Source organism: Bradyrhizobium sp. CCBAU 53340, assembly GCF_015291645.1.
Lineage (GTDB): Bacteria > Pseudomonadota > Alphaproteobacteria > Rhizobiales > Xanthobacteraceae > Bradyrhizobium.
Window position 1 is genome coordinate 284,491 of the sequence record NZ_CP030055.1, and the last position, 57,541, is coordinate 342,031.

Sequence of the window (57,541 nt, forward strand, 5' to 3'; positions counted from 1 at the left end):
CTATTCGCGCTTTCGCATGATTGGCGTCAGGCTTCGCGCCGCGCCGTCTTATCTCTGGAATCTGCGTCGCGGCATCACCGGCCGCTATATCGGGCTCAATCCCGCCGGCACCTTGATGCTGGTGGCGCTGCTGCTGTCGCTCACCATCTCCGCGATCACGGGCGCGCTGTCGGTGACCGTCACCTTCTTCGGCGTCTGGTGGATCGAGGACACCCACGCTTACGCATCGGACGCCGTCATCGTTCTCGTCGTGCTGCATGTCGCGGGCGTCGTGGGGATGAGCATGCTGCAGCGTGAAAACCTGATCCGCGCCATGATCACCGGCCGCAAGCGCATCCGTCGTCATCTTTGAGCGAGCAGGCGGGCTGCAGCTACGGACTCACGCGCTCGTTCGATTCTGTAGAAATTCCAGTCGGATCGTCCGCCCGCATCGGGCACAGGCATCCTTCCTTTCATTATTCTAATTCTAATGTGGAGCTATTCTAGCTTCGTCGTCCCTCGTTCCGCTTTCCAAGGCGGGAATTTGCAGGCTTTTCCTGCGGTCGAATGCCGCAAGCCTTTGGGGGAATGCATGTCATCGTTTCACGGTCTCACGGATCCGGTCGCGCCGGCTTTCGGCGCTCGCCGATACCGGCGCCGATCAGCCCTGCTCGCGGCATCAGCCATCTCGCTTCTGAGTTCTGGCGCGGCTTATGCAGCCGAAGCCGGGACGAACGATGCCCTGCTCAAGAAGCTGGAGAGGATGGAGCAGCGCATCCAGCAGCTCGAATCTGAACTGAAGCAGAAGCAGGATCGCCCGGCAGCCGATGCGGACACAAAGCGGACGGCAAAAACGGCAGCGCTGACGAACGCCAATGCGGCGGCGTCCCCTGCCGACACAAAGGACGCGTCAGCCAAGCCCGCGGACCAAAAAACCGAACCGCAGTCGTCGGACAAACCGGCCAAGCCGAAGTCGAAAGACTTCATGGCCCTGCCGCCGCTGCCGGCGGCGGGAGACAAACCGATCCTTGGTGTTGCGGATTCTCCGGTCCCTGGTCTCAGCATCGGGGCCTATGGCGAGATCAAGTTCGGCACCATGCAAAATCCAGCCGCGGCCGGTCAATGGCAGAAGGGTTTTGACGCGGCGAGGTTCGTTCTGCTGCCGACCTATGCGATCACCCCGAACATCATCTTCAACGCCGAAATCGAGTTCGAGCACGCCGGCGCAGGATTCGACAACGACGACAAGCTGCACGGCACCGCCGAGATCGAGCAGGTCTGGATCGACTTCAAGATCATCGACCAGTTCAACTGGCGTTCGCCGGGCGTCGATCTGGTGCCGTTCGGCTACATCAACCAGCATCACGAACCCACGCAATTCTACAGCGTGAACCGGCCCGAGCTCTACAACAGCATCATTCCGTCGACCTGGAAGGTCCCGTCCACAAGCGTCTACGGGACGATCACCGAAGACCTCAAATACCAGGTCATGATCAGCGCCAGTAACGAGGATTTCGGCGACTCCTTCGACGCCAGGACCGATGCAAAGACCGTCCCCCTTCCCGGCACGGCGTATGCTGCGGGCATCGACGGCGTGAACGCACTCGGATTCTCGCGGCCTCCGCTCGGCGATTTCCAGCAGCTCAACAACGCCACGGCCGTGTCCGGCCGGCTCGACTTCACGCCGACGTTCTGGGCCGGCTTCGCCGGCAGCGTCAGCGCCTATTACTCGCCGAACACGACGCCGCGCGGAGCGCATGACGATTTCGGCAACTTCCTCGGCAGGTCCAGCCTTGCCATGTTCGACGCCGAATTCCGCTACAGGGTGCCCGACACGGGCCTCGAGCTTCGCGGCGAATATGTCCGCGCCCAGTTCGGGCACCCGGAAAATCTGCGCGCCAACAACGACACGGATCCGACCAACAATGTCGGCAAGACGATGTACGGCTATTCCGGCGAGATCGCCTATCATGTGCCGCTCGGCACGGTTCTGAACAGCGAGTGGGAGGCTGTGCCGTTCTACCGTTACACCTACATGAACCTGCAGACGGGCGGCTTCGCCGGCACCGATGCCAATCTGCCGACGGGCCAGGGTCAGCGGCAGTACCACACGGCCGGTTTTGCCGTGTTTCCGTCGCCCAAGGTCGTGCTGAAGGCGACGTATCAGCATGTGATCGACAAGAGCGCGACCGGCGCGCTGTCGGATTCGTTCCTCGGCGGCGTCGGGTTCTTCTTCTGATGCCGATGGGGACGATCCTGCAGGATCTGATCAGGGGACTATGAGTGAGGTGACGATGAGTTGGGTTCGATACACCGTGCCGGCTGCGGCGCTTCTGTCAGCGGCCTCTCCCGCTTATGCCGTTCGGTATCTGTCGATCGAGGAGGCGAAGAAGGAAGCATTTCCGTCCGCGACACAGTTCTCCGAAGTTCAGGCGGGCCGGGTGTGGAAAGCGGAAGCCGGCGGCAAGGTGGTCGGCTTCTTCGTGTTCGACCGGGTCGTCGGCAAGCACCTTTTCATCGACTACGCCGTGGCGCTGACCCCGGCGGGCGCGGTCCACAAGGTCGAGATCCTCGAATACCGGGAATCCTATGGCGGCGACGTCAGGAGCCAGAGCTGGCTCGCCCAGTTTGCCGGCAAGACCAGCAGCAGTGCGCTCAAGATCAACGGCGACATCAGGAACATCGCCGGCGCGACGCTGTCGTCGACCCATATCACCGAGGGCGTGAAACGGATATTGGCGGCCTATGGCAATCGCCTCCGATAGCATCCGCCGCGCACGGCCGCTGCTCGGCACCTTCGTGGAGATCGAGGTTGCGGGCGCTCCCAGATCCGACATGGACGGCGCCATCGATGCCGCATTCGATGCCATTGCACAGGTGCATCGGCTGATGAGCTTTCACGAGCCGGACAGCGATGTCAGCCGGCTCAACCGCGACGCCGGCCTTCACCCCGTGAGCGTTCATGCCTGGACGTTCGAGGTGCTCGCCACCGCCATCGAGCTGCATCGTCGCACCAAGGGGCTGTTTGACGTCACGGTCGCGCCGACGCTGCAGACGCTGGGCCTGTTGCCGCTCCTGAAGGACAAACCGGCGCCGCTTGCTGGGTTTGCCAACGCGATCGAGCTGCTTCCGGACCATCAGGTCCGTTTTCGATCGAGCGATGTGATGATCGACCTTGGCGGCATCGCGAAGGGCTTTGCCGTCGACCGCGCGGTCGCCGCGCTGCGCGATCTCAATATTCCGGGCGGCATGGTGAATGCCGGCGGCGACCTCCGGGCTTTCGGCGTCGAGCCGCGCGTGGTCCACATCCGCGATCCCCGCGATCCCGGCCGATCGGTCTGCCGCATCGACGTGGCCGACGAGGCGCTGGCTTCGACGGCGCGCCGCGTCGAGCTGTTCGACAGCCGCGAGCCCGGTGGCTCGGCGGTGATCGATCCCGCAACCCAGAGGCCGGCGGCCCTGGTCGAGGGCGTCACGATCCGCGCACCGTCCTGCATGATCGCCGATGCCTTGACCAAGATCGTGATGATCGCCGGGACCGACGCGGGCGAGCTGCTCGAATCCTGTCACGCCGGCGCCTTGCTGATCTCGTCAGACGGCGACGTTCAGATCACCTCCGATTGGCATCACCGGGTGCACCTTGCGGCTTAGGACCTCCTATCGCTATCCCCTCTATGCGGCGTTCGCTGCGCTGATTCTGACAGGCGCCGGTTGGCTCGTGGCCGACTGGCGGAAGGACGCCGGTGACGAGATCTGGCAGCAGATTGCCGCCAACATGCTGATGGTCCATGGCGGCGTGGCGATGCTGGCACTGTTGCTGCTCGGGGCCCTCATTCCGCTGCACGTGCAGCGGTCCTGGCGCGGCGGCAAGAATCTCGTCTCCGGATCGGTCATGGCGGCGTTCAATGCCGTGCTGATCGTGACCGCATTCGGTCTCTATTATCTGGGATCGGAAGCGGTGCGGCCCTTCATGAGCTGGATCCATCTGGCGACCGGCTTCTCGTTGGCCGTGATGCTCCCGCTTCATATCTGGCTGGGTCGCCGCCAGCGACGATAACCTCGGGCTCGAGCTTGTCGGGACGCAAACGCGTCGCCCTCAGCCGTGAAATTGAGTTGGCCGTGACAGAGCCACGGGCACGCTTACCCGCATAGTTTCACAGGCCCGTACCATCTTACCCGCGCCATCATCACCTTGGCGTTTTCTACCGGTGACGTTTACCTCGCAATAGGCATGCAACTAGGCCTTGCAAAGGAATTAACGCGTAACAAGTCCGACGGGGTCAATCTTCGCTCGTATTGACGAGGGAGCGATATTGCATGTTCCGCGTTTTTTCCTGCCTGGCGACTGAGCACGATTGGCGGCTCGTTCTGCTCGCTGGCCTGGTTTGCTTCGCGGCAAGCATTGTAGCCGTCAGCATCTTTCATCGCGCCATCGCGTCGCGCGCCAGAACGCGGTTGATGTGGATTGCGATCGCCGGCGCCGCCATCGGTTACGGAATCTGGGCGACGCATTTTGTCGCAATGCTCGCCTACGAGCCGGGCGTCTCGACCGGGTACGGCCTCGTTCTGACAGCGTTGTCACTCGCCGTGGCGATGATCCTGACGTCAGGCGGCTTCGGAGTAGCCGTGAACAATTCCGGCCGCTGGCGCGCAGCTGCTGGTGGCGGCATCATCGGCGCCGGCATCGCAAGCATGCATTATATCGGTATGTGGGCTCTCGAAGTGCCGGGTCACGTGACCTGGTCGCTTGGGCTGGTGCTCGTCTCGATCGGCCTTGGCATGGTCCTAGGCTATGCGGCGCTTGCGGTCGCCATGGGCCGCAAGGACAAGCGGGGGACCTTCGTCGCGGCGCTGCTGCTGACCCTCGCCACCGTGTCGCATCATTTCACGGCCATGGGAGCCGTACAAATCATTCCCGACCCGACGCTGCAAAGCGATACATTATCGCTTTCGCCGGGCTTCCTCGCCGTTGCAATTGCGGGTGTGGCTCTGTCGGTGCTCGGGATGAGCTTCGTCGGCGTCCTGGCGGATCGCCGTCTTGCGAGCAGAACCAGCAGACTCGAGGCAATCATCAGCGAACTTTCGCACGCCAGGCAACAGGTGGAAGATTCGCAACGGCAAATCCAGGATCAGAAATTCAGGCTGGATACGGCCATCAATAACATGGTCGAGGCGTTGTGCATGTTCGATGCGGAGAGGCGACTTGTCGTCAGCAACGAGCGTTATGCCCGGCTCTATCGACTGCCGCCGGAGCTGCTGATAACGGGGACCCCGCATGCTGACATCATCAGGCATCGCGTCATGACCGGCATCCTCAAGAGCGACACCAGCGAGGGCGCCGCGGAGCAATTCCTCGCGAAATTGGCCGCGTTGCCGTTCGATACGGTCTCGAGCAGAATCGATGAGTTCGCGGATGGCCGGTTGATCTGCGTGACGCGACAGCCGATGGCCGGCGGCGGGTGGGTGGCCACGCATCTCGACGTCACCGAGCAGCGCCGGTCCGAGGCCAAGATCGCTCATATGGCGCAACACGATGCGCTGACCGATTTGCCAAATCGCGTGCTGCTCAGGGAGCGGATGGAGCATGCGCTTGCCGTGACGCGCAATGGCGGTCTCAATCTGGCGGTGCTCATGCTCGACCTCGATCGGTTCAAGGAGGTCAACGACACATTGGGGCACCCGGCGGGCGATTCCCTGTTGTGCGCCGTCGCTGCGCGGTTGCACGAATGCACCACGGAAAGCGCGCTGATTGCCCGGCTGGGCGGCGATGAGTTCGCCGTGATCGACTATGTGACCAACCCGGCCGTTGAGGCAGTCGCCCTCGCCGAGAACATCAGAAAGGCGCTTTGCGAACCCTTCGATCTCGACGATCACCGGGTCACGGTGGGTACCAGCATCGGCATTGCCATCGCACCGCGCGATGGGGAGGATTCCGACGTGCTCATGAAGAGCGCAGATCTCGCACTCTATTCGGCCAAGAGCGGTGGACGTGGCGCATTCCGTTTCTTCGAGCCGGAACTCGACCAGCTCATGCAAGTGCGGCGCAACCTCGAACGCGACATGCGGGATGCGCTTGCTAGCGGCGAATTCGAGCTGCATTACCAGCCGTTCGTCAATACCGCGACTGGCGAGATCCGCGGCTTCGAAGCTTTGCTACGCTGGCATCACCCGCTGCGAGGTCTGGTCCTGCCCGGCGACTTCATTCCTCTCGCGGAGGAGACCGGCTTGATCGTGCCGCTGGGAGAATGGATCTTGAGGACGGCATGCAGCGAAGCCGCCAAATGGCCCGCCCATCTCAGGATCGCGATCAACCTATCTCCGGCTCAATTCAGGAGCAAGGAGCTCGTCCCGGTCATTGTCGGCATGCTGGCGAGCTCGGGCGTTGCGCCACACCGACTCGAGCTTGAGGTGACGGAGACGGTCATCATGCACGACAGCGAGGCTGTCTTCGCAACACTTGGCCAACTGCGCGAGCTTGGCGTGCGAATAGCCCTTGACGACTTCGGCACCGGCTATTCATCCTTGAGTTTTCTACAGAGATTCCCGTTCGACAAGATCAAGGTCGACCGCGCCTTCGTCAACGAACTGTCCAGCGCTAGCCCAGACGCACATCATCTCGCGCGAGCGGTCGTTCGCTTTGCGGTCAGCCTCGGCAAGGTGACGACCGCGGAAGGAGCCGAAACGAAGCAGCAGCTTGATATCCTCCGTGAGGAAGGCTGTGCCGAAACGCAAGGCTACTATTTCGGCCGACCGATGCCCGCCTCCGGCGTCGCGAAAATGCTGACGCAAGGCGCAAAGCGAGGCGATAAGGCAGCCGTCCAAGCGGCGTGAACCCTCGCACCTTCACTGCAACGGCGGATCGCCGCTGGTGCGCTTCTTGGCGAGGTCCATCTCGGTCACCGCGATCAGGATCTCGGCGCGGGTCTTCAGGTCAGGCGCTTCCAGCATCGCCTGCTTCTCGGCCGGGCCATAGGGCGACATCATCGCCAGCGCGTTGACCAGCGCCTCGTTGGGTGCGCTCTCGACGCCCTCCCAGTCGACCTTGAGATTATTGGCCTTCAGGAAATCCGCCAGCGCCACCAAGAGGGCCTCGCGGTTGACCGCTTCCTCGCCCATGCGCGCGGTGAAGTCGTCGGCGAAGGCGAAGAAATCGACCTTGCACTGCCGGTAGGCCGTCAGCACCTCGAGCTCCTCCACCACCTTGAAGCGCGCAACCCCGGTGAGCTCGAGGATGTAGCGGCCGTCGCCGGATTCGGCGAGCTGGGTGATGCGGCCGACGCAGCCGACGCGGAACAGCACCGGCTTGTCGGAATTCTTCGGCGAATGCGTCACGTCGGGCTGGATCATGCCGATCAGGCGATGGCCGTCGCGGAAGCTGTCGTCGACCATCTCCAGGTAGCGCGGCTCGAAAATGTTGAGCGGCATCTGGCCGCGCGGCAGCAGCAGCGCGCCCGGCAGCGGAAACACCGGAATGATCTCCGGGAGGTCGGCGGGTCCGCGATATTCGATATTGATCGGCATCTGGTCCCCGCGGCGCTAAAGCATGATCCGGAAAAGTGTGAAGCGGTTTTCCGACAAGATCATGCTCCCGAAATGACCTGCGCTTACGAAAACAGAATCGTCGACAGGCGCTTTCGCCCCTCGACGGTTGCATCATCCGTGCCGCCCCAGGCCTCGAAGAACTGCACCAGCTGCTTGCGGGCGCCGTCGTCGTTCCATTTGCGGTCGCGCTTGACGATCGCAAGCAGCTGCTCGGTGGCGGCCGCCCGGTCGCCCTTCGCGTTCAGCGCGGTGGCAAGGTCGAAGCGAGCCTGATGATCGAGCGGGTTTGCGGCGACTTTCTGTTCCAGCTCGGTGATCGGCCCGAGCGATTCCGCCTGCTCGGCGAGATCGATCGTGGTCTGCACCGCCTTCACGGCGGGATCGTTGCGCTTGGATTCCGGCACCATGGCCAGCGTCTGCTTGGCCTGCTCCATCGCGCCTGACGCGGCGTAGCACTTGGCAAGGCCGGCCAGCGCCGCGATGTTGGTCGCATCGTGCTGGAGGGCCTCGGCATAGATCTGCGCGGCCGCGGCGACATCGCCCTCGGCGAGTACGGCTTCGGCCTCCTGCACGATCTCGGCGACGTTGACCTCGCCGGGTGCGGTGACGCCCTTGGTCAGCTTCTCGATGAAGGCGTTGAGCTGGCTCTCCGGCACCGCGCCCATGAAGCCGTCGGCGGGCTGGCCGTTGACGAACGCGATCACGGCCGGGATCGACTGGATGCCCATCTGGCCCGGGATCGCCGGATGCTGGTCGATGTTCATCTTGACCAGCTTGACCTTGCCCTTGGCGGCCTTGACCGCCTTTTCCAGGATCGGGGTGAGCTGCTTGCAGGGGCCGCACCACTCCGCCCAGAAGTCGATCAGCACCGGCTGGCGCTTCGATTCCTCGATGACGTCCTTCACGAAGGTCTGGGTGGTGGTGTCCTTGATCAGATCGGCCGCAGCCGGGCCCGCTCCGTTACCCTGGTCGATGATCGTCACGGGATCCCCTCGTCTCATGTCTTGGAATGGCGGGTCTTTAGCACGTCGCCATCGCATATGCTTCGTTTCAGGCCCTAAAATTGGGCCGGGACGGCCGAATTTCAATCCATGTCAGCCGATTCGGCAGCTCCGGCCGGTTTTTGGGTCGATTTGACCGTTTCAGGGCTCATATTGGGGCTCCGAAAGCGCATCTATGCCGCCGGTAGCTGTTGCAATCGCCGTCCGCTTTTGGCATACGACAGCCGTTGCCGGCGCGGTCACGCGACCGACGCACAGGATGCGGGTGTAGCTCAGTGGTAGAGCACGACCTTGCCAAGGTCGGGGTCGAGGGTTCGAGCCCCTTCGCCCGCTCCAATTTTTCCCAGAGCATCCAGCTTCATCAGACGGAACCGTGGTTTTCCACGCCGCTGGCGGCTGGCTTGGGTCTGACATGACAATTCTCGTCACAGGCAGCGCCGGCCACCTCGGGGAGGCCATTCTGCGGACGCTCCGGCGCCGCGGCTCGCCTGCGCGCGGGCTCGATCTGAAGCCATCGCCCTTCACCGATGCGGTGGGCTCGATCGTCGATCCCGGCTTTGTCCGGGCGCAGATGTACGGCGTCAGCGCTGTGATCCACACCGCGACGCTGCACAAGCCGCATGTGGCGACCCACAGCAAGCAGGACTTTGTCGACACCAACGTCACCGGCACGCTCAATCTGCTCGAGGCGGCTGATGCCGCCGGCGTGAAGAATTTTGTTTTTACCAGCACCACCAGCGCGTTCGGCTCGCAGCTCCGGCCCGAGGCGAGACAGGCGGCGGTGTGGGTCACCGAGGAGCTACAGTCGGTGCCGAAGAACATCTACGGCAGCACGAAGCTGATGGCGGAGAATCTGTGCGAGCTGTTCTTTCGCGAGCGCGGCCTGCCCGTCGTCGTCTTGCGAACATCGCGCTTCTTTCCGGAGGACGACGACGATCCGGCGATGCGATCGGCCTATTCGCCGGACAACGCGCAGGCCAACGAGCTGCTCTATCGGCGGCTGGATATAGCGGATGCGGTCAGTGCGCATCTGCTCGCCGCAACGCGTGCGGGCGAGATCGGCTTTGGCCGTTACATCGTCTCGGCAACGAGCCCGTTCACGCAATACCATCTTGCGGCGCTGGCGCAGGATGCGGCCGCTGTCGTGCGCGAGCTCTACCCGGATTGCACGCAGCTCTATGCGGCACGCGGCTGGCGGCTCTTCTCCGAAATCGACCGCGTCTATGTCAACGAGCGCGCGCGGCGCGAGCTCGGATGGCATCCCGAATTCGATTTTGCCCATGTGCTGCGCAGCGTTCGGGAGGGCTCTGATTTCCGCAGCACCCTGGCGCGCGAGGTTGGATCGAAGGGCTATCACGACACGCCGTTTGGCGATGGGCCGTATCCTGTCGCCCCGTAATTGCCGCTTTTGTCAATTCGCACGATGATTCAGGCGCCTGACCGGTGTCACCGGGCGGACATGTGCCCGAGCCGTTCTACTGTGCATGGGGTTGTTTTCTCAGGTTTGGATTGGTCGCCCAATTTGCTGCCTGCAAATGAGGCGGCTGTGATGGCGATTCCGCGATGCAGCGAGCGCGCTGCGATCGTCGCTTGCGACGATGCGTGACGATCAGTCTCAATTTTTACGGAGCGCAATCGCAGCGCACGCGGCGCGCTTTTCACCGCTCGCAGATGTGCTAACCTTTTTGCGTCTGCCTCTCGACAGACTCCGAACTTCGCCTACTCGAAAATAGCAAAACAAGAACACGCAGCCATCACGGCTGCCTTAGGGGAGTGACGCGATGAAATCGATGATCCATCGATCCGTGTTGGCGCTTGCAGCCGTGGCCCTTCTTGCCGGGACCAGCGCTGTCAATGCGCAGCAACAGGACAAAAATCGGGCGCTGAAGAAGTACGAATCCGGCACCAAGGAATTCTGGACCCATCCGCCGGATGACTGGTTCCTCGGCGACGAGACCGAGGCGCAGAAGGGCCTCGCGCCGCCCTCGGGCCCGCCGACCGGTGCCTCCGATGCCGAGCTCGCCAACATCGTCAAGAAGGTGAAGCTGCCGCCGGGCTTCAAGATGGAGGTCTACGCGTCAGGCGTGCTGGCTGCGCGTCAGATGGCCTGGGGTGACAAGGGCACGCTGTTCGTCGGTTCGTTCGGCCTCGGCAACGTCTACGCCATCAAGGACAACAACGGGAAGAAAGAGGTCAAGACCATCCTCAAGGGGCTGAACATGCCCACGGGTCTGGCCGTCAAGGACGGTGCGCTTTATGTCATCGCCGTCGACAAGCTGATCCGCTACGACGATATCGAGAACAAGCTCGACAATCCCGGCGAGGGCAAGGTCGTCTATGACGACATGCCGTCCTATGCGGCGCATGGCTGGAAGTACATCGCGGTCGACAAGGATGGCTGGTTCTACATTCCGTTCGGACCGCCCTTCAACGTCGGCATTCCCCCGACCAGCGTCTCGCAGATCCGCCGCGTCGATCCCAAGACCGGCAATGCCGAGATCTGGGCACTCGGCGTTCGCAACTCGGTCGGCGGCGACGTCGATCCGCGCACCGGCAAGTACTGGTTCACGGAGAATGCGCGCGACTGGGTCAGCGATGATCTTCCTAGCGACAAGCTGAACATGATCAGCAAGATCGGCGAGCATTTCGGCTACCCCTACTGCCACCAGGGCGACCTGCCCGATCCGAAGTTTGCGATGGGTCACAAGTGCTCCGAGTTCACGCCACCGGTGCTGAATCTCGGCGCGCATGTCGCTCCGCTCGGCATGAAGTTCTACACCGGCGATCAATTCCCCGCCGAGTACAAGAACAACATCCTGATCGCAGAGCACGGCTCCTGGAATCGCCACAAGTACCAGGGCGCGCGCATCACGCGCGTGATCGTCGGGCCTGACGGCAAGAACGCCAAGCAGATGGATTTCGCTACCGGCTGGATCGAGGGCGACCAGGGCTATCTCGGCCGCCCCGATGACATCATCCTCGCCAAGGACGGCTCGATCCTCGTCGCCGACGACTGGGCCGGCGCGATCTATCGCATCAGCTACAGCAAGAAGTAGCGCGACACGACCACGAGGCTGCGGTGGCTCCGCAAGGCGCCGCAGCCTCTTTCATTTGGAAACCTCACTGTCGTTCCGGATTGCGCGCCACTTGCGCGCAAGTCCGGAACCCATGCCCACGAGCGGGGGTTATGGATTCCGGGCTCGCGCCAAGAGGCTCGCCCCGGAATGACATCTCGACAGATCGGAATTCCCATCATGCGCCGTCAGTTTTCTTCGTACGCAATCGGCGCGCTCCCGCTCGCCGCACTCGCATTCGTCCCGGCCCAGGCCGCCGACAATGCTGCTCTCCAGGAGAAGGCTGCGATCTGTTCCGGCTGTCATGGCGAGAACGGCATCTCGCAGACCGAGAACATTCCCTCGCTGGCCGGCCAGCCCGATCAATTCATCCAGTGGCAGCTCGTGTTCTTCCGCGCCGGCTCGCGCAAGAACGAGCAGATGCAGCCGATCGTCGAGCAAATCACCAACGAGGACGTCCGTAATCTTGGCGCCTATTTCGCGGCGATGGCGCCGCCAAAGCCAGGCGAGGACGGGGATGCGGACCTGTCGAAAAAAGGCGCGCAAGTTGCCGTCGGCCGCCGCTGCGCCTCGTGCCACACGGACAGCTTTGCCGGCACCAAGGCCGTCGCGCGGCTGGCCGGCCAGCGCGAGGAATATCTGGTCAAGGCGCTGCACGACTACAAGGCGGGCCAGCGCGTCGGTGGCGGCGTCGCGGCGATGGCCGACGTCGCCTATCACATGAGCGACGAGGAGATCACCGCCGTCGCGCACTATCTGGCGCATTTCAAATAGGCGAAGGTGCAGCCGCAAACTCTGCTGTCGTCCCGGACAAGCGAAGCGCAGATCCGGGACCCATACGCCGCAGCAACAGTTTGGCGAAGATTAGAAGTTACCAGTCTCGCGCAACGATTAAATCTTGTGACTATGGATCGCGGGCTCGCGCTCCGCGCACCCCGGGATGACGCGAGGCCTCACCCCGCCCGCTGATTCTCATACGCCTTCAGATGCGTGTACGCGATGCGCAGCTTCGGCACCGGCACCTTGGCCGCATCGCCGCGCGCGATGAGGTCGCCGATCACGTGATCGGCTTCGACGGGCAGGCCCGCCTTGATGTCGCGGAACATCGAGGCCGTCATCGGCGAACCCTCGGTGGTGAGGTCGCCCTTCACGCGTTCGAAGAACGGTCCGCCCGGCGGATAGCCCGAGGCGGTGGCGATTTCGCTGGTCTCGTCCAGCATGCCGAGCAGGAAATCCCGGCCGCCGGGCGCGGCGAGGATGTTGCCGACCGAGGTGCGCATCAGGCTGGTCGATGCGGCAAGCGTGGACAGGAACACCCACTTCTCCCACATGTCCTGCATGATGTTCTGGCTGGCCGTGGCACCATTGATGCCGCCCTTGAAGGTCTCGTCGATCGCCTTGATCCGATCCGACGGCCTGCCGTCGCGCTCGCCGTAATTGATCGACTGCATCGGCTGGAGCTGCACCACCTCGCGCTTCTCGTTGAGGGTCGCGGCGATGGCGCAGAGGCCGCCTAGCACGCGCTCCTTGCCGAATTTTGCATCGAGAATGTCGAGATGCTTCATGCCGTTCAGCATCGGAATGATCGCGGTATCACGGCCGACCGCGGCGGCGAACGATTTGATGGCATCGTCGAGATCGAACGCCTTGCAGCTCAGGAGCACGACATCGAACTTGTCCTTGATCGCGCCTGCCTGCACGGTCGGCGGAGCCTTCAAGGTCACATCGCCATTCGGGCTCTTGATGACGAGGCCGGCGCTTGCGAGCTCGCTGGCGCGCTTGGGGCGGACCAGGAAGGTGACGTCGCGGCCGGCCTGCAACAGCCTGCCACCAAAGTAGCCGCCGATGGCGCCGGCGCCGACCACGAGGATACGCATGGGATTGTCCTTGCTGTTCTTCCGTCGTCCTGGCGAAAGCCAGGACGACACCAGAGAGTTAGCGCGTTTACGCCGGATGCGACAATCACTTCTCCAGCACCATTTCCTCGACCTCGCGCAGCTGCTCCTTGCCGAAGAACATCTCGTTACCGACGAAGAAGGTCGGTGAGCCGAACGCGCCGCGGGCGACAGCCTCCTCGGTGTTCTTGATCAGCTTGCCTTTGACCTCCGGCTCCTGCGCGCGGGCGAACAGCTTCTCGGCATCGAGCCCCGAAGACGCTAGCGCCCTGGCCGCGATTTCAGGGTCGTCCATCTTCTTCGGCTCGCGCCACATGTGGTGGAAGGCGGCATCCACGTATTTGTCGAACACGTCCTCGAGCTGCGCCGCGATCGCCGCGCGCATCAGGTTGAGCGTGTTGACGGGAAAGTGTGGATTCCAGACGTAGGGCTCGACGTGGAACCGCTTGATGAAGCGTTCGGTCTCGACCTGCTGGAATTCGCGCTTGTTCTTGATGCCGGCGAGCGTCTCGGCCGGCGACTTGTTGTTGGTGGATTTGAAGATGCCGCCGAGCAGGATCGGAACATATTCGAACTTGACGCCGATCCGCTGTTCGATCGCCGGGATCGCCAGATGGCTGAGATAGGCGTTCGGGCTGCCGAAATCGAACAGGAATTGCGGGGTTGTACGAGTCAAAAGCGTTCTCCCTGACGACACTTTCGCCCATTGTGGCGCAGGGCGCGCCACAGGTCCACCGTTTAATGATGATCATAATATCTTGATGATCAGACCAGACGCCGGATCGCCTGCTTGCGCCACACCAGGAGGTAATAGCCCATCTGCAGGAGGAACATGGCGCAGAACACGATCGGATAGGCGGCCCACACGCCTTGAAGGCCGATCGCGCGGCTGAGGATCACCGCCGACGGCAGTTCGATGGCCACGATGGCTGATATCGACAGCAGCATCGGTGTCAGTGCCACACCGGCGGCGCGCATCGCGCCGGAAAACGTCGTCGCAAGGCCGAACGGCACTGAGCTCCATAAGGCGATGAAGAGTAGCCCCTTCGCCAGATCGAGCACGGCACCGTCGGTGATGAAGATGCCTAGCACGGCGCGCGGCACGAGATAGATCAAGGCCACCAGCCCGCCGGTCAGGACGAGATTGAACGCAAGACCGGTGCGGACGATGCCGTCGAGCCGCGCCCGGTCGCCGCCGCCGACGGCCTGCGCGCCGAGGATCGAGACCGCGATCGAAATCGACATCGCCGTGAACTGCGTGTAGCCCATCACCTGATTGACGGCACCATACGCAGCTGTCGCTTCGGATCCAAAGCTGTTGACGAGGCCGAGCAAGACCAGCTCGGCAATCGCCATCACGACCATACCGACCGCACTGGGTAATCCAATGCCGAGGATTTGCCCGATCACGGCGCGGTTGAGCCTGATATGGCGTAGCAGTGCGATATCAGGCGCGAGCGCGTGCTTCCTCCGCAGGAGATACGCGCCGAGCGCGACCAGCGCCACTGCATTGGAGATCGCAGCCGCCCAGGCCGGGCTGGTGATGCCGAGCGCCGGCAGGCCGAAGGCGCCGTGGATCAGCATCGGTGTCAGGATCAAGCCGATCGTGGTCGACAACGCCAGCGCCAGCAGCGGTGTCACGGCATCACCGACGCCGCGGATCATCGCCGTCACCAGCAGAAAGGTGAAACCGAGCGGCATCGTCAGCAGCATGATGCGCGCATAAGCGCTGGCAGGAGCGAGAATGTCCGCGGGCGTCGCGAGCGCCATCATCAATTGCCGGCTGAAGAGGCCGCCGATCAGCGCCACCGAGATCGAGAGCAGCAGGCCGACCGCGAGCGTCGTGCCAGCGACCATCTTGATCCTGTCGTGCTTGCCCGCGCCAAAGGCCTGGCCGATCAGCACGGTGGCGCCCGTGCTCAGGCCCATGACGAAGGCGAACAGGAAGAAGAACACCGGGAAGAATGTCGAGACTGCCGCGAGTGCGTCAACGCCCATCAGCTGGCCGAGATAGACGTTGCTGACGGTACCGAACAGCGATTGCAGCGCATTGCTCAGCATCAACGGTGCGAGGAAGCGCAGGAAGTGTTTCCAGAGAGGCTTTGGGGCGGACATGGGTTTGCCTTTGATCAGGGCGAGCAAAGCCGTTGCCGCGCGAGGCGCGGCTCGGCCGTTGATGGGTTGAGAGCGAAGCGCCGCGGCTTACGCGCGGTCGCTGTAAGCGAGCTTGACGATGTGGTCGCGGATGTCGGCCGGCCAGTCGGCGATCAGTCCGGTGAAGCGCCGGCGGTCGTCGGCAAACAGCGCGCGCGAGGCTTCCTCGAACTGCGGCAGATTGCCGGCCATGGTCGACATGAAGTGATAGGCCGCATCGCGCGCCTGGCGTTCGCGGTCCTTGTCGCCGCTCGTGCGCCTGGCCTCTTCGACGAGTTTTCGCAGCGCGACCGAGGCGCCGCCCGGTTGCGCATTGAGCCACTCCCAGTGCCGCGGCAGCAGCGTCACTTCGCGCGCGACCACGCCGAGCTTTGGCCGGCCGCGTCCGCGCGGCTCGGTCGGTGGGGCGGTCTCGTCAACCGGCGGCGGGATCAGCTTCGCCAGCCGCGCCAGCACCTCGCGATCCCCGCCGCGCAGATCGAAGTCGATCGATCGGCCCGTGGCGTCTTCGAAGATGATGATCGGCTCGTCAGATCGTGGGGCCACCCGCCTGACGACCAGAGCGACCTCTCCAGCCGGTCCGGACGCGAGGCGTTGCTGGCCCTGGAAGGCGGTGAAAGTCTTATGCATTGAAATCATTGCCATATTGATGACGGTCGAGCTCTTTTATATCCGGGTAAATTGCTGAGGTCAATATACCCGGGTGAAATATCCATCCGGACGGCTCGACATTGTGTTCCTGGACTGGCACCTACGCGGCCGACCGACCACGCCTAGCCCTGAGGATTCCCGCGATGCTGACCGTCCACCACCTCAACAATTCGCGCTCGCAGCGCGTGCTTTGGTTGCTCGAGGAACTGGGCGTGCCTTACGAGATCGTGCGCTATCAGCGTCAGCCCGATATGCGTGCGCCGAAAGAGCTGCGCGCGATTCATCCGCTCGGCAAGTCGCCGGTCATCACCGACAACGGCAACACCATCGCCGAGTCAGGCGCGATCATCGAATATCTGATCGCCACCTACGGCAACGGCCGGCTGATCCCGCCGCCTGGCACCCCGGAGCGGCTGCGCTTCACCTATTGGCTGCACTATGCCGAAGGCTCCGCGATGCAGCCGCTGCTGCTGAAGCTGTTGTTCACCCTGATGCCGAAGCGCGCGCCGGCGCTGCTTCGTCCGCTGGTGCGCAAGGTCTCGAACCAGGCGCTCACTGCGCTGGTCAATCCGCAGCTCAAGCAGCACATGGACTATTGGGAAAGCGAGCTTGCGAAGAGCGAGTGGTTCGCCGGCAGCGAGTTCACCGCCGCCGACATCCAGATGAGCTTTCCGCTCGAGGCAGCGCAGGCGCGCGGTGGGTTAGAGCAGGGCCATCCCAAGGCGATGGCGTTTCTGGAGCGCATCCACGCGCGGCCGGCCTATGCGCGTGCCCTCGAAAAGGGCGGGCCGTACCAGGTGGGGCGGTAAGTTTCCTTACCGCCCGCGGGTGACGCAGCCGATCAGTTCGCGTGCAGCACACGCCCACGCGTCTCCGGCAGCGCGAAGGCGGCGATGAAGAACACTGCGTACGCCACCACCGCGAAGATCGCGATTGCATTCGCGAGCGACGTCGATGCCGATAGCGCACCGACGAGGAACGGAAACAGCGCGCCGATGCCGCGGCCGAAATTGTAGCAAAAGCCCTGGCCTGAGCCGCGCAGCCGTGTCGGAAAGAGTTCTGTCAGGAATGCGCCGACGCCGGAGAAGTAGCCTGAGGCGAAGAAGCCGAGCGGGAAACCGAGCACCCACAGGATCTCGTTGGTCAGCGGCAGCTGCGTGTAGAGCAGCACCACGGCCATCGCGCCGATCGAGAAGATCAGGAACAGGTTGCGCCGCCCGATCCGGTCGGCGAGCCAGGCGCCGGTGAGATAGCCGATGAAGGAGCCGATGATCAGCGTCGAGAGATAGCCGGTGGAGCCGACGATCGACAGATGCCGTTCCTTGGTCAGGAACTGCGGCACCCAGAATGTGACGGCATAGTAGCCGCCCTGGCAGCCGGTCGCCATCAGCGATGCAAGCACTGTGGTCTTCACGATCGGGAATGTGAAGATTTCCCAGATTTTCGGATGACTGCCGGTTTCTGCGTGCCTGGCGCGCGCTTCGGCCGCGATCTCCGGTTCGGTGACGGTGCGGCGGATGTAGAACACCAGGAGGGCAGGCAACGCACCGATCACGAACATCCAGCGCCACGCCGTTTCCGCGGGCATCACTGAGAACAGGATCGCTTGCGACAGCACCGCAAGCCCCCAGCCGATGGCCCAGCCCGATTGCACCGAGCCGACTGCGCGCCCGCGATATTGCGGCCGGATCGCTTCGCCCATCAGCACGGCGCCCGCGGCCCATTCACCGCCGAAGCCAAGACCGAGCACGGCGCGCGCAATCAGGAGCTGTTCGAAATTCTGCACGACGGCGCAGACCAGCGAGAAGAACGAGAACCAGATGATGGTGATCTGAAGCGTCCTGACCCGGCCGATATGGTCGGAGAGATAGCCTCCGAGCCAGCCGCCAATGGCAGAGGCGAGCAGCGTCACCGTGCCTGCAAGTCCTGCGGACGCCGCATCGACCTTCCACAGCGCGATGATCGTGCCGATCACCAGCGGGTAGATCATGAAGTCCATGCCGTCGAGCGCCCAGCCCGCCGCGCACGCCCAGAACGTCCGCCGCTCCGGTGCATTCATGTCGCGATAGAAGGCGAGAAGGCTGGTGTCGTGGATCTCGGCGCGCTCAATGCGCTGGAGCGGATCGGCTGTGGTCATGTGCGTTTCCCCGGCAAATTCTTCTTGGTCGGGCGGTGGTAGCACGCGCGTCGGCCGGCGCAAGCCGGCGCCGATCCTTGCCATGCTGGGGCAGCGTTACTGTCCTGCGGCTTCCGCACCGCGCGTGCGCGGATCGGGCGCGCCGAGGGGACCGTCCGGCGTCACGAGAATCGAATTGGCGGACGTCTGCCCCATCGGCGCGACGATGAGATGGTCCATCGCCTTCAGCTCGAACAGCACGTCGTCGGGAAAGCCGCGCTCGACACGCACCTCGTCCGGCAGCCATTGATGATGCAGCCGCGGCGCGGCCACGGCGGCGGCCACATCCATCCTGTAGTCGAGCACGTTGACGATCACCTGGAGCACGGTCGAGATGATCCGGCTGCCGCCGGGCGAGCCCGTCACCAGCACCGGCTTGCCGTCCTTCAGGACGATGGTCGGCGACATCGAGGACAGCGGCCGTTTGCCGGGCCCGGGCAGATTGGCCTCATAGCCGACCAGACCATAGGCATTGGAGGCGCCGACAGCGGCGGTGAAATCGTCGAGCTCGTTGTTGAGCAACACACCGGTGCCGTCGGCGACGAGGCCGACCCCGTAGCTGAAATTCAGCGTATAGGTGTTGCTGACGGCGTTGCCGCTGCCATCGACGACGGAAAAGTGCGTGGTGTTGCTGCCCTCGTGTGGCGAGGTCGCAGTCGAAACCAGATCCTTTGACGGCGTCGCGCGCTCGGTAGAAATGCCGGCGCGCAGCCTGGCAGCGTAGTCCTTCGCCGTGAGCCTAGCGATCGGCGCGTCGACGAAGGCGGGATCGCCGAGATAGCGCGCACGATCCGCATAGGCGCGCTTCATGGCCTCGATCAGCAGATGCAATGCTGCCGGCGAGCCCTGCTTGATGTCCGCGAGCTGAAAACCTTCGAGAATGTTGAGCGTCTCCAGCAGCACCACGCCGCCGGACGACGGCAGCGGCATTGAGACGATGTCGTAGCCCCGATAGGTGCCGCGCACCGGCGAACGGATCACGGCCTGATAGGTCTTCAGATCGGCCGTCGTCATGATGCCGTCGGCATCGGACACGGCCTTGGCGAGTTTCTCCGCGACCGGGCCTTCGTAGAAGCCGCGTGGTCCCTGCGCAGCGACGCTCGCCAATGTATCGGCGAGATCGCTCTGCACCAGCCTGTCGCCTTCGCCAAGCGGCGTGCCGTCGGGCTTTGCGAAGATCTTCACGGACGATGGCCAGCGCGCGAGCCGCCTGGACCAGCCCGGCAGCGTGTCGGCGATGTCGTCGGTGACGACAAATCCGTCGTGGGCGAGCGCGATCGCAGGTTCGAGCAATTGCGCCAGCGTGAACTTGCCCGAGCCATACTTTTCGAGCGCCAGCGCCAGGCCCGCGACCGTGCCGGGCACGCCGATGCCAAGCCCGGAATCGCGCGACTTGGCCGGATCCGGCTTGCCGTCGGACCCGAGGAAGATCTGCGCCGTGGTCGCCGCCGGCGCGGTCTCGCGATAATCGATCGCAACATCCTCGTTGCGTTCGGCGGAATGGATCACCATGAAGCCGCCGCCGCCGATATTGCCGGCGCGGGGATAGGTCACCGCCATCGCAAAGCCGGTCGCGACGGCGGCATCGACCGCATTGCCGCCACGTCGCAAAATATTGGCGCCGACCTGCGCCGATATTCTTTCCTGCGCCACCACCATGCCATGCTGCGCGGGAACGGCGTGCACCGTGTCGAGCGCGGGCGGAACATAGGCCTGCCGCGCATCCTGCGCGGTTGCCGATGCAAGACCAAACGCCAGAGTGGCGATAAGCGCGAAAAAACGTCGCCGTGTCAAAAATGACGCCATCATCACATTTCCGCCGAGCCCTCGGGCCAATTCAAACGCGTCACTGCAATGCTATACGGTTTGCGCTAAGAGAGACAAAACTGTTCGTGATGAGGACTGCGCGATGACGACGATTGCCCCGGATGCGCGCATGGCCGGCGCTTCGCGGACCTATCCGCCGCGCGCCGCCGTCGTCAGCTGGATCTTCTTCGACTGGGCCGCGCAGCCCTATTTCACGCTGATCACGACCTTCGTGTTCGCGCCCTATTTCGCCACCAGCGTTGCGCCGGATCCCGCAACCGGCCAATCGCTCTGGGGCTTTGCGATGGCAGCAGCTGGCATGGCGATCGCGCTGCTGTCGCCCGTTCTGGGCGCCATCGCGGATGCCTCGGGCCGCCGCAAGCCCTGGATTGCCGCGTTCGGCGCGGTTCTGGTGCTCGCCTCCTGCACGCTATGGATCGGCAAGCCCGGCGATCACGCCATCATTCCGCCGCTGCTCATCGCGGTTGCGCTTGCCAGTGTCGGCGCGGAATTCGCCACCGTGTTCAACAACGCGATGATGCCGACCCTGGTGCCGCCGGAGCGCATCGGCCGGCTCTCCGGCACCGGCTGGGCCACGGGTTACATCGGAGGCATTGTCAGCCTGATCATCGTGCTCGGCTTCCTCGCGGCCAATCCCGAGACCGGCCGCACGCTGCTCGGCTTCACGCCGCTGTTCGGGCTCGATCCCGTCACGCATCAAGGTGACCGCGCCGCCGGACCGCTGACCGGATTGTGGTTCATCGTCTTCGTGACGCCGATGTTCTTGTTCACGCCGGATTATCCGGCGAAACGTCCGGTGCGCGAGGCACTGCACGAGGGCCTCGCCGATCTGAAGCAATCGCTGAAGGATTTGCCGCAGCAGAAATCGCTCGCGGCGTTTCTGCTAGCCAACATGATCTACACCGACGGTCTGGTCTCGCTGTTCGCGTTCGGCGGTATCTATGCCGCCGGCACTTTTGGCTGGCACACGATCCAGATCGGTACGTTCGGCATCATCCTTGCCATCGCCGGCACGTTCGGTGCGTGGCTTGGCGGCAAGCTCGACGACTTGCTCGGACCGAAGCGCGTCATTGCCGGCAGCATGCTGATCCTGCTGCTGTCGGTGGCGGCGATCCTGCTTGTCGACAAGGACAGCGTTCTGTTCGTCAAGGTCGCGCCGCCCGAGCCGGGCGGGCCGCTATTCGCCGCCGCCGCGGAGCGTGCCTATATCGTGCTGGGCTGCCTGATCGGCGCGGCCGGCGGCCCGCTTCAAGCCGCCTCGCGCACGCTGCTGATCCACCTCGCGCCGAAGGATCGCATCGCGCAATATTTTGGCCTGTTTGCGTTGACCGGAAAGGTGACGTCCTTCATCGGACCGCTGCTGATCGGCGTGATCACCGCGGCCACCGCGAGTCAGAAGGCCGGCATGGCCGTGCTGGTGGTGTTTTTCGTCACGGGGTTTGCGCTGCTGATGCGGGTGCGGGAGTAGCCGCAATACACAATCCCATCCCCATCATTGCGAGGAGCGAAGCGACGAAGCAATCCAGACTGCCTCTGCGGAAAGTTTCTGGATTGCTTCGCTTCGCTCGCAATGACGAGTTGATAGATCAGTGCCTGAAGTGCCTTGTCCCAGTGAACACCATGGCGATGCCGTGCTCGTCGGCGGCCTTGATCACCTCGTCATCGCGCATCGAGCCGCCGGGCTGCACCACAGCGGTGGCGCCGGCTTCGATGCAGGCGAGCATGCCGTCGGCGAACGGGAAGAACGCATCCGACGCCACGACCGAGCCCTTGGTCAGCGGCTCGGCGAGCTTCAGCTCGTTCGCCGCATCCTGCGCCTTGCGCGCCGCGATGCGGGCTGAATCGACGCGGCTCATCTGGCCCGCGCCGATGCCGACGGTGGCGAGATCCTTGGCGTAGATGATGGTGTTCGACTTGACGTGCTTTGCGACCCGGAACGCGAACTTCAGGTCGCGCATCTCGGCGTCGGTGGGTGCGCGCTTGGTCACGACCTTGAAGGTCATGTCGTCGACTACGGCGTTGTCGCGGCTCTGCACCAGAAGACCGCCGGCAACGGTCTTGGCGGTGAGGCCCGGCGCTCGCGGATCGGGCAGGCTGCCCGCGAGCAGCAAACGGAGGTTCTTGCGTGCTCCGATGATGGCGATCGCTTCCTCGCTCGCGTCAGGCGCGATGATCACCTCGGTGAAGATCTTGGTGATCTCGCGCGCGGTATCAGCATCGAGCGGGCGGTTCATCGCGATGATGCCGCCGAAGGCGGAGGTGGAATCGCAGGCCAGCGCCTTGCGATAGGCATCGACAAGGTTCGCGCCTTCGGCGACGCCGCAAGGGTTGGCGTGCTTGACGATGACGCAGGCCGCGGTGCGCTTCGCATCGAACTCGCCGATGCATTCATAGGCCGCGTCGGTGTCGTTGATATTGTTGTAGGAAAGCTCCTTGCCCTGCAGCTGCCGTGCGGTCGAGACGCCGGGGCGCTTGTCGGGCGTGGCGTAGAACGCCGCGGTCTGATGCGGGTTCTCGCCGTAGCGCAGCGACTGGATCAGCTTGCCGCCGAACGCGCGGAAATCGGGCGCGTCGATCTCGAGCTGGCGGTTGAACCAGTTCGAGATCGCGGCATCATAGGCCGCGGTGCGCGCATAGGCCTTGGCAGCCAGGCGGCGACGCAATTTCAGCGTGGTCGCGCCGTTGTTGGCGGCAAGCTCGTCGAGCACAGCCTTGTAGTCGTCGGCTTCGACCACGACGGCAACGTCGTCATGGTTCTTCGCAGCAGCGCGGATCATCGCAGGGCCGCCGATGTCGATGTTCTCGATGCAATCCTCGAAGCCCGCGCCTTTGTCGACGGTCGCCTCGAACGGATAGAGATTGACGACGAGCAGATCGATCGGCGCGATGCCGTGTGCCTTCATCGCCTCGGCGTGCTCCTTGTTGTCGCGGATCGCGAGCAGGCCGCCATGCACCTTTGGATGCAGCGTCTTGACGCGGCCGTCCATCATCTCGGGGAAGCCTGTCAGCTCGGAGACGTCCTTCACCTTCAGGCCCGCGGCGGCAATTGCCTTTGCGGTGCCACCGGTCGAGACCAGCTCGACATCATGCGCGGCAAGCGCCTTGGCGAACTCGATCAGGCCTGATTTGTCGGAGACGGAGAGAAGGGCGCGGGTGACGCGGCGGGGACGGTCAGTCATGAGCAAGATCCTCTGTTCAGGGAGTGTCTATGCCCAGGCGCGCGGCGGGTATGTGTCGCGCTTCCCGATGGTGCTCCATCCAAGGTCGCCAGTCGCGCGAACGAGCGCTCGATAGCAGCTTTTGGCGACGCTCTCAACGGGTAGAGCCATTTCCGTTCCGATAGAATCGGAACGGAGCTCTAGCTTCTTGTTTTGACGCGTTTTCTTCACGCGAACCGGTAATCCACTTCGCTCGAAAACGCTATGGATAGGGCCGAATCGCGCCTGTTTACAGCGGAAGTTCCGGCTCCCGGCGGGCGTTGCGGCGTGCATTGGTGACCGCCGGCGAGGCGGTAGACCGGACAAAGCTCCAGCGGATCGAGGGCGCCTGCCGGGCATCCTGGCGGATCACAATCTGGGCAGTGCGGCGTGGGCCGTCATTGCCGGCCAGGAACACGCTGTCCTCGAGATCGACCTTGTCGTCGAGCGCCTCGAAGGTCCAGACGTCGCGGTTCGGCAATACCAGCATGACGCCGCGGGCGTCCGACAGCCGGCTCGCCTTCACCGCGGGATGCAGATGGAAGCGCAGCGCGAAATCGGCGTCAGCGCCCTTGAGCCGCGCGCCTTGGGGCGGTGACAGCGTGTCCTCGCCGTCGATCCGCGCGCCGTCATTGGCGACCATCAGCACGCGGCGATGGATCACGCCGAACTTGGCGAGATAGCCGTCATGCGAGGTCGTCAGCAGCGTGCCGCCCTCGACGACCTCGCGATAGCTCTCCACCTCATGGGGGCCGCTGACGATCGGCGCGCCGTGCAGCAGGCGCTTCATCGCCGACATCTCCACGAACTGGCACGACGAGGTGTCGTGATAGGTCAGGGTCGAATGCGCCGCGGTGCCGCGCGCGAATGGCCGCCAATTGTCGCGGCCGGTGGTCGGCATGCCGCAATTGGTCACGATGCGGCTGGTGCCGGAGGACAGTTCGAACGACAGGCAGCCGGCATGCGCATCGTGGCTGACGCCGGGCGGCGGCGGCGGGCCGGTGTCGATGATCACGGTGGTCGGGCCGGCATCGAGGCGCTGGAAGCCGGTGTGCGGCATGTTCGCCATCGGTGCGCCATGGGCATCGTCATAGGCGAGCAGCGTGGCGAGCAGGTCCGACGGCGTCGCGCTCATGCCGTTGAACAGCGCGAAATTGCCGTCGCCGTGGCGGAAGAAGCGCAGCATCGGCATCATGCGGTCGATCGCATTGAGCAGCGCCGGCGGCGGCGCGATGTTGCGCGCGGCAAAGGTCTGCCGCAGCGGCAACAGGTCGATCAGGAGCTCGATCAACGCACCGGGATTACGCGAGATGTGTCCGCCATCGGGGAGAATCTGCCGCTGCAATTCGTCGGAGAGTTTTTTCGAGGCGCTGCGGATATGGCGCGCCTGGTTGGCAAGGCAGAGCGTCGTGTAGCACAGCGCGATCTGCACCTGGAGCTTCGGCACCCCGTCCGGGATGTTGACCATGGTGAAGCGCAGGAAGCGGATCTCGCGTGCCAGCGCACGCAAGTAGCGGCGGTAGAATTTGTTGTCGGTGTCGTTGAGCACCAAAGGTGCCTGCGACAGCAGCGAAATCACGCGCCGCGCCAGCACGTCGGCGCGGCGGGCGACGGGACGGCGCTTGTTGGCGGGGTTGCTGATCCAGTCCTCGACCAGCGCGCGCGCATTCGCCCGGGTCAGCGCGGTGTCGGCGGCGCGCAGGTGACGCAGCCAGCCGAAGCCGAGCAGCGCGACCTCCCAGTCCTCCGAGGGCGGATCGAGATCGAAGATCGAGCGGCCGTGGCAATTGACGATCTTGCCGGCGAAGACGAAGCGGCCGGCATAGATCTCGGCGGCGCGCGTCGCGTCGGCCGTGCGAAGATCATGCGGCGCGATGATCAGCCGGTCGGTCCGGCCGGGCCAGACTCGCGATAGCGCAACGGAACCGCCGCTCGCGCGCGCGAGCATGTTCCGCGCGAAGCGGTTCATGACCAGCGTCGAGATACGTCTGCGTTGAGCGACCGACACGCCTTGCCTTGAAGGGGGAGAGGATTCCGACGAATCCTTATTAATCCCAAAAACGGCCGTCTGACACCACCTTGAAAGGTCCCGAATCAGTCCAGCGGTAGCAAAATCCGGTGCAAAATCAGGATTTAACGAGCCGGGCCGCGAAAAACCCGTCGAGCCCGCCGAGCTTCGGGTCGGCGTGCGGCAGATGGCTCGGCAAAGTCCGGAGATCGCCCTCTTTGGTGATGATCTCGCTGAGCCCGGAGACCTCGCTGGCCTCGATCGGCACGCGGCGAAGCGCCGGCTCTGCGGCCAGCAAGGTGGCGATGGCCTGCTCGCCCTCTTCCGGTTCCAACGAGCAGGTGCAGTAGACCAGCGTCCCGCCCGGCTTGAGCAGTGAGACGGATTTCTTCAGCAGCCGCTGCTGGAGCACGGTCATCGCGGCGACGTCCGACTCCTGCCGCAACCATGCGACGTCGGGGTGCCGGCGGATCGTCCCGGTCGAGGTGCAGGGTGCGTCGATCAGGACTCCATCGAAGCCCTCTGCCGGCCCCGCCCATTCCACGGCGTCGGCAACGACGGTCTCGGCCTGGAGCGACAGCCGGCTCAGGTTTTCGCGCAGGCGCGCCACCCGGGCGGGCGAGCGGTCGAGCGCGGTGACGCGCGCGCCTGCTAGCACCAGCTGTGCGGTCTTGCCGCCGGGCGCGGCACAGAGATCGGCGATGGATTTGCCCTTGATGTCGCCGAACAGCCGGACCGGCAGCGCGGCAGCGGCGTCCTGCACCCACCATTGTCCTTCGGCGAAACCGGGCAGCATGGTCACCGAGCCGTGCAGCAGCGTGCGGACCGAGCCGGTCGGCAGCACCTCGCCATGCAGCCGGCTCGCCCATTGCGCAGCGTCGGACTTCACGGTCAGGTCGAGCGAAGGTTCGTGGCCGAGCGCGAGCGCTATCTCCCGCGCGGTCGCCTCGCCGTAATGCACGCTCCAGCGCGCCAGCAGCCAGGGCGGCAGGTCGAGCGATTGCGTCGCGACCTCCTCGACCAGCGCCTGGCCCTCGCGCGCGCAGCGGCGCAGCACGGCGTTGACGAGGCCGGCATAGCGTGCGGCGCGCCGGTCGGATTGCACCAGGCGAACCGAGAGATCGACTGCGGCGTGATCGGGCACGTCCATCCAGAGGATCTGGGCGGCGCCGATCAAGAGCGCGCTCTGCGCGCGCGGCGCGTCGGATGGGATGCCCTTGTCGAGAAGGCGCGACAGCAAATGGCCGAGCGTGCCGAGCCGGCGCAGGATGGTTGCGACCAGGCGCCGCATCAGCGCGCGGTCGCGGTCGGCCAGCGTCTTCAGTCCGGGATGGGCGCCGGAGCCGTCGAGCTGGTCGTCGAGCGTGCGGTGCTTGTGCAAGACGCCGTCGACGATGTCGGCAGCGATCCGCCGCGCCGCGAGACCGGGCACTTCGGACGGAGGGGCAAAACGTTGAGACGGCATGCGAAAGTAAGGTTCTGAGCGGGCGGCAGTTCCGCCGCGATGGCGCATGCCTTAACAGGCGCATCTGTGGCATGCGAATATGCCAAATGTAAGAATGGCCTCTGGCGATTTCAGCCCTTGGCTGCCATTTCAGCAATGCGTTATTGGACGTCGCGCAGCCCTCGATCCTGCGCTAGGACACGCGTCGATGAGTAGCCAGCCTCCTGTTCCCGATCGCAAACCCTTGCCGCCCGCCGCCCAGCGCGCGCTGGCTGAAGCCGAGGCACGCCGGCAAGCCGCCGCGGCTCAGGCCGAGGCGGCTCCAAAGGAATTGCAGGGGCCGAAGGGGCCTGAGCCCACGCGCTACGGCGATTGGGAGCGCAAGGGCATCGCCTCCGATTTTTAAGGTTGGACGGCCTGTCTCCGGCGGCTCGACCACCAGCCTCTACAGATAATGGTGCTCCTGCAAATAGCGGATGATGCGCTCGCATCCCTCCTCGGTGGTCATTTCCGAGGTGTCGATCGTGATCTCGGGTGCTTGCGGCGCCTCGTAGGGATGATCGATGCCGGTGAAGGCCGGCAGCTCGCCCGCACGCGCCTTGCGATAGAGCCCTTTGGGATCGCGCCGCTCGCATTCGGCGAGCGGGGTTGCGACATGGATCTCGATGAACTCCCCCGCCTCGACGCGGTGCCGCGCCATCTCGCGTTCGTTGCGGAAGGGCGAGATCAGCGCGACCAGCGCGATCATGCCGGCATCGACGAACAGCGCCGCGATCTCGGCGACGCGCCGGACATTCTCCGTCCTCTCCGCGCTGGAAAAGCCGAGGTCACGGTTGATGCCGTGGCGGAGATTGTCGCCGTCAAGCAACGCCGCGTGACGTCCGAACTCGGCCAACCTGCGGTCGACGAGATCGGCGATCGTCGACTTGCCGGCACCGCTCAGCCCCGTGAACCAGAGCACGCAGGGCCGCTGCTGCTTGAGCCGTGCGCGCAGGGATTTGTCGATGGCGAGCTGTTGCCAGTGAATGTTGGTGGCGCGGCGCAGTGACAGGTCGATCATTCCCGCGGCAGCCGTGCGATGGCTGATCGGGTCGACGAGAATGAAGCTGCCCATCTCGCGGTTGTCGCGATAGGCCTCGAACACCAGGGCGCGGTCGAGGCTGACATGGGCGTAGCCGATCTGGTTGGCATCGAGCGTGGTCGCGCTCTCCTGCGCCATGGTGTCGATGGCAATGCGATACTTGAGCGTCGTGATCACCGCGCCCGATGAGGCGGTGCCGCATTTGAGCACGTAGCGCCGGCCCGGCGCCATGGCCTCGTCGTCGAACCAGACCAGATGCGCCGCCAGCTGATCCGAGACGAGCGGCGCTGCTCCCGACGTCAGCACGTCACCGCGGCTGACGTCGATCTCGTCGGTCAATGTGAGCGTCACCGATTCGCCGGCTGCAGCCCGATCGCGCTCGCCGTCAGGCGTGAGAATGCGCGCGATGTGCGCGCGACGGCCCGACGGCTGCACGGTGACAGCCTCGCCGGTTGCAATCGCCCCGCTGGCGATCCGTCCGCAGAAACCGCGAAAATCCGCATGCGGGCGGTTGACCCATTGCACCGGCAACCGGAACGGCCGTCCCGAGATTCCGCCGGTAACGTCGACCGATTCCAGGTAGGTCGTGACCGTCGGCCCGGTGTACCAGGGCATTCGCGTGCTCGCGACGGCGATGTTGTCGCCGTCTGGCGCCACGACCGGAATGCATTGGACCTGGGAGATACCGAGCTGGCCGGCCAGGGTCAGATATTCGGCCGTGATGGCCGCGAATCTGTCGTCGTCGAAGCCGATCAGATCCATCTTGTTGACGGCGAGCACGACGTGGCAGACGCCGAGCCGCGACAGGATGTGGCAGTGGCGCCGGGTCTGCGTGATCACGCCCTTGCGGGCGTCGACCAGGACCACGGCGAGGTCGGCGTTGGAGGCGCCGGTCGCCATGTTGCGGGTATACTGCGTGTGTCCCGGCGTGTCGGCGACGATGAAGCGGCGCAACTTCGTTGCGAAGAACCGGTAGGCGACGTCGATGGTGATGCCCTGCTCGCGCTCGGCCTGCAAGCCGTCGACCAGCAGCGCGAAATCGAGATCGCCGCCGGTGGTGCCAACCGTCTTGCTCTCCGACGCCAGCGTGTCGAGCTGGTCGTCGAGCAGCGTCTTGGAATCGTAGAGCAGGCGACCGACCAGCGTGCTCTTGCCGTCGTCGACGCTGCCGCAAGTGACGAAACGCAACGTCGGGCGATCGTCCTGGTCGAGCCGTGGCGCATCGGGCGCGGCGATCGTGGGAGCCTCGTGATAGGACATCAGAAGTATCCTTCCGCTTTCTTGCGCTCCATCGACGCGGGGCTGTCGCGGTCGATCATGCGTCCTTGCCGCTCGGAGGTGCGCGAGGCCATCATCTCCCGGACGATCTCCGGCAGCGTTGCCGCCGTCGAGACCGTCGCACCGCTGAGCGGGTAACAGCCGAGGGTACGAAACCTGACGGAGCGCCATCGCGGCTCTTCACCCGCATGCAGCGGCATGCGCTCGTCGTCGACCATGATCAGCGTGCCATCGCGCTCGACCACCGGGCGTCTTGCAGCCAGATAGAGCGGGACGATCGGGATGTTCTCGAGCAGGATGTAGTCCCAGACGTCGAGCTCGGTCCAGTTCGACAGCGGAAACACCCGCATGCTTTCGCCCGGCGCGAGCATCGTGTTGTACAGGCTCCATAGCTCCGGCCGCTGGTTTTTCGGATCCCAGCGATGTGCCGCGCTCCGGTGCGAGAACACGCGCTCCTTGGCGCGCGACTTCTCCTCGTCGCGGCGCGCGCCTCCGATCGCGGCGTCGAAGCCGTGCAGATCCAGCGCCTGCCGCAGGGCCTGTGTCTTCATCACGTCGGTGTAGCGGGCGGAGCCGTGGCAGAACGGCGTGATGCCCTGGCTCAATCCATCGCGGTTGGTGTGGACGATCAGATCGAGACCGAGCTCGCGGGCCCGGCGGTCGCGAAAGGCGATCATATCGCGAAACTTCCAGGTCGTGTCGACATGCAGCAGCGGAAACGGCGGCCTGCCGGGATGAAACGCCTTCATCGCCAGATGCAGCAGCACCGAGGAATCCTTGCCGATCGAGTAGAGCATGACCGGCTTGCGGAACTCGGCCGCCGTCTCGCGCAGGATATGAATGCTTTCTGCTTCGAGGCGGCGGAGATGGCTGGTGGCGCTGCGGCGCATGGTGGCCGCGTCGGGCACATCGTGCGCCGGCGCCGCCTCCATCGTGGGAGCGAGCTGGCCGCTCATGCGGCAGTACCCAGGCAGTCGCCGAACAGGCGCGCGGCGGTGTCGGTGTCCAGCGCGAGATCACGGATGCAGGCCGCGACCGAGGCGCGATACATGTCGTCGATGCCGTAGCGTCCGATGACCTGGAGCTGGGCGTCGCTCAGCGAGGCCGTCTTGCGGCTGCGGTAACGATAGGCCGTGTCGGATCCGTGAAGGCCGACCACGGTGTAGATCTTCGGCTCGCTCAGGAAGGTGACGCCGGACCCCTTCGTTTCAATCTGCCCGCGCTCCTTCCAGTCGGTGACGGCGCCTTCGGTGAAGCGTGCGCCAAGGCCGAGCCGGTCGAACAGCTTTCGCACCGAGCCGGTCGCGTCCTTGCTGGCCTCATAAACATAGTGCGTCACGGGCACGCCGTGCCGTCTTGCATAGCTTTCGACGCGAAGCGCGTTCAGCGACGAGATCACGTAGTTCTGGATCAGGCGATCCTCGGGAACGCGGTCCGACCATTTCTCGTGCCACGAAGCGAGCGAGCTCGCGGGATCGCGATCGAGCATGATCATGTGGAGCTTGTCGGCCGGCCAGCCGGCCTCGATCAGCGGTTGGAGCGGCAGGAACAGGCTTTCGGCGAGCACATAGGGTCCCGCCATTTCCTTGCTGAAGATATGTGGCTGCTCCGCGGCCGTCGGTGCGGCCCAGGGCTCGCCCGCATTTCCAAGCAGCCGATGGCGCAGCACGACCTTTACCGGCTGGAAATAGGAGGGCATGCCGGCGACGCCGAACAGATTGGTGAGCGCGGTCGAGCCCACGCGGCAGCGTCCCCATGCACAGTAGAGCATGGGGAAGTCTTCGGGAGCCCAGTGACGGAGCGTCTCGCCAAGGCAGTCCCTCACCTCCCACATCAATTCGTCCAGCGCGGCAGGCCGGTTCTGGTACTTGCCATCAGGTACAAGCACCATCGTCTCGAGCGAGGGATGGTCGCGGCGCACGAGATCGGCGAGGCGGTCGGTTTCTTCGACTGACGTCAGGATGGTGCTCATCTCAGGACCTTTCGGGTTGAGGATCGAATCGACCACGGACTGGGCGCGGCGCAGGTTGATGTCGACTGCGGCGGCATAGAAGTGCGTGCCCTTGGTGGGGCCGCCGACCGCGTAGACGTTGGGATAGGGATTGCCGTGGCGGTCGCGAACCCGGCTGTCGTCATAGCCGCAGCGAATTCCGCCGAGCGGGTCTAGTGAGATGAGTCCCTGGCGCTGCATGTCCTGGTAGAGCGGGCTGGTGTCCAGTCGGTAGGACGGACCCGTCGCGTCGACGAGATAGTCGACCTCGCGATGGCTGCCGTCGGCGAAGGTCGCGCGAAACCGGCCGCCGATGTCGGTCACATCGCGCAAGCGCGCGTGGGCCGAGAGCCTGCCTGACCGCATCAGGTCGCGGATGCGGATGCCATTCTCCAGCGGCATCGCCGAGCGGTTGCGAAGCCAGCCGGAATTGTAGGCGTCCATGAAGCGCATCTTCTCGGCATCGCTCATTCGGGTCCAGGCCTCGCACATCACGTCGATGATGCTGACGAGGTAGGCGTAGACGCTGGGCTCGCCGGTCTCGGCGCGCGCGACGTTGTGCTCGAGATCATCAAGCGCATCGCCATCGATATTCCGGCAGGACAGATCGCAGCGGATTCCGGTCGTCTCCAGCAGCAGCTCGGAAAGGCGGGCAGCAAAGGCGTCGGCTTCGATGCGCGCGCGGCTGGTCACATAACGATGCAGGGCGTCGCGGAAGTCGTTCGCGATTGCCGGAAACGCCGCCGGCTGCACCGTGGGAAACAGGCCGCTTCTGGAGAAGCAGGCCACCTTGACGGCCTCGTGAGACTTGGCCAGCGCCGCCGCGGTGTCGACCGCGCTGAGGCCGCTTCCGAGGATGCCGACCTCGATGCCGTCGCGATCGGCGAAGGTGAATTGGGCGTAGGGATCGCGGATGTAGTTCGGGCTGGCAGTCAGACCGTAGTGGTCGTCGGGCGCGTTGTGACCGGTGCAGAGGATCAGCACGGACGAGATGTGCGTGATGTTGCGGTCGGTCGTCAGCAAGACATCGCGATCGGGCGAGAATCGCATGCGGACCACTTCGGCATGTTCGACATGGACCGGCAGGCCGACGCTCCGGCATTGCGCGATTGCAGCGAGACGCACGGAATCGAGATAATCCTTGTAGACCATCCGCGGCAGATGCTTGTTGCCGTGGCTGCTGAGGCCGTGGACGCGAAGCCAGCGTAGAAATTCCTCCGCGTCGTTCGGACGGATCGACATCGTTGACGGCTTCATGTTGAGCAGATGGCGGTCGCTCTGGGTGCGATAGGCGACTCCGCCATCGAATCCGGACTTGTCGAACAGCTGGATTCCGCTGATCGCGCCGTTGTCGCACCCCGATGCGGCGAGCTCCGCCAGATGGCGCAAGATCGTGATGCCGGTTGCGCCGCCGCCGACGATGCTGATGATCATCGCTCAATTCTCCCCAGTCTGTCGTGTTTGACCCAGGCGCGAGCGGGGGCTCGGCGTGGGGGCCTCCCAAAGCCGTTGTTGTTCGACGCGTCAGAAAGGTAATTTGCAGCCGGCCTCGTGTCGGCCGCAGGGGATGCGGGCGTCAGGCCGCCCGCACCGTATCGAGGAATTTCGCAACTTCGTTCTTGAGACGACTGCTCTCCGTCGAGAGTGAGCGTGCGGATGCTAGAACCTGGGTCGACGCCGAACCGGTGGCGCTGGCGCCGTGACTGACCTGGGCGATCTTGTCAGCGACTTCGACTGTTCCCTTGGCGGCTTCGCTGACGTTGCGTGCGATTTCCGCCGTCGCGGCGCCCTGCTCTTCGATGGTCGCTGCGATCGTCGTCGAGATGTCCGAGATCTTGGAGATGGTCGCGCCGATCTCCTTGATGGCGCCGACGGAGTCTTCCGTGGCCGACTGCATGCCGGCGATCTGCGCGCTGATTTCGTCGGTCGCTTTCGCGGTCTGGGCCGCCAGCGCCTTGACTTCGCTGGCCACCACCGCGAAGCCGCGGCCGGATTCGCCGGCCCGTGCAGCCTCGATGGTCGCGTTCAGCGCCAGGAGGTTGGTCTGCTCGGCGATCGCTGTGATCAGCTTCACGACGTCGCCGATCCGTCCGGCGGCCTTGAGCAATTCGTTGATGCGCGCATCGGTGCGCTCGGCCTGCGTCACCGCGTCACGCGCGATCCGGCTGGAGTCATGGACTTGCCGGCCGATCTCGACCACCGATGCGCTCATCTCCTCGGCGGCGGACGCCACGGCTCCGACATTGGAAGAAGCTTCCTCGGAAGCCGCGGCCACCATGCCGGAGAGCTGCTCGGTCTCCTCCGCCGTTCCCGACAGCGTGCCGGCGGCGGATTCGAGCTGATGTGAGGCTGAAGAAACCGAGTTGATGATGCCGCCGACCGCATCCTCGAACGCGCCAGCCAGCCGGACCATCTCCTGCTTGCGCCGCGTGGCGGCTGCGGCCTCCTGATCCTTCTGCTCCGCCTCCATCTGCTCGATGCGGATCAGATTGTCCCTGAACGTGCGGGCGGCGCGGGCGTTGTCGCCGACTTCGTCGCCGCGGGCGGTATAGGGAATCTCGACGGCCTTGTTTCCGCCGGCCAGCTGCAGCAGCACCTCGCCGATGCGACGGATCGGCCGGGCGATGCTCAGCACCGAGAACAGCGCCGAGCCGGCCAGCACCAGAATCACGAGGACGCCGACGGCCAGACTGACCCAAGTCGCCTGTTCCAACGCAGTCATCAGTTGGCTCTGCCGCAGGGCCGTGTATTCGTTGTTGGCGGCAACCAGCTTGTCGACGCGCGTTGTGATTTCCCTGGCGGCCGGACGCAGCCGCTCCTCAAGGATGCGTGTCTTGGTCTCCTCTGCCTTCACGGCGGCGCCGGTCGCGGCCTTGTAACGTCCCGCAAGCGCCGCCAGCGCGTCGATCCCCTCCGCCATTTCCTTGTCGGCGGATTGACGCGCCTGCTTCAGGTCGCGGATCAAGGCATCGACACGTGCGACGATACGATCCTTCTGGTCGGCATCGCTCGTTGCCGCGAAGTGCCAATCGGCGGCGCTGACCGCCTTGAAGGCTGCGTCGGCCTCGCGCAACTGGACCTCGATGCCGAGACGGTTCGGAGACGCGGCAAGGGCGGGCGATGCCAGCAACTTTTCGAGTGCCTTGTTCCAGGCATCCTCGATCTGAGTTGCCGCGGCGAATTCGGTGATGGCGATGCCACGGGCTTCGCCGAGATCGTTGCCGGCCTTGAGCGAGGCGTCGAGCTGGACCTTGACCTCGCGACAAAGCTCTTTGGCTTCGGCGCGCTTGGACCTGACCAATGCGGCGTCTATTTCGGTCGTGGCATTGGCAATGGAGTTGTGCAGCACCTGGAGCTGTTGGGCGAGAGCCTCGGCGCTGAAGGCAGATCCGATCTCCCCCACTGCGAGGCGCGCGCGGGTCACTGCGAGTTCGGCGCCCTGGGCATTGGCCTTGTTGGCGGTGTTGATGACCACCAATTCGCTCAGTCCCGCGATTTGCCCGTTTCTGATGAGCTGGTTGCCGAGCATGCCACCGACGAGGAGGACCCCAGCACTTGCCGTCAGTCCGAGCTTTGTACCGATGCGAAACTTGAACGATGGCATATTTACCGCTCCCCCACACGCATACCGAGTACTCCCTTCTAATACTAAACAAGAGCTGAAGATCAAACTCCGTACAACTACAGGAGGTATCGAATGGAGAGCGTTTGGAACAGCGCTCTCCGCATAGGTGCGGTTTTACGGTCAGTCCGGGCCAGGCGAGACGCGGCGCTCGCGCAATCGCCGGTACAGGCCGAAGGGTGGGCCGTGCCTTGCGAGGTTCCCCGACTCAGCCCTAGCGTGAGCTGATGCGTTTCCAGGACCGCCCCAATGTCCATCGGCCGCGATTCGGCGGCTCGCCGTTCCGCCGTCGCTTCTCCGGATTGTTGCCGTGGATTTTCGTGGTCGGGATCGCTGCGGCGATCGTGCTCACCTTCCGGCATGGGGCGAATTGGTCGCTTCGGCATCCGGCCGACGAGCGCACGCAGGATGCCGAGATTATCCTTCAGCAGTCAGGCAATCCCGACGACCGCCTGTCGGTCGATGTCATCCGCACCGTCGACGGCGATACCTTCGTGGCGCGCGTGCATCGGCGCGGTGGGCGCGATCTCGTCGCGCGCGTTCGCCTGCGCGGCATCGATGCACCCGAGATGAAGGCGTCCTGCCAGGACGAACTGGACAAGGCCGAAGCCGCCACCGAGGCGCTGCGCAACCTGCTCGGCCAGGGTGGCGTCACGATCTACAATCTCGGCACGGAAAAATACGGGCGCGTTCTCGCCGATGTCGCCACGAAACGGACCGCCAACGTTTCGGCGGCCATGCTCGCGGGTGGTTACGCGCGCAGCTACAATGGCGGCCATCGCGACGGCTGGTGCACGCGCGGCTGGCGCTTCTGGTAACAAAAAAGCCGCGTCTGATGACGCGGCTCTTTCAATCTCTGCCTTGGTCGCGACGATCAGCGCGTCACGACGACCTTCGTTCCGACCGAGACGCGGCTGTAGAGGTCGGTGATGTCGTCGTTGAGCATGCGGATGCAGCCATAGGAGACGAAGCCGCCGACCGAGCCCGGAACATTGGTGCCATGGATGGCATATTCGCCGCCGGCCAGCGTCATCGCTGCAACGCCCATCGGATTGCGCGGCGAGCCGCCGGGGATGACGTCGGGAAGCTGCGGCTTGTCGCGCTTCACCTCGGCGGGCGGCGACCAGGCCGGATTGCGATACTTGCCGTCGATGCGGGTGGTGCCGGCCCACTGCTTGCCGGACTTGCCGACGCCGACCGGATAGCGGACGGCATGGCCGTCATCGAGGATGAGATAAAGTCGCCGCTCGTTGGTTTTGACCACGATGGTGCCCGGCGAATAGTCGGCCATGTGGGTACCCACCATCTCCGGCCGCGCCTCGGCCGCGGTCGACATCAAGGCGCCTGCCCCGATGGTGGCAGCCAGCGCCAGTGCAATCTTCCTCGACATCAATTTCCCCCAGCCCGAACGGATCGTCCAAATTCATGCAAAAAACCGGCAATCGCCTGCTCGCCCGGACATTCTAACCGCGCCTGTTAACCGGCTGGTTTCCACGCGCGACTGCCAGGGCGAGCCAGCAGGGGGAACAAAGGAAATGTTCAAACCAAAGTAAATGACCTGAAAACAACACTCGGCGGGAAAGATACCGTCGCGCCCGTGCACGCCCTGACAAATGTGTGAGGGGGTGAACGGCGGTTGTCTTAGGCGACGTTGGCGCGAAAAGCAGTCTTGTGTCCCGGACGCGCTGCAGCGTGCAACGCTGCTGCGCGTCCGGGACCCAGCTCTTTCTGCCGCGTGGATCGATGGGCCCCGGCTCTGCAGCGCACCGCTGACTGGACGATGCTTCGCATCGCCAAGGAAGCGCCGCGCTGCGTCCGGGGCACGAGGGCGGCCTTATGCCGACTTCTTGTTTTGCCGGTTCTTGACGAGATCGTCGACCACGGCGGGATCCGCCAGGGTCGAGGTGTCGCCCAGGCTGCCGGGTTCGTCCTCGGCGATCTTGCGCAGGATGCGGCGCATGATCTTGCCTGAGCGGGTCTTGGGCAGGCCGGGCGCGAACTGGATCTGGTCGGGCGAGGCGATCGGGCCGATCTCCTTGCGCACCCAGGTGACGAGCTCTTTTCGCAAATCCTCGGTCGGCTCGATGCCGGCCATCAGGGTGACATAGGCGTAGATGCCCTGGCCCTTGATGTCGTGCGGGAATCCGACCACGGCCGCTTCCGAGACTTTCTCGTGTGCGACCAGCGCGCTCTCGACTTCCGCGGTGCCCATGCGGTGACCGGAGACGTTGATGACGTCGTCGACGCGGCCGGTGATCCAGTAATAACCGTCGGCGTCGCGGCGGCAGCCGTCACCGGTGAAATACTTGCCCTTGTAGGTCGAGAAATACGTCTGCTCGAAGCGGGCGTGATCGCCATAGACCGTGCGCATCTGGCCCGGCCATGAGCGGGTCAAACAGAGATTGCCTGACGTCTCACCCTCCAGAACATTGCCGTCTGCGTCGACGATCTCGGGCGCCACGCCGAAGAACGGCTGCGTCGCCGAGCCGGGCTTCAGCTTGGTCGCGCCGGGCAGCGGTGTGATCAGGATGCCGCCGGTCTCGGTCTGCCACCAGGTGTCGACGATCGGGCAGCGGTCGTCGCCGACGACGCGGTGATACCATTCCCAGGCTTCCGGATTGATGGGCTCGCCGACCGAGCCGAGCAGACGAAGCGAGGCGCGCGAGGTCTTCTTCACGGGTTCATCGCCGCCCTGCATCAATGCGCGGATCGCGGTCGGCGCGGTGTAGAAGATGTTGACCTTGTGCTTGTCGATGACGTTCCAGAAGCGCGAATTGTCAGGGTAATTCGGCACGCCTTCGAACATCAGCGTGGTCGCGCCGTTGGCGAGCGGCCCATACAGAATGTAGCTATGGCCGGTGACCCAGCCGACGTCGGCGGTGCACCAGTAGATGTCGCCATCGTGATAGTCGAAGACGTATTGATGCGTCATCGACGCGAACACGAGATAGCCGGCGGAGGTGTGCAGCACGCCCTTGGGCTGGCCGGTCGAGCCCGACGTGTAGAGGATGAACAGCGGATCCTCGGCGTGCATGTGCTCGACCGGGCATTCGGTCGTCACCATCGCAGCCGCCTCGTGGTACCAGAGGTCGCGCGTCGGGTTCATGTCGATCTTGCCGCCGGTGCGCTTGACCACGATGACCCAATCGACACCGTCGGCCTTGGCGAGCGCCGCGTCGACATTGGCCTTCAACGGCACCTTCTTGCCGCCGCGCAGGCCTTCATCCGCGGTGATGATGACCTTGGACTGGCAGTCGTTGATGCGCTGGGCGAGTGAATCGGGTGAGAAGCCCGCGAACACCACGGAATGGATCGCGCCGATCCGCGCGCAGGCCAGCATCGCATAGGCCGCTTCGGGAATCATCGGCAGATAGATGGTGACGCGGTCGCCCTTCTTGACGTTGCGGGTCCGCAGGATGTTGGCCATCCGGCAGACCTCGTCGTGCAACTCCTTGTAGGTGATGTGCTTGGACTGTGAGGGATCGTCGCCTTCCCAGATGATCGCGGTCTGGTTGCCGCGCTTGGCGAGGTGTCGGTCGATGCAGTTGTGCGCGACGTTGAGGATGCCGTCCTCGAACCATTTGATCGAGATGTTGCCGGGCGCGAATGAAACGTTTTCGATCTTGGTCGGCGCGTGCATCCAGTCGATACGCTTGGCCTGCTCGGCCCAGAAGCCGTTCGGGTCCGCGATCGAGCGGGCGTACATTTCCTTGTACTTGGCTTGGTCGACCCAGGCGCGCTTGGCCCAATCCGCGGGTACGTCGTAGACTTTCTCGGACATATTTTCCCTCCACATACGGCAAGCCAAACGTTGGCGACGCGCAAGCCGACTTCGATCGTTGAACGATTATGCGTCGGGCTAACCGGCCCCGACAAGGATCACAAGCTGGACCTTCGGTGAGCGGCCGACCATGCGGAAAATCAAGCTTCGCGGGCCGGTGTCGCAAATCTGAAACACGCCCGGAAACATCTTTCGGCTCTTTACCGAGATCCTCGGAACAGGCGGGCGCAGGGCGCCCATGCGGTCAAAGAGGTATTTAGAAACCTCTTTTTACTGATTCGGGACTCGCAATGCGGTTCGGAACACCCTAAGTGGCTAAACCGGGTCCCAAGAGACCTTCCGGGCGAGGCTCGGAACAAAAATCAGAACAGCGGCATTGAACGGTAACAGACAGGGCTAAGGCTTAAGACTATGATGGATCAGCAGAATCTCGGGACGATATCGCCCGCTTCGGCCGATCCCGCCGCCATCGCGCTGGCCAAGGCCCTCGGACAATGGCCGAAACCATCAGGTTCCATCCGTCCCAGCCCGAAAAAGGTGTTCGATACCGCGCCTGCGGCGACGGTCGAAGCGCTCGCCAAGGAGCTTGGCCTGCGGCTCGGTGACCAGAACGAGCTGACCATCCGCCGTGTCAGGCGCGGCAAAGGCTATTCCTTCGTTCGTCCCAACGGCGCGCATATCCGCGACGCCCGGACCATCCGCCGGCTGCACGCGATGGCAGTGCCGCCGGCCTATCGCGAGGTGCGCTACTCCGCCGATCCGAGCTCGCATCTGCAGGCGGTGGGCCGCGATGCCGCGGGCCGGCTGCAATATCGCTATCATGCCGATTGGGAGAAGGTCCGCGAGCACCGCAAGGCACATCGCCTGGAAAAGCTCGTCGGCGCGCTGCCCAAGATCCGGCGCAAGGTCTCGGCGTTCCTGTCGGGCGACGAGCCGACGCGCGAGTTTGCGCTCTCGGCGGTGATCGAGCTGATCGCGCGCACCGCGATCCGTCCCGGCAATGAATCCTATGCCCGCCTCAACGGCACCCGCGGCGCGACCACGCTGTTGAAGTCGAACGTGACGCTGGAAGACGATTGCTTCGTGCTGACCTTCAAGGCGAAGGGCGGCAAGGCGGTGCGCAAGGAGTGCGACGCGGCCAAGCTGGTGCGCGCCATCGGCATTTTGCAGAGCGTCCCCGGCAAGCGCATGTTCCAGTACCGCGATGCCTACGGCATCGTGCGCGCCGTCAGCACCACACAGGTGAATGCATTCCTGCGCGAGATCGCCGGCATCAAGATTTCGCTGAAGGATTTCCGCACGCTGATGGCCTCCGCCGTCGTCGTCGAATCGCTGTCGCGGATCACGCCGGCGACCAGCCAGCGCGGCCGCAAGAAGCAGGTGCTGGACGCCATCCGCGCCGCCGCCGACAAGCTCTCCAACACGCCGGCGATCTGCCGCAAGAGCTATGTCCACGACACCATCGTCACGGCCTTCGAAGAAGGCATCCTCGAGCGCTTCGCGGCGACCATGAAGGGCCAGCGCTCGCAGGCAAGGCGCGAGCAGCTGCTGGCGCAGGTGGTGGCGACCGCAGCCGTTTAACCCGCCACATCGCTACATATTGTCGGAAACGCCCTTGTCGGGGCCGGGATCGCGGCCCGCGGCGACATTCGTGAGCCGGCTCAGATAGTGTGCCCAGCCCTTCGCGTGCGCCGCCACCTGTTCCTCGGTCGGCAGCCCGCTATGCGTCATACGCAGCAACGTGCCGCCGTCGCGCTCGATCAGGTCGATCTCGATCAGGCTCGAGCCGGGCGGCACTTCCTGACCGCCCTCCCAGCCGAACGTGTAGGCCAGGCGATGCACCGGCACCACCTCGCGGAAGGCGCCGCGGGCGACGCTGCCACGGGGACCGATACCCTTGAGCAGATAGAGCCCACCGGGATGCGGCTCTGTGGTCGCATCCGAGCCCATCCAGCTCAGGATTTTCTCAGGATCGGTCAAATAGGCGAAGACAGTGGCGCGCGGGGCGGCGATCTGGGTCTCGCGTCGCAATACGAACGGCTCGGTCATTTGCGATCATCCCTCAGGTGATCCTGGGACATGGCGGCGCCAAAGCGGCCCGTCAAGGATTGCTCGTGACAAGAACGGTCCTCCTTCGCCATCATCGGATCATGCAACTCTCCCCGACCCTCGCCTGGCTCGTCGATGCCGCCTCGGAAAGCTCGGGGGCTGATCGCCTGCTTGCGGAACTCGGTGCGCATCTGGTTGCGGACGGCGTGCCGCTTGCGGCAGGTGCCCTGACGCTGGAGGTGCCACACCCGCTGATCGCGAAGCGGACCTGGTTGTGGCGCGCGGACAACGGCCGGGTGATCGAGGCCCTCGGCTTTGCACCTGGCGGGCTGGCGCCCGATCTGCCCGACGATGCCGGCCGCGGCTGGCTGCGCGGCATCGCGGGCGGCGACGTGCATGAAGATGTTGTCGGACGCGATGGGCCGCTGCTCGGCTGGATAGGGCCGCGTCCATTCACGTCAGATGAAATCGAGCAATTGCGCCAGGCCGCGCGCTTTGCAGCGACGCCGCTTGCCGCGCTCGCTGCCCGCGCCACCTTGCGGGCGACGCTGGAGGCCTATCTCGGCAAGCGCAGCGCGGAGCGGGTGCTCGCGGCACCTCTGCGGCGGGACTTAGGTGAGACCATCCAGGCTGCGCTGCTCTATGCCGATCTGCGCGGCTTCACCACCTTGTCGGAAACCAGTCCGCCGGCTGAAATCATCGCCGCACTCGACGCCTGGTTCGATCGCATCGCCGGTGCCGTCCACGCGTTTGGCGGCGAGGTGCTTAAATTCATCGGCGACGGCGTGCTGGCGATCTTTCCGGTGGTCGAGGCGTCGCCACGTCGTGCCTGCGAAGCCGCCCTGCGTGCCGCCGGTGCCGCCGAGGCCGGGATGGCGTATCTCAACGCCGAGCGCGACGCGCAAGGTTTGCCGCCACTGGCGTTCGGCGCTGCTCTTCATCTCGGCGAGATGCTCTGGGGCAATATCGGCGCCGCCAACAGGCTCGATTTCACGGCGATCGGTCCCGCCGTCAATCTCGCCAGCCGGCTCGAAGGCCTGTGCAAGCCGCTCGGCAGGACCGTGCTGGTTTCCGGCGCACTCGCTGCCGAGACGGACATGCCCCTGATCGCGCTCGGCCTGCACAAGCTGCGCGGCATTGCCTCGCCATGCGAGGTCCTCACGCTGCCGGAAACGCCGGGACGAGCGCCTTAGCTCCTACATCCCGCCCATCTTGCAGACGAGCTTCCATTCCTCGGCCGTGACCGGCTGCACCGACAGGCGCGAATATTTTACCAGTGCCATCTCGGCGAGCTTCTTCTCGGCCTTGATCGCGGCCATCGTCACCGGCGTCTTCAGGGGCTTGTCGGCCTTGATGTCGACGCAGACGAATTTTTCGGTCTTGTCGGTCGGATCGAGGTAGGCCTCCTTGATAACCTCCGCGATGCCGACGATCTCCTTGCCCTCATTGGAATGATAGAAGAACGCCTTGTCGCCCTTCTTCATGTTCACGAGGTTCTGGCGCGCAGTGTAATTGCGCACGCCGGTCCAGGCTTCGCCCTTGGCACCCTTCGCGACCTGCTGGTCCCAGGACCACACCGATGGTTCGGATTTCACCAGCCAGTACGCCATGTTCATTCCTCTGCCTTGAAGGGCCGCGTCAAAAGCCCGGAGATCGCCGCGTCGATCGTGCTTCGGCCGCTCAGGATCGAAGCGACCGCCGTTGATACCGGCATCTCGATGTTTTGCGAAGCTGCGAGTTCGATCAGCACCGGCGCGGTGAATTCGCCTTCGGCAAGCTTGCCGGCGGGTGGCTGCTCGCCACGGCCCAATGCGAGCCCCAGCGCGAAATTGCGCGATTGCGGGCTTGCGCAAGTCAGGATCAGGTCGCCAAGACCGGACAGGCCGGCGAGCGTCTCGCTGCGCGCGCCGAGTGTGCGGCCGAGGCGCGTCAGCTCGGCGAAACCGCGCGTCGTCAGCGCAGCCTGAGCGGAGGCGCCGAGCTTGCGTCCGACCGCGATGCCGACTGCGATCGCCAGCACGTTCTTGGCCGCGCCGCCGATCTCGACGCCACGAATATCGGTGGTGTGATAGGGACGGAACGTCGCCGAGCCCAGCGCCTGCACCAGGTCGCTTGCCAAAGCCTCGTCCTTTGCTGCCAAGGTCACTGCCGTCGGCAAGCCGCGCGCGACGTCGTCGGCAAAACTCGGGCCCGACAGGATCGCGGGCTGCGCATGGGGCGCGGCTTCAATGATCACGTCGGTCATGAATTTGTGGGTGCCGTGCTCGATGCCCTTGGCGCAGGCGATGATCGGCACGGGCTTCGTCGCATGCGTGGCCAGCATGTTGACGGCGCCGCGCAGATGCTGCGCCGGAGTTGCGATCAGCAGCATCTCCGCGCGCGACGCCTCCGCAAGATCGCTCGTCACCACGATGTCGGGCGCAAGGCGCACGTCCGGCAGCCGCGGATTGTCACGGGTCGATGCGATCCGCGCCGCATGCTCGGCGTTGCGCGCCCACAGCGTCACGTTCCGTCCCGCTCGCGCGGCCACCATCGCCAGCGCCGTGCCCCAGGCACCCGCGCCGATCACCGCGACGGAGTCGAACGCGGCCATTGTCAGTACCCCGCCCGGGTCTTGCTGTAACCGGCCGGCGCGGTCGCATTCGCGTCGAGCAGCCAGCGCGCACGCGGCTGCGCCTCCATCGTGTCGGTGATGCCGAGCGCGAGGCGTTCGGCACCGGCCCAGGCGATCATCGCGCCGTTGTCGGTGCAGAGCGCGGGCGGCGGCATGATCAGCTGCGTCCCCGCTTGGCTCGCAACATCATATAATGCGCCGCGGATCGCCAGATTGGCGGCGACACCGCCGGCCGCGACCAACGCGCGCGGCGCGCCGAATTGTTCGCGGAACAGTTTCAGGCCGACGCTCAAGCGGTCGGCCGTCGAGTCCAGCACGGCGGCCTGAAAGCTCGCGCAGAGATCGCTGACGTCCTGCGGAGTGATCTCGGCGAGCCGGCTCGCTTCGGTGCGGACTGCCGTCTTCAATCCTGATAGCGAGAAATTGGCGTCGGGACGTCCCTGCATCGGCCGCGGGAACGCAAAGCGCGTGGCATCGCCATTGACCGCCGCGCGCTCGACCTGCGGCCCGCCCGGATAGGGCAACCCCAGCATCTTCGCGACCTTGTCAAAAGCCTCGCCGATCGCGTCGTCGACGGTGGTGCCGAGCCGTACATATTGGCCGACGCCGGTCACCGCGACGATCTGGGTGTGGCCGCCGGAGGCGAGGAACAGACAATAGGGAAATTCGATTCGGTCCGTCAGGCGCGGCGTCAGCGCATGTGCCTCGAGATGGTTGACCGCAACCAGCGGCGTGTCATGCACCATCGCGATCGCCTTTGCGGTGGTGAGCCCAACGATGACGCCGCCGATCAGTCCCGGCCCCGCGGCCGCCGCGACACCGTCGAGCTGGGCGAAGCCGATGCCGGCCTCGCTCATGGCGTGCTCGATGATGCCGTCGAGCAGGTCGACATGGGCGCGCGCGGCGATCTCCGGCACGACGCCGCCGAAGCGGGCGTGCTCCTCCACTTGCGAGCGCACGATATTGGACAGGATCTTGCCGCTGCCGTCAGGCGCGCGCTCGATCACGGCCGCCGCGGTCTCGTCGCAGGTGGTCTCGATGCCCAATACCAGCATTGGCGAATTGTTATCCAATTTGCGCCCTTGCGCACATCCGTAAAGCAGAGTTCTGGTAACGCGGTAGCATTCCAGGGTCGGCTTGCGCAATCGTCACGCGGCGCCTTCCTCGAATGAGTCTCCGCCACGTCGTCCGGGAACACAAGCGATGTCCATTCTTGTCACACGGCCGCATCCCGACAACGAGGCGACGGCGGAAAATCTGCGTGCGCGCGGACATGTGGTGCTGCTTGCGCCGATGCTCAAGTTCGAGCCTGTCCCTTTCCAGGGCGAGAGCGAGACGGGTTATGGCGCCATCATCGTCACGTCGGCCAATGCGATCCGCGCCGTCGTGCCGCAATTGCGCGATCTCGGCTTGCTGGGGTTGCCGTTGTTCGCGGTCGGCGAGCACACGGCGGCGGTGGCGCGCGATGTCGGTTTCACGGACGTGATCGTCGCCGGTGGCGATGCCGCTTCCTTGCGCGACAGGGTGATGCAGGGCGCGCGCGACAAGGTTCTGAAGAAGAAAAGCACCCTGCTTTATCTTGCAGGCGCGGACCTGTCGCGGGATCTCGGTGGCGAGCTTGGCGCGGAAGGCTTCAACGTGGTCACGCAGACCACTTATCGGATGGTCCCGGTCAAGATTCTTCCACGCGAGGTCTGCGAAGGCTTTGCCGCTCATGGCATCGAGGCGGTGTTGCACTACTCCCGGCGCAGCGCGCGAGCCTTCCTGGATGCGGCGCGCGGCGAAGGCGTCGAAATCTCGGCGCTGGCGATTCCGCAATGTTGCCTGTCCGAGACGGTCGCTTCCGTGCTGCGCGATGCCGGAGCGTCGCAGGTTCTGGTGGCCGCGAGCCCGGACGAAAATGCCTTATTCGACGCCTTGGAGCGTGCTTTGCGGACCCGTTTGGCGTAAGAGGACGGGCCGAATCCGACCCGATCGGGCTCGTCTCTGGTATGCAAGTGTGAGGAACCGTCACGATGGCCGACGTCAAGCCTGAAGACGCAGGCAAACCTGAAGACGCTGGAATGCCCCCCGAGCCCGGTCGTGCCAGGCGCACCCCGCCGACCATCGACCTCGAGGCAACCGAAGTCTCCACCCAACCGCAGGATTTGGCGGGCGAGCCGGCCATGCAGGCTTCCACCGGGCAGGCCGCCACCGGGCAGGCCAGTGCTGATGAGGCCACGGACGAGACGGCCAAGGACGAGACGGCAAAGGCCGAGGCGGAGCGCAGCGAGACGCAGGCCGCTGCTGCATCGGCTCCCATTTCCCCCTGGGTCATTGCGCCATTTTCCGGCGCCGTTGCGGCTGCGATCGTGATCGCGGTCGGCTGGGCGCTCGGCTGGCCCGCGGTGCAGGCGCCGCCCGCCGCGCCGCAAGTCAAGAGTGCGGCCGTCGATGCGCTCAGCGGACGCGTCGCTGCGGTCGAAGCCAAAACGGCCAGGCCCGCCGCCGATGCAGCGATGGTCGCGCGGCTCGATGCGCTGGAGAAATCTGTCGGTACCCTGCGCAGCGACATCGCCAATTTGCGCGCACAGTCCGACAAGACCGCGAGCGCATTGAACGATGCGAAATCCACGCCGCGCGATGCGACGGCCTTGCCCGGCCTTGCCGCCCTCAACGACCGCATCTCCCAGCTCGAGCGCGCCAGCACCACCGCCCGCGCCGAACTTGCGCAGCAGGGCGAGAAGATTGCCGACGCCAAGGTGATGGACGACAAGCCGTTGCGCTTTGTGGTCGCCGCCACCCTGCTCGACGTCGCCGTCCGCCATAACGATCCCTATGAGGCGCAGCTCACCGCTGCGCGGTCATTCGCAGCCAAGCCCGAAGCGCTGAAGCCACTCGATGCGTTTGCCTCGTCAGGCATTCCGACCCCGGTTGCGCTATCCCGCGAGCTTCTCAACATCGTGCCAAAGCTATCGCCGCCGCCGGAGGCTCCAGCCGCTGGCGCCGGCATTGTCGAGCGCCTCCAGGCGGGCGCGTCGAAGCTTGTCCGCATCGAGCGCACCGACGGGGTCGGCAATGACCGCGGCGCCATCGTCGCCCGAATCACGGCTGCGGCGCTGCGCAATGATTTCGTCGAGGCGCGGCGCGAGCTGAAGACGCTGCCCGAAGCTGAACGAGCGCCGGCGCAGGCGTGGTTGGACAAGGCGGATGCGAGAGACGCCGCGCTCGCGGCCTCCCGCAAATTCGCCGATGATGCCATGGCGAACCTCGCCAAGCCTGCTCAGTAAGCCTCAATAAGATTCGCGCAACAATCCGCGCGTATAGGGATCGCCATGCTTCGCATCGTCCTCTTCCTCGTTCTGATTGCGCTGGCAGGCGCCGGCGCGGCCTGGGTTGCCGATCAGCCCGGCAATGTCGTGCTGACCTGGGGTGGCTGGCGAGCCTCACCGAGCATTCCGGTGTTCGTGCTTTGCCTCGGCATCTTCGCGGTCCTGATCGTGTTGCTTTGGAGCATCCTGACCGCGATCTGGCGCACGCCGGGGCGGATCCGTCGTCGCCGTCGCGAGAAGCGCCATGCGCGCGGCCGCCACGCCATCACCCACGGCCTGCTCGCGATCGGCCATGGCGACACGGCGCTTGCCCGCCGTCACGCCGAAGCGGCGCGGCGGCATGCTGCCGATGATCCGCTCGCGCTGCTGCTGCATGCCCAATCGGCCCAGCTCGACGGTAATCGCGACGAGGCGCAGCGCGTCTTCCGCGCCATGGCCGAACGCGAGGATACGCGGCTGCTCGGCCTGCGCGGCCTGTTCATCGAGGCCCAGCGCGCCGACGATGCGGTCGGTGCCGTGATGATTGCGGAGGAAGCGATCAAGCTGTCGCCGTCCTCGACCTGGGCCTCGCATGCGGTGCTCGGCTTCCGCTGCGCGCGCGGCGACTGGAGCGGCGCGCTCGCGATCCTCGACTCGAACCTGTCCGCGGGGCTGATCGACAAGCAAGCCTATCGCCGGCAGCGCGGCGTGCTGCTGACGGCGCGTGCGCTGGAGTTGGAGACGATGGACCGCGACGTCGCGCGCGAGAGCGTGATGGAAGCGGTCAAGTTGGCGCCGACGCTGGTGCCGGCCGCCGTGCTTGCCGCGAAATTCGAGAGCGAGGCGCATCAGGTGCGCCGCGCGATGAAGCTGGTGGAAGCCGCCTGGCTCGCCAATCCGCATCCTGATCTTGCCGACGCCTATGCGCATGTGAAGCTCGGCGATGCCGCGCGGCAGCGCCTGCAGCGGGTCGAGACCCTCGCCGCGAAAACGCCGGCGGACAAGCCTGGCCATGTCGAGGGACAGCTCGCGATCGCGCGCGCGGCCATCGATGCCTCCGAGTTCGCCCGCGCGCGCGAGGTGCTCGCGCCTTACGTCAACGATCCGACCCAGCGCGTGGCGCTGCTGATGGCCGAGCTCGAGCGCGCCGAGCATGGCGACGGCGGTCGCGCCCGCGCCTGGACCTTGCGTGCGGTACGCGCCCGTCATGACCCGGCCTGGACCGCGGACGGCTATGTCAGCGACCGCTGGCGTCCGGTCTCCCCAGTCACTGGCCGGCTTGATGCCTTCCAGTGGCAGACGCCGGTGGCGAGCCTGCCCTCCGACAAGGGCACCACGATCGAATCCTCGGCCTTCGAGGAAGCCATGCTCGCCGCCCCGCGGCCGAAGCGGGTGACGGTGGCCAGCGAAGCTCCGGAGGAACCGGTCGTGATCGCGCCTGCGCCCGCGCCCGCTCCGGCCGCGCAGGACAACGTGCCCCCGGCGGCCAAGCAAGAGCCGGTGGCGCCCGCTGAGCCGGCCCCGCCGGCTCCTGAACCCGCCGAATCATCGGCGATGGCGGAAACTCCGGTGTTCCGGACCCGCGCCGACCTCGGCAAGCCTGCCCAGGCGCCGATCCAGGCCGTCATCCCGATCATCCGCGCGCCTGACGATCCCGGCATCGACGACGATGGTCCGAGCGATGAATTTACGGAACAAATCGGCACGCCAAAGGCCCAGGCCGGTGGCTGGCGGGGATTCTGGTCCCGCTGGGGCGCGTGAGGCGCATTTCGCCTGCCGCTTGTCCTTGCCAATTCGGGCCATGCCCGATATCAGGAGCGCGCGTATCGGGGCCGGCATCGCCGGGTCCCGGCAGGGTTCGCCGCAATAGCTCAGTCGGTAGAGCACGTCATTCGTAATGACGGGGTCGGGGGTTCGAATCCCTCTTGCGGCACCAGCCTTCGCAGGCTGCGCCTGCTTCGGCTCGGCAAGCCGCTTCGTAGCGAAGGCTGCCACGCCATAGCCTGAAGGGCGATGGCGGGCTCCCCCATTTTCTCGACTAGTACCGGCCAGCTTCAAGCCTTGTGCCTGCGCTTGCGTGACTTTTCTCACATCATCTCGCGCATCTCCCCCGTAATGTCCCGGTCACGCAACACGGGGAGATTTCACATGCGCAAGATCGTTCTGGTTGCCGCCATGGTTCTGGTCTCGGCCTCTGCACAGGCAGGCGGCGCGCGCAGCCTCTCGCTGGCCACGGCCAATGAAGCGGCCCCGGCTGCGCAAATGGCCGCGCCGACGACTGCAGCTGTGCAAGTAAGCGAAGTTGCCCCTGTCGCTGATGCGCCGAAATATGTCGATCGGCCGCCGGCGGTTTCGACCACAGCGCCCGCCGCGGCAACCACGACCACGTCCGCGCCTGCCGCGACCAGGCCTGCACCGAAGACGGCGAAGGCCGAAAAGCCCCGGCACAAGAAGTGGACCGAAGGTCGCATCATCGCCGAGCTGCACCGCCACGGCATTTACTGGTAAGGGGCGCACAATCTCAAAATGAAAATGGCCGGGCAGAGCCCGGCCATTTTGCTTTTCGAGACCTTCCGCGCTTAGCGCTGAGAGACCGTCTGCACCACGCTGGAGACCGGGCGCGCGTTGGTCGCACTGCTGGACGCCGGCACCTTCAACTCCTTGAGGATGGCTTCGTCATACTCGGGCAGCGAGTCGAACGTGGTCTTGGCCTTGATCTGCACCACCTTGTAGCCGCCGGCCTTGAGGCGCGCGAGCAGCGTCGGCAGCGCTTCGCCGGTGCGCTTCTGGAAGTCGTGCATCAGGATGATGCCCTTGCCGAGCTTGTCGAGCTTGGTCATCACGTTGCTGACGATCTTGTCCGGAGTGTTCTCCTTGCGGAAATCGAAGGAGTCGATGTCGGTCGAGAAGATTCCGAGGTTGCGGCTGCCGAGATAGCTTACGAGTGCCGGGCTCTGCGACAGCTGGGGGAAGCGGAAGAACGGTGACGGATTGGTGCCGAGCGCCCATTTCACCGCGCTGAAACCCTTCTCGATCTCGTCCCTGGCCTGCTGCTCCGTCATCTTCTTGCCGGCAAGATTGACGTGCGACCAGGTGTGCGTGCCCACGGTGTGGCCCTGAGCCAGAACCTGGCGCAAGATTTCAGGATGCCAGCTGGCATGCTTGCCGACCGAGAAGAACAGGCCCTTGGTGCATTCGTCGGCCAATGCCTTCAGCACAGCCGGTGTGTTGTGCGGCCAAGGGCTGTCGTCGAAGGTCAGCACGACCTCCTTGTCGGCGAGGAAATCAAACTGCTTGAACTGCTCGAATCCGAAGCCCGGACCGCCGGTGGTGTCGATCTCGACGACGCGCGAGACGCCCAACGCATCCGGATTGGTGCAGGTCGTGGTCTGCTGAACCGGAACCGGCGCGGGCACTGGGGCCGGAGCGGGCGCGGCGGCTACCGCGGCGGGCTTGGCGGCGATCGTCGCCGTGGTCTCGACGTCATCCCTGGCGGCGAGCTTGGCCGGTGCCGGCAGAGGATCGGCAGCACGGGCGGCTGTTGTCTTGGGGGCGCCCTGATCGGCGCGGGAAGAATAAAAGTACCAACCTCCGGCGATCACGACCGCCGCGAGGACACTGGCCAGCATCAGGCCTAACGCATTACGCATCGCTACTCTTTCCAAATACGCAACCAAACCAGCGGAATTTCCCGCGCGACGAGCCATTAATGCGAAGGAACAGTTAACGTGACACCAACGCGACAGCGGATGCGGAGGAATTTCAGATAGGTGCGCCAAAGTGACCGATGTCACAGAGGGGCGGTCGCACGTGACCATCATCACAGTGGAAACGACCGTGCTGGAGCATCGTAGCTCCCATCAACAACGGGCCCGCGCACCCGCGGTGCCAATGGGAGCTTCAAATGACGAAGTCGGTTTCCGCCAAAATCCGCGACACCAGTCTGGCTCTGGGTTTCGCCGCCATCGTTTCGATCGTCTCGACGACCTCGAGCTTCGCCTTCTCGGCCGAAGCGCAGCAGATGTGCACTGGTGATGCGTTCCGCCTGTGCTCCTCGGAAATTCCCAACATCCCGAAGATCACCGCCTGCATGATGAAGCATCGCTCGGATCTGAGCGCCGGCTGCCGCGCGGTGATGGACAAGGACCTCGCCAAGGGCGCCTCACGCAAGGTCGCTGACGCCCAGGACGGTCAATAAGAGACGGTCAATAAGAGACGGCCAGTAAGAGCGCAGCGATCGCGTTGTTGCCGAACTCCCCTCGCGACGTGCCCCGGCATCAGGCTGGGGCCTCGCAGCGCCACGAGGCCGGCTGTAAACAAAAGCCGTTGCGGCTAAGGGATCGTCGCACTAGCTTCGCCCGCACATCTCAAGGGTACGAGGCATTACGCGATGACCAGATTTCTTTTCATTGTTTCGTTGGTTCTGTGCGCATCGGGCGCGTCCGCGCAGCAGCAGCCTGGCCACGACGCTTGCGCGCGTGACGTCACGCGCTTCTGTCGCGCGGTGATGAACAATGGCGATAGTGCCGTGCTCGCCTGCCTGAAGGAGCACCGCGCTCGTCTCAGCAAGGCCTGCGAAAAGGTGCTGACCGAGCACGGGCAGTAACGTCAACTGCTAGCGGCTGATGGTGCTCCCCGCCGCGGTCGCGACAACAGGCAGCACCTCGGCGCTGGCGCGGTCCGGCGTCTCTTCCTTCCAGCGCACCGAGCCGAACGGCCGCTCCAGCATGCGGCGGATCCGCACTGGCTCGGGGCCGAGATGGAAATCGATCGCCTGCTGATGCAGCGCGCGTTCGGACTGGGTCGAACGGTTGCGCTGGCGCAAGTAATCGAACCAGGTCGGACAGTGATAGCGTTCGGTCCACAATTCCGGATCGGCGATATCGCGCGCGATCGACCAGCCATAGGCGCCGTTGCGCTGGCGGGAGAGCTGCACGTCCTGCATCACATTATGGAAGGCGCGCGCATTGTCTTGGCTGACGCGATATTCGATCTCGACCACCAGCGGTCCGCTGCGCCCCGTCAGCGACAGCTTGACTTCAGGGTCGGCCAGCACCGCGGCATCCTCGTTGCGGGCGCCGACGCGCGGCATCGTGAGCCAGAATCCCAGCAGCGGCGAGACCAGCATCAGGCCGGCGGCCGTCAACAGCGCGACCTCGACGCCGGCATAGTCGGTGAGATGGCCCCAGCCCCAGGCGCCGATCGCGATGCCGCCGGAAATCGAAGCCTGGAATGCGGCGAGCGAGCGTCCGGCGACCCAGCGCGGCGCGGAAAGCTGCACGCCGATATTGAACAGCGCGACCGAGGCCATCCAGACCGCGCCGGCCAGCACCAGCGCGACCGCCGTCAGCACCGGTTCGGTCGAGAGCGCAAGCGCCGCCATCGCGAAGGCCATCGTGATCGTGCAGGCGCGGATCGCCGCCTCGCCGCTCATGCGCTTGCGCAACTCGTGAATGTTGAGCGCGCCGACCACCGCGCCCATGCCGAAGGCGCCGAGCATGATGCCGTAGGTCTGCGCGCCGCCATGCAGCAGATCGCGCGCGACCAGCGGCATCAGCGCCATCACGGCGCCGCCGATCAGGCCCATCACCAGCGTCCGCAGCAGCACGATCTTGATTGGCGGCGAATTGGTGATGTAGCGGAAGCCGGAGACCATGGCGCGGTTGAGCTTTTCCCGCGGCAGGCGCGACGGTTCGGTGGTCCGCCGCCAGAGCAGCAGCACCACCAGCAGCGGCAAATAGAGGATCGCGTTGCAGGCGAATGCCGCGACCGCGCCGGCTGCGGCAACGATGACGCCGCCGACCGCGGGACCGAAGCTGCGCGCGATGTTGTAGCTGATGCCGTTCAGCGCCACCGCCGACGGCAGTGCGTCCGGCGGCACCTGCTCGCTGACCGAGGACTGCCAGGCCGGTCCGAACAGCGCATTGCCGCTGCCGACGACGAAGCAGAAGGCCAGCAAGGATTCCGGAGCGATCAGCTTGAGCCCGGCGAGGATCGTGAGCGCGGACGCGCCGGTCAGCGCGATCATGAGCGCGACGAGCGTCACGATGCGGCGGTCGTACATGTCGGCGATGGCACCGGCCGGCATCGAGATCAGCATGATCGGCAGCATCAGGGCGGTCTGTACCAGTGCCACCTTGTCGGCCGAGGCCGCCATCTGCGTCATCGCCCAGGCCGCGCCCACGCCCTGGATCAGGAGGCCGAGATTGGAGAGCAGGCTGGCGAGCCAGATGCGCCGGAATACGGTGTACCGCAGGGGCGCCGTGATGGCGTCGGCGGAACGTCTCTGGCGGTTGGTCTGCTCGGTCATATCCTCTTCCAAGTCGTCTGGCAGAAATGGCTTCAATGATTCCGGCCTCTTCAGTGATGCCTGCGAAAGTCCTTCGCTGTCCAGTGGTTAGGCCGCTATAAGCGGTGCAAAGACGTGGTTTCATCGGGGAGGAACAGATGACGCTGTCACGACGGACGATCCTGCAAGGTGCGGGTGGCCTGGCTTTCGCGGCTGCGAACTTCCGGATGGAAGCGCTGGCGCAAACGCAGCCTGCAGCCCAGGGCACGGACAAGGGCTCCGAGGTGCCGCCGATCCTGTTCGTCCACGGCAACGGCGATTACGACGCACTCTGGATGACCACGCTGTGGCGGATGGAATCCAACGACATCGCGCACGACCGGATGATGGCGATCAATTTCACCAATCCGACGGCGCGCGCCGACGACACGGTCGAGCAGGCCAACCGCTCCTCGACCGAGGATCAGCGGCGCGAGCTTGCCGCCGCCATCGCCGAACTGAAGCGCCGCACCGGAGCGGCGCGCGTGGCGCTGGTCGGCAATTCGCGCGGCGGCAATTCCATCCGCAACGTCATCAAGAATGGCGGCGCCGGTGATGTCAGTCACGCCGTCCTGTGCGGCACGCCCAATCACGGCGTATTCGCGCTGGATGATATGCTCGGCAGCGAATTCAATGGACGCGGGACCTTCCTGCGCGGCTTGAACGATGGTGACAGCGAGGTGACGCCGGGCGTCGCATTCCTCACATTGCGCAGCGACGGCATGGACAAATATGCGCAGCCCGATGGCCGCTTCATCGGCAGACCGGGCGTGCCGACCAATGTCACCGCTGAAGGACCGGAGCTGAAGGGCGCGACCAATCTCGTGCTCGGCACCATCGATCATCGCGAAACGGCGTATCACCCGCGCGCCTTCCGCGAGATCTACAAGTTCATCGCCGGTGGCGAGCCCGCGCGCATCGCGATCACGCCGGAGCGGACCGTCCGCATCGGCGGATTGGTCACGGGCGCGGTCGACGGCGTGCCGACCAACCGTCCGGTCGCCGGGGCGACAGTTGAAGTTCACCATGTCGACCGCGAGAGCGGTGAGCGCAGGGGCGATGTCGTGCACCGTGCGACGACGGGTGCGGACGGGCGCTGGGGGCCGGCCGAGGTCGATCCCACCTCGGCGCTCGAGATCGTCCTGACCTCGCCCGATGCCCCGACCACGCACTTCTACCGTTCGCCCTTCCCGCGCTCCTCCGACGTGGTGCATTTGCGCGCCGCCCGGCCGTTCATCCCAGCGGACAAGGACGCCGGCGCGGTGCTGATCATGTCGCGCCCGCGCGGCTATTTCGGCCTGCCGCGCGACATCGTTCTATTCGACGGCCGGGAGCCCGCCGACGTTCACCCGGGGGTGCCCACGGATGCGGCAGCAACCCTGCGCCTTTCGGCCAGTGAGGTCGGGCGTAACGTCGTGGCCCAATTCAACGAAGAACGAATTGTGGCACGCGCCTGGCCGGCCTCCGAGAACAGGATTGCGGTTGCCGAACTGACTTACTAGCTATTTGCCTGAGCCAGATCTGCGGGAGAGAGCCATGAACATCGCCGGCGTGCGACGGCCCATCATCCCTCTGACCCCGCCGCGCGCGCCGGACAATCTGTCGTTCTTCGGCCGACTTGCGGTGATCAGGCAGAACATGATCGCCACCTGGGGGCAGCGCGCCTATGAGGAAGAGATCATCCAGGGCCGCTTCCTCCTGCACAAGAGCTTCATCCTGAACCGGCCGGACGCGATCCGGCATGTCCTGCTCAACAATTACGAAAACTACACGCGGACGCCGGCCGGCATCCGCATGCTGCGTCCGGTGCTCGGCGAAGGTCTCCTGCTTGCAGAGGGCCACTCCTGGACATTTCAACGCCGCACGCTGTCGCCCGCGTTCACGCCGCGCGCCACCGCCAACCTCGTCCCTCACATGACCGCGGTGCTCGACGAGACCATCGCGAAACTGGACGCGCGCACTAACGAGCCGGTCGATCTGCGTGAGGTCATGCAGCGGATGACGCTGGAAATCGCCGGGCGCACGATGTTTTCGTTTGGCATGGACCGGCACGGCCCGACCCTGCGCAACTTCGTCATGGAATATGGCGAGCGGCTCGGCCGGGCCTACTTCCTCGACATGGTGCTGCCGGTGTCCTGGCCGACGCCGATGGATCGGGCCCGCGCCCGCTTCCGCACGCGCTGGACCGAATTCGTCGGGATGCTGATTGCCGAGCGGCGCGCGGCGGGCAAGAAGAATGGCGCGCCGCCGCGCGATCTGTTCGACCTCATGGACGAGGCGCGCGATCCCGAAACGGGCAAGGGGTTTTCGGACGAACAGCTCGTCGACGAGGTCGCGACCATGATCCTGGCCGGCCATGAGACCACCGCAACCGCGCTGTTCTGGGCGCTCTACCTGCTTGCGCTCGATCCTGATACCCAGGAGGAGGTCGCCTCCGAGACTCGCGGCGAGCATCTCGACAGCATCGCCGATATCGATCGGCAAAAATTCACACGCGCCGTGATCGACGAGGCCATGCGGCTCTATCCGCCGGCCTTCCTGATTGCACGGGCCGCACGCGACAAGGACATCGTGGCCGGCGCTGCGGTCAGCAAGGGCGACATCATCATGATCGCGCCCTGGCTGCTGCACCGGCACGAGAAGCTGTGGGACCAGCCGAACGCCTTCATCCCAAAACGCTTCATGTCGAAAGAGCCGCCTGACCGTTTCGCTTATCTACCATTCGGCGCCGGCCCGCGTGTCTGCATCGGCGCGCCGTTTGCACAAGCCGAGTCCGTGTTGGCGCTGGCCCGGCTCATCGGTTCGTTCCGCGTCGAGCTGGCCGATAGGATTCCCGTGATCCCGCATGGCGTCGTCACGACCCAGCCGGATCGCTCACCCTTGTTCAGCATCACGCGTCGGTAGCAGGCGATTGCTGGCCGACGGCGTGGTCCAACAGAGATAGAGTTATGCCATGAGCGACATCCAGGCTCAGTTTTCCGTTCTGAAGCAGACGGCCGATCCCGTCGTCGTCGAGGCCATCGCCGAGCTGATCGCCAACGGGCATGATCGCGACCTCAACCGCATCAATGCGCTGGACTTTGCCGATCGTACCGGGCTCGATCAGGAGAAGGTCATTTCCGGATTTCTGCACGCCTCGCGGCTCGGCCTGTTCGACATGAGCTGGAACGTGCTGTGCCCCGGCTGCGGCGGGGTGCTGGGCGCACATACGACGCTGAAATCGCTGAAGCACGAGGACTACAATTGCGCGCTTTGTGCCGCCGGATACGAGGCGTCGGTCGATGAGATGGTTGAAGTGGCCTTTACCGTCAGCCCGCGGGTGCGCCGCATCGGCGCTCACGATCCCGACACACTGCCGATGTGGGAATATACGCGGCAGATGTTCTGGAGCTCCGGCGTCGACATCAACGAGGAGGCTTTTTCGCGCCTGATCAACGACGTGACGTTGGAAGCGTTGGAATTGCCATCAGGCGAGAAGGCGATCCTGTCGCTGAACCTGCCCAGCCAGTTCATCATCGTCTTCGAGCCGGTTACCCATTCCGCCCATTTCCTGGATGTCCGGGGTGATCCGACCAGCGAACGCCAACAGCTCTCGATCATGTTCAACAAGCTGGAGGCGCCGACGGGGACCACAGTGATGCGCCCCGGGCCGTTGCGCCTCACACTGGAAAATCAATCGGGCAATCGCGTGTTGCCCTCGGTCTGGATTGCCGCCGACGCGCTGCACGAGATAATCGGCAAGCGCAAGCCGATCCTGACCGCCAAGAGAATGCTGTCGAACCAGACGTTCCGCGACGTCTTCAAGGCCGACAATCTAAACGTCGATCAGCGATTGAAGATCACGTCACTGACTTTCCTGTTCACCGACCTCAAGGGTTCGACGGCGCTGTACGAGCGGGTCGGCGACCTCAGCGCGTTTGATCTGGTACGCGCGCATTTTCGGGCGATTCTGGAGATCATCGCCGCCGAGAAGGGCGCCGTCGTGAAGACGATCGGCGATGCCGTCATGGCGACCTTCGTCAGGCCCGAACATGCGATTACTGCGGGGCTGCGCATGCGCGCGGCCATGGATGATCTGAACAAGCAGCGCGGCGCCAACGATCTCGTTCTCAAGATCGGCATTCACGAAGGGCCGTGCCTCGCGGTGATGCTCAACGAGCGGCAGGATTATTTCGGCCAGACCGTCAACATCGCCGCGCGCGTGCAAAGCCTGTCGACCGCGCAGGAGATTCACATCACCGGCCCGGTGCTGGACGCGCCAGCGGTTGCCGAGATCCTGCGGGGGCGCGAGATCAGGCCGATCCAGAAGCAGGCGGCGCTCCGCGGCATCGCCGACAAGATGGTGGTGTACGAGATACCGTGAGGGACGGGGGCGATCGCCACAGACTCCGTCATCGCGAGCGCAGCGAAGCAATCCAGGATCTTTCCGCGGTGACAGTCAGGATTGCTTCGCTGCGCTCGCAATGACGATTTGGGGGGCCAAGCCCGGCCACGACGGAGAGATTGCCGAAACGTAATGCGGCGCGCGGAACTGACGCACGTTGCGCCGGTTGAGTTTCC

At 64.8% G+C, this 57,541-nt stretch carries 47 protein-coding genes, 2 tRNA genes and 1 riboswitch (1 of these 50 cut by a window edge); of the genes, 26 read left to right on the top strand and 23 right to left on the bottom strand.

All coding sequences use genetic code 11. From position 1 onward, the window contains the following. From XH89_RS01335 to XH89_RS01360, 6 genes are all read left to right on the top strand, one after another. Positions 1-352, top strand: partial view of a cytochrome b/b6 domain-containing protein gene (locus XH89_RS01335; RefSeq protein WP_194465359.1) — the 3' portion only. It extends 176 nt beyond the left edge of the window; the window shows 352 of its 528 coding nt (coding positions 177-528); its start codon lies off the left edge, out of view; its stop codon occupies positions 350-352. Between the two features lie 219 nt (positions 353-571). Further along, a complete protein-coding gene (locus XH89_RS01340; protein WP_246767713.1) occupies positions 572-2,218 on the top strand; it encodes a hypothetical protein in 1,647 nt (548 codons plus the stop codon). A gap of 55 nt (positions 2,219-2,273) precedes the next feature. Then, positions 2,274-2,744 (top strand): FMN-binding protein, encoded by a 471-nt coding sequence (locus XH89_RS01345; protein WP_194465360.1) that lies wholly within the window; start codon positions 2,274-2,276, stop codon positions 2,742-2,744. Continuing rightward, the gene (locus XH89_RS01350) at positions 2,725-3,630 is read left to right on the top strand and encodes an FAD:protein FMN transferase (RefSeq protein WP_194465361.1); all 906 of its coding nucleotides are present in this window, start codon (positions 2,725-2,727) and stop codon (positions 3,628-3,630) included. The genes XH89_RS01345 and XH89_RS01350 overlap by 20 nt, the downstream gene beginning before the upstream one ends. Next, positions 3,620-4,036, top strand: coding sequence for a hypothetical protein (locus XH89_RS01355; protein WP_194465362.1), 417 nt, complete (start codon positions 3,620-3,622; stop codon positions 4,034-4,036). Before XH89_RS01350 ends, XH89_RS01355 begins: the two co-directional genes overlap by 11 nt. 260 nt (positions 4,037-4,296) lie before the next feature. Next, positions 4,297-6,810, top strand: a complete 2,514-nt coding sequence (locus XH89_RS01360) for an EAL domain-containing protein (protein WP_194465363.1) — start codon at positions 4,297-4,299, stop codon at positions 6,808-6,810. 12 nt (positions 6,811-6,822) lie between these two features. On the opposite strand, the gene XH89_RS01365 is transcribed toward XH89_RS01360, so the two are convergent. Both XH89_RS01365 and trxA read right to left on the bottom strand, forming a co-directional pair. Next, entirely contained in the window at positions 6,823-7,500 is a 678-nt protein-coding gene (locus tag XH89_RS01365) for an LON peptidase substrate-binding domain-containing protein (protein ID WP_194465364.1), read from the bottom strand. An 83-nt stretch (positions 7,501-7,583) separates the two neighbouring features. After that, positions 7,584-8,504 (bottom strand): thioredoxin, encoded by a 921-nt coding sequence (gene trxA, locus XH89_RS01370; RefSeq protein WP_194465365.1) that lies wholly within the window; start codon positions 8,502-8,504, stop codon positions 7,584-7,586. Between the two features lie 279 nt (positions 8,505-8,783). Here trxA and XH89_RS01375 point away from each other — a divergent pair. From XH89_RS01375 to XH89_RS01390, 4 genes are all read left to right on the top strand, one after another. Continuing rightward, positions 8,784-8,858 (top strand) — tRNA-Gly (locus tag XH89_RS01375). A 76-nt stretch (positions 8,859-8,934) separates the two neighbouring features. Next, positions 8,935-9,921, top strand: coding sequence for an NAD(P)-dependent oxidoreductase (locus tag XH89_RS01380; protein ID WP_194465366.1), 987 nt, complete (start codon positions 8,935-8,937; stop codon positions 9,919-9,921). A 382-nt stretch (positions 9,922-10,303) separates the two neighbouring features. Then, positions 10,304-11,578: a sorbosone dehydrogenase family protein gene (locus tag XH89_RS01385; RefSeq protein ID WP_194465367.1), complete on the top strand. Its 1,275-nt coding sequence runs from the start codon at positions 10,304-10,306 to the stop codon at positions 11,576-11,578. A gap of 198 nt (positions 11,579-11,776) precedes the next feature. Continuing rightward, positions 11,777-12,370, top strand: coding sequence for a c-type cytochrome (locus XH89_RS01390; RefSeq protein WP_194465368.1), 594 nt, complete (start codon positions 11,777-11,779; stop codon positions 12,368-12,370). A gap of 179 nt (positions 12,371-12,549) precedes the next feature. Here the strand turns inward: XH89_RS01390 and panE are convergent, their stop codons facing one another. The 4 genes from panE to XH89_RS01410 all read right to left on the bottom strand — a co-directional run bounded on the left by panE (position 12,550) and on the right by XH89_RS01410 (position 16,290). Further along, positions 12,550-13,473 (bottom strand): 2-dehydropantoate 2-reductase, encoded by a 924-nt coding sequence (panE, locus tag XH89_RS01395; RefSeq protein WP_194465369.1) that lies wholly within the window; start codon positions 13,471-13,473, stop codon positions 12,550-12,552. Between the two features lie 85 nt (positions 13,474-13,558). Then, positions 13,559-14,167, bottom strand: coding sequence for a 2-hydroxychromene-2-carboxylate isomerase (locus XH89_RS01400; protein ID WP_194465370.1), 609 nt, complete (start codon positions 14,165-14,167; stop codon positions 13,559-13,561). Positions 14,168-14,256: 89 nt separating this feature from the next. Continuing rightward, on the bottom strand, positions 14,257-15,606 hold the full coding sequence (locus XH89_RS01405) for an MATE family efflux transporter (RefSeq protein WP_194465371.1): 1,350 nt from the start codon (positions 15,604-15,606) through the stop codon (positions 14,257-14,259). An 87-nt stretch (positions 15,607-15,693) separates the two neighbouring features. Next, the gene (locus XH89_RS01410; RefSeq protein ID WP_194465372.1) at positions 15,694-16,290 is read right to left on the bottom strand and encodes a DUF2239 family protein; all 597 of its coding nucleotides are present in this window, start codon (positions 16,288-16,290) and stop codon (positions 15,694-15,696) included. Positions 16,291-16,439: 149 nt separating this feature from the next. Here XH89_RS01410 and XH89_RS01415 point away from each other — a divergent pair, with 149 nt between their 5' ends. Then, the gene (locus tag XH89_RS01415; RefSeq protein ID WP_194465373.1) at positions 16,440-17,105 is read left to right on the top strand and encodes a glutathione S-transferase family protein; all 666 of its coding nucleotides are present in this window, start codon (positions 16,440-16,442) and stop codon (positions 17,103-17,105) included. Between the two features lie 32 nt (positions 17,106-17,137). Here XH89_RS01415 and XH89_RS01420 read toward each other — a convergent pair whose 3' ends face one another. Next, positions 17,138-18,433 (bottom strand): MFS transporter, encoded by a 1,296-nt coding sequence (locus XH89_RS01420; RefSeq protein ID WP_194465374.1) that lies wholly within the window; start codon positions 18,431-18,433, stop codon positions 17,138-17,140. A 96-nt stretch (positions 18,434-18,529) separates the two neighbouring features. Further along, entirely contained in the window at positions 18,530-20,281 is a 1,752-nt protein-coding gene (gene ggt / locus XH89_RS01425; protein WP_194465375.1) for a gamma-glutamyltransferase, read from the bottom strand. A gap of 100 nt (positions 20,282-20,381) precedes the next feature. Here ggt and XH89_RS01430 point away from each other — a divergent pair, with 100 nt between their 5' ends. Further along, on the top strand, positions 20,382-21,767 hold the full coding sequence (locus XH89_RS01430; RefSeq protein ID WP_194465376.1) for an MFS transporter: 1,386 nt from the start codon (positions 20,382-20,384) through the stop codon (positions 21,765-21,767). A 118-nt stretch (positions 21,768-21,885) separates the two neighbouring features. Here XH89_RS01430 and purH read toward each other — a convergent pair whose 3' ends face one another. The 3 genes from purH to XH89_RS01445 form a co-directional block, all read right to left on the bottom strand. Next, the gene (gene purH, locus XH89_RS01435) at positions 21,886-23,478 is read right to left on the bottom strand and encodes a bifunctional phosphoribosylaminoimidazolecarboxamide formyltransferase/IMP cyclohydrolase (protein ID WP_194465377.1); all 1,593 of its coding nucleotides are present in this window, start codon (positions 23,476-23,478) and stop codon (positions 21,886-21,888) included. A gap of 24 nt (positions 23,479-23,502) precedes the next feature. Beyond that, a riboswitch (ZMP/ZTP riboswitch) is annotated at positions 23,503-23,584 on the bottom strand. Between the two features lie 162 nt (positions 23,585-23,746). Beyond that, positions 23,747-25,465, bottom strand: a complete 1,719-nt coding sequence (locus tag XH89_RS01440) for a heparinase II/III family protein (protein WP_194465378.1) — start codon at positions 25,463-25,465, stop codon at positions 23,747-23,749. Between the two features lie 157 nt (positions 25,466-25,622). Further along, positions 25,623-26,969, bottom strand: a complete 1,347-nt coding sequence (locus tag XH89_RS01445) for an RsmB/NOP family class I SAM-dependent RNA methyltransferase (protein WP_194465379.1) — start codon at positions 26,967-26,969, stop codon at positions 25,623-25,625. 187 nt (positions 26,970-27,156) lie between these two features. Here XH89_RS01445 and XH89_RS01450 point away from each other — a divergent pair, with 187 nt between their 5' ends. Further along, positions 27,157-27,354, top strand: a complete 198-nt coding sequence (locus tag XH89_RS01450) for a DUF1674 domain-containing protein (protein WP_194465380.1) — start codon at positions 27,157-27,159, stop codon at positions 27,352-27,354. A 39-nt stretch (positions 27,355-27,393) separates the two neighbouring features. Here XH89_RS01450 and cysC read toward each other — a convergent pair whose 3' ends face one another. The 4 genes from cysC to XH89_RS01470 form a co-directional block, all read right to left on the bottom strand. Beyond that, positions 27,394-29,289 (bottom strand): adenylyl-sulfate kinase, encoded by a 1,896-nt coding sequence (gene cysC / locus XH89_RS01455; RefSeq protein ID WP_194465381.1) that lies wholly within the window; start codon positions 29,287-29,289, stop codon positions 27,394-27,396. After that, on the bottom strand, positions 29,289-30,197 hold the full coding sequence (cysD, locus tag XH89_RS01460) for a sulfate adenylyltransferase subunit CysD (protein ID WP_194468332.1): 909 nt from the start codon (positions 30,195-30,197) through the stop codon (positions 29,289-29,291). Before cysD ends, cysC begins: the two co-directional genes overlap by 1 nt. A gap of 62 nt (positions 30,198-30,259) precedes the next feature. Further along, positions 30,260-32,731 carry an FAD/NAD(P)-binding domain-containing protein gene (locus XH89_RS42030; RefSeq protein ID WP_194465382.1) on the bottom strand — a complete coding sequence of 824 codons (2,472 nt, stop codon included), beginning with the start codon at positions 32,729-32,731 and terminating at the stop codon, positions 30,260-30,262. Positions 32,732-32,873: 142 nt separating this feature from the next. Next, positions 32,874-34,901, bottom strand: coding sequence for a methyl-accepting chemotaxis protein (locus XH89_RS01470; RefSeq protein ID WP_194465383.1), 2,028 nt, complete (start codon positions 34,899-34,901; stop codon positions 32,874-32,876). A 245-nt stretch (positions 34,902-35,146) separates the two neighbouring features. Here XH89_RS01470 and XH89_RS01475 point away from each other — a divergent pair, with 245 nt between their 5' ends. Further along, positions 35,147-35,737 carry a thermonuclease family protein gene (locus XH89_RS01475; RefSeq protein ID WP_194465384.1) on the top strand — a complete coding sequence of 197 codons (591 nt, stop codon included), beginning with the start codon at positions 35,147-35,149 and terminating at the stop codon, positions 35,735-35,737. Between the two features lie 56 nt (positions 35,738-35,793). On the opposite strand, the gene XH89_RS01480 is transcribed toward XH89_RS01475, so the two are convergent. Together XH89_RS01480 and acs are read right to left on the bottom strand one after the other, a co-directional pair. After that, complete coding sequence (locus XH89_RS01480; protein ID WP_194465385.1) at positions 35,794-36,309, bottom strand: L,D-transpeptidase; 516 nt, start codon at positions 36,307-36,309, stop codon at positions 35,794-35,796. Positions 36,310-36,753: 444 nt separating this feature from the next. Further along, positions 36,754-38,700: an acetate--CoA ligase gene (acs, locus tag XH89_RS01485; protein ID WP_194465386.1), complete on the bottom strand. Its 1,947-nt coding sequence runs from the start codon at positions 38,698-38,700 to the stop codon at positions 36,754-36,756. Between the two features lie 411 nt (positions 38,701-39,111). Here acs and XH89_RS01490 point away from each other — a divergent pair, with 411 nt between their 5' ends. Next, positions 39,112-40,281, top strand: coding sequence for a DNA topoisomerase IB (locus tag XH89_RS01490; RefSeq protein ID WP_194465387.1), 1,170 nt, complete (start codon positions 39,112-39,114; stop codon positions 40,279-40,281). Positions 40,282-40,293: 12 nt separating this feature from the next. Here XH89_RS01490 and XH89_RS01495 read toward each other — a convergent pair whose 3' ends face one another. After that, positions 40,294-40,749 (bottom strand): SRPBCC domain-containing protein, encoded by a 456-nt coding sequence (locus XH89_RS01495; protein ID WP_194465388.1) that lies wholly within the window; start codon positions 40,747-40,749, stop codon positions 40,294-40,296. A gap of 101 nt (positions 40,750-40,850) precedes the next feature. Here XH89_RS01495 and XH89_RS01500 point away from each other — a divergent pair, with 101 nt between their 5' ends. After that, positions 40,851-41,942: an adenylate/guanylate cyclase domain-containing protein gene (locus XH89_RS01500; RefSeq protein WP_194468333.1), complete on the top strand. Its 1,092-nt coding sequence runs from the start codon at positions 40,851-40,853 to the stop codon at positions 41,940-41,942. A 3-nt stretch (positions 41,943-41,945) separates the two neighbouring features. On the opposite strand, the gene XH89_RS01505 is transcribed toward XH89_RS01500, so the two are convergent. From XH89_RS01505 to tsaD, 3 genes are read right to left on the bottom strand one after another with little or no spacing between them, the layout of a single operon-like run. Next, positions 41,946-42,359, bottom strand: a complete 414-nt coding sequence (locus tag XH89_RS01505; protein ID WP_194465389.1) for an EVE domain-containing protein — start codon at positions 42,357-42,359, stop codon at positions 41,946-41,948. 2 nt (positions 42,360-42,361) lie between these two features. After that, positions 42,362-43,342, bottom strand: a complete 981-nt coding sequence (locus XH89_RS01510) for an NAD(P)H-dependent glycerol-3-phosphate dehydrogenase (protein ID WP_194465390.1) — start codon at positions 43,340-43,342, stop codon at positions 42,362-42,364. Between the two features lie 2 nt (positions 43,343-43,344). After that, a complete protein-coding gene (gene tsaD, locus XH89_RS01515) occupies positions 43,345-44,418 on the bottom strand; it encodes a tRNA (adenosine(37)-N6)-threonylcarbamoyltransferase complex transferase subunit TsaD (RefSeq protein ID WP_194465391.1) in 1,074 nt (357 codons plus the stop codon). Positions 44,419-44,566: 148 nt separating this feature from the next. Here tsaD and XH89_RS01520 point away from each other — a divergent pair, with 148 nt between their 5' ends. The 5 genes from XH89_RS01520 to XH89_RS01540 all read left to right on the top strand — a co-directional run bounded on the left by XH89_RS01520 (position 44,567) and on the right by XH89_RS01540 (position 49,161). Next, positions 44,567-45,313, top strand: a complete 747-nt coding sequence (locus tag XH89_RS01520; protein ID WP_194465392.1) for a uroporphyrinogen-III synthase — start codon at positions 44,567-44,569, stop codon at positions 45,311-45,313. Positions 45,314-45,378: 65 nt separating this feature from the next. Continuing rightward, positions 45,379-46,632, top strand: a complete 1,254-nt coding sequence (locus XH89_RS01525; RefSeq protein ID WP_194465393.1) for a COG4223 family protein — start codon at positions 45,379-45,381, stop codon at positions 46,630-46,632. A gap of 45 nt (positions 46,633-46,677) precedes the next feature. Continuing rightward, a complete protein-coding gene (locus tag XH89_RS01530) occupies positions 46,678-48,414 on the top strand; it encodes a heme biosynthesis protein HemY (protein ID WP_194465394.1) in 1,737 nt (578 codons plus the stop codon). A 99-nt stretch (positions 48,415-48,513) separates the two neighbouring features. Beyond that, a tRNA-Thr gene (locus XH89_RS01535) sits at positions 48,514-48,589 on the top strand. A gap of 212 nt (positions 48,590-48,801) precedes the next feature. Beyond that, a complete protein-coding gene (locus tag XH89_RS01540; RefSeq protein WP_194465395.1) occupies positions 48,802-49,161 on the top strand; it encodes a hypothetical protein in 360 nt (119 codons plus the stop codon). A 71-nt stretch (positions 49,162-49,232) separates the two neighbouring features. Here the strand turns inward: XH89_RS01540 and XH89_RS01545 are convergent, their stop codons facing one another. Continuing rightward, positions 49,233-50,303, bottom strand: a complete 1,071-nt coding sequence (locus XH89_RS01545) for a polysaccharide deacetylase family protein (protein ID WP_194465396.1) — start codon at positions 50,301-50,303, stop codon at positions 49,233-49,235. A 254-nt stretch (positions 50,304-50,557) separates the two neighbouring features. Between XH89_RS01545 and XH89_RS01550 the strand changes: the two genes are divergently transcribed. Together XH89_RS01550 and XH89_RS01555 are read left to right on the top strand one after the other, a co-directional pair. Then, a complete protein-coding gene (locus XH89_RS01550; RefSeq protein WP_194465397.1) occupies positions 50,558-50,851 on the top strand; it encodes a hypothetical protein in 294 nt (97 codons plus the stop codon). A gap of 192 nt (positions 50,852-51,043) precedes the next feature. Further along, positions 51,044-51,259, top strand: a complete 216-nt coding sequence (locus tag XH89_RS01555) for a hypothetical protein (protein WP_194465398.1) — start codon at positions 51,044-51,046, stop codon at positions 51,257-51,259. A gap of 9 nt (positions 51,260-51,268) precedes the next feature. Here the strand turns inward: XH89_RS01555 and XH89_RS01560 are convergent, their stop codons facing one another. After that, positions 51,269-52,963, bottom strand: coding sequence for an MFS transporter (locus XH89_RS01560; protein ID WP_194465399.1), 1,695 nt, complete (start codon positions 52,961-52,963; stop codon positions 51,269-51,271). A gap of 137 nt (positions 52,964-53,100) precedes the next feature. Between XH89_RS01560 and XH89_RS01565 the strand changes: the two genes are divergently transcribed. Genes XH89_RS01565 through XH89_RS01575 form a run of 3 tightly spaced genes read left to right on the top strand, consistent with a single transcriptional unit; the run spans position 53,101 to position 57,344 of the window. Continuing rightward, on the top strand, positions 53,101-54,483 hold the full coding sequence (locus XH89_RS01565) for a hydrolase (RefSeq protein WP_194465400.1): 1,383 nt from the start codon (positions 53,101-53,103) through the stop codon (positions 54,481-54,483). A gap of 34 nt (positions 54,484-54,517) precedes the next feature. Beyond that, positions 54,518-55,885 carry a cytochrome P450 gene (locus XH89_RS01570; protein ID WP_194465401.1) on the top strand — a complete coding sequence of 456 codons (1,368 nt, stop codon included), beginning with the start codon at positions 54,518-54,520 and terminating at the stop codon, positions 55,883-55,885. 49 nt (positions 55,886-55,934) lie between these two features. Next, positions 55,935-57,344 (top strand): adenylate/guanylate cyclase domain-containing protein, encoded by a 1,410-nt coding sequence (locus XH89_RS01575; RefSeq protein WP_194465402.1) that lies wholly within the window; start codon positions 55,935-55,937, stop codon positions 57,342-57,344. The last annotated feature ends 197 nt before the right edge of the window (positions 57,345-57,541 follow it).

Excerpts from the sequence above, each read along its gene's own strand:
- XH89_RS01450 (WP_194465380.1), top strand. The coding sequence starts at position 27,157 with ATGAGTAGCCAGCCTCCTGTTCCCGATCGCAAACCCTTGCCGCCCGCC.
- XH89_RS01500 (WP_194468333.1), top strand. The coding sequence starts at position 40,851 with ATGCAACTCTCCCCGACCCTCGCCTGGCTCGTCGATGCCGCCTCGGAA.
- XH89_RS01475 (WP_194465384.1), top strand. The coding sequence starts at position 35,147 with ATGCGTTTCCAGGACCGCCCCAATGTCCATCGGCCGCGATTCGGCGGC.
- XH89_RS01405 (WP_194465371.1), bottom strand. The coding sequence starts at position 15,606 with ATGTCCGCCCCAAAGCCTCTCTGGAAACACTTCCTGCGCTTCCTCGCA.
- XH89_RS01385 (WP_194465367.1), top strand. The coding sequence starts at position 10,304 with ATGAAATCGATGATCCATCGATCCGTGTTGGCGCTTGCAGCCGTGGCC.
- XH89_RS42030 (WP_194465382.1), bottom strand. The coding sequence starts at position 32,731 with ATGATCATCAGCATCGTCGGCGGCGGCGCAACCGGCATCACGATCTTG.
- XH89_RS01410 (WP_194465372.1), bottom strand. The coding sequence starts at position 16,290 with ATGGCAATGATTTCAATGCATAAGACTTTCACCGCCTTCCAGGGCCAG.
- XH89_RS01540 (WP_194465395.1), top strand. The coding sequence starts at position 48,802 with ATGCGCAAGATCGTTCTGGTTGCCGCCATGGTTCTGGTCTCGGCCTCT.
- XH89_RS01525 (WP_194465393.1), top strand. The coding sequence starts at position 45,379 with ATGGCCGACGTCAAGCCTGAAGACGCAGGCAAACCTGAAGACGCTGGA.
- XH89_RS01505 (WP_194465389.1), bottom strand. The coding sequence starts at position 42,359 with ATGGCGTACTGGCTGGTGAAATCCGAACCATCGGTGTGGTCCTGGGAC.
- cysD (WP_194468332.1), bottom strand. The coding sequence starts at position 30,197 with ATGCGCCGCAGCGCCACCAGCCATCTCCGCCGCCTCGAAGCAGAAAGC.
- XH89_RS01495 (WP_194465388.1), bottom strand. The coding sequence starts at position 40,749 with ATGACCGAGCCGTTCGTATTGCGACGCGAGACCCAGATCGCCGCCCCG.
- XH89_RS01440 (WP_194465378.1), bottom strand. The coding sequence starts at position 25,465 with ATGAACCGCTTCGCGCGGAACATGCTCGCGCGCGCGAGCGGCGGTTCC.
- XH89_RS01510 (WP_194465390.1), bottom strand. The coding sequence starts at position 43,342 with ATGGCCGCGTTCGACTCCGTCGCGGTGATCGGCGCGGGTGCCTGGGGC.
- panE (WP_194465369.1), bottom strand. The coding sequence starts at position 13,473 with ATGCGTATCCTCGTGGTCGGCGCCGGCGCCATCGGCGGCTACTTTGGT.
- XH89_RS01570 (WP_194465401.1), top strand. The coding sequence starts at position 54,518 with ATGAACATCGCCGGCGTGCGACGGCCCATCATCCCTCTGACCCCGCCG.
- XH89_RS01345 (WP_194465360.1), top strand. The coding sequence starts at position 2,274 with ATGAGTTGGGTTCGATACACCGTGCCGGCTGCGGCGCTTCTGTCAGCG.
- XH89_RS01530 (WP_194465394.1), top strand. The coding sequence starts at position 46,678 with ATGCTTCGCATCGTCCTCTTCCTCGTTCTGATTGCGCTGGCAGGCGCC.
- XH89_RS01430 (WP_194465376.1), top strand. The coding sequence starts at position 20,382 with ATGACGACGATTGCCCCGGATGCGCGCATGGCCGGCGCTTCGCGGACC.
- XH89_RS01550 (WP_194465397.1), top strand. The coding sequence starts at position 50,558 with ATGACGAAGTCGGTTTCCGCCAAAATCCGCGACACCAGTCTGGCTCTG.
- XH89_RS01415 (WP_194465373.1), top strand. The coding sequence starts at position 16,440 with ATGCTGACCGTCCACCACCTCAACAATTCGCGCTCGCAGCGCGTGCTT.
- XH89_RS01545 (WP_194465396.1), bottom strand. The coding sequence starts at position 50,303 with ATGCGTAATGCGTTAGGCCTGATGCTGGCCAGTGTCCTCGCGGCGGTC.
- XH89_RS01340 (WP_246767713.1), top strand. The coding sequence starts at position 572 with ATGTCATCGTTTCACGGTCTCACGGATCCGGTCGCGCCGGCTTTCGGC.
- XH89_RS01350 (WP_194465361.1), top strand. The coding sequence starts at position 2,725 with ATGGCAATCGCCTCCGATAGCATCCGCCGCGCACGGCCGCTGCTCGGC.
- XH89_RS01445 (WP_194465379.1), bottom strand. The coding sequence starts at position 26,969 with ATGCCGTCTCAACGTTTTGCCCCTCCGTCCGAAGTGCCCGGTCTCGCG.
- XH89_RS01555 (WP_194465398.1), top strand. The coding sequence starts at position 51,044 with ATGACCAGATTTCTTTTCATTGTTTCGTTGGTTCTGTGCGCATCGGGC.
- cysC (WP_194465381.1), bottom strand. The coding sequence starts at position 29,289 with ATGTCCTATCACGAGGCTCCCACGATCGCCGCGCCCGATGCGCCACGG.
- XH89_RS01565 (WP_194465400.1), top strand. The coding sequence starts at position 53,101 with ATGACGCTGTCACGACGGACGATCCTGCAAGGTGCGGGTGGCCTGGCT.
- purH (WP_194465377.1), bottom strand. The coding sequence starts at position 23,478 with ATGACTGACCGTCCCCGCCGCGTCACCCGCGCCCTTCTCTCCGTCTCC.
- XH89_RS01575 (WP_194465402.1), top strand. The coding sequence starts at position 55,935 with ATGAGCGACATCCAGGCTCAGTTTTCCGTTCTGAAGCAGACGGCCGAT.
- XH89_RS01360 (WP_194465363.1), top strand. The coding sequence starts at position 4,297 with ATGTTCCGCGTTTTTTCCTGCCTGGCGACTGAGCACGATTGGCGGCTC.
- XH89_RS01380 (WP_194465366.1), top strand. The coding sequence starts at position 8,935 with ATGACAATTCTCGTCACAGGCAGCGCCGGCCACCTCGGGGAGGCCATT.
- XH89_RS01420 (WP_194465374.1), bottom strand. The coding sequence starts at position 18,433 with ATGACCACAGCCGATCCGCTCCAGCGCATTGAGCGCGCCGAGATCCAC.
- XH89_RS01365 (WP_194465364.1), bottom strand. The coding sequence starts at position 7,500 with ATGCCGATCAATATCGAATATCGCGGACCCGCCGACCTCCCGGAGATC.
- XH89_RS01390 (WP_194465368.1), top strand. The coding sequence starts at position 11,777 with ATGCGCCGTCAGTTTTCTTCGTACGCAATCGGCGCGCTCCCGCTCGCC.
- tsaD (WP_194465391.1), bottom strand. The coding sequence starts at position 44,418 with ATGCTGGTATTGGGCATCGAGACCACCTGCGACGAGACCGCGGCGGCC.
- XH89_RS01470 (WP_194465383.1), bottom strand. The coding sequence starts at position 34,901 with ATGCCATCGTTCAAGTTTCGCATCGGTACAAAGCTCGGACTGACGGCA.
- acs (WP_194465386.1), bottom strand. The coding sequence starts at position 38,700 with ATGTCCGAGAAAGTCTACGACGTACCCGCGGATTGGGCCAAGCGCGCC.
- XH89_RS01480 (WP_194465385.1), bottom strand. The coding sequence starts at position 36,309 with ATGTCGAGGAAGATTGCACTGGCGCTGGCTGCCACCATCGGGGCAGGC.
- ggt (WP_194465375.1), bottom strand. The coding sequence starts at position 20,281 with ATGATGGCGTCATTTTTGACACGGCGACGTTTTTTCGCGCTTATCGCC.
- XH89_RS01490 (WP_194465387.1), top strand. The coding sequence starts at position 39,112 with ATGATGGATCAGCAGAATCTCGGGACGATATCGCCCGCTTCGGCCGAT.
- XH89_RS01520 (WP_194465392.1), top strand. The coding sequence starts at position 44,567 with ATGTCCATTCTTGTCACACGGCCGCATCCCGACAACGAGGCGACGGCG.
- XH89_RS01560 (WP_194465399.1), bottom strand. The coding sequence starts at position 52,963 with ATGACCGAGCAGACCAACCGCCAGAGACGTTCCGCCGACGCCATCACG.